Source organism: Paraburkholderia sp. BR10141, assembly GCF_056155635.1.
On sequence record NZ_JBMIQH010000032.1, the window covers coordinates 1 to 56709 of the forward strand.

General features: G+C 64.2%; 49 protein-coding genes and 1 pseudogene (1 of these 50 only partly in view). 32 read left to right on the forward strand and 18 right to left on the reverse strand.

Annotation, left to right across the window (positions count from 1 at the left end):
• Positions 1–376: 376 nt before the first annotated feature.
• The 4 genes from ACOJB8_RS31980 to ACOJB8_RS31995 are packed head-to-tail and all read right to left on the reverse strand — an operon-like array spanning position 377 to position 3272.
• Positions 377–1096 carry an amino acid ABC transporter ATP-binding protein gene (locus ACOJB8_RS31980; RefSeq protein ID WP_368618454.1) on the reverse strand — a complete coding sequence of 240 codons (720 nt, stop codon included), beginning with the start codon at positions 1094–1096 and terminating at the stop codon, positions 377–379.
• Positions 1083–1733, reverse strand: a complete 651-nt coding sequence (locus tag ACOJB8_RS31985) for an amino acid ABC transporter permease (protein ID WP_069267338.1) — start codon at positions 1731–1733, stop codon at positions 1083–1085. The genes ACOJB8_RS31980 and ACOJB8_RS31985 overlap by 14 nt, the downstream gene beginning before the upstream one ends.
• A complete protein-coding gene (locus ACOJB8_RS31990) occupies positions 1730–2407 on the reverse strand; it encodes an amino acid ABC transporter permease (protein ID WP_342946350.1) in 678 nt (225 codons plus the stop codon). Before ACOJB8_RS31990 ends, ACOJB8_RS31985 begins: the two co-directional genes overlap by 4 nt.
• A gap of 58 nt (positions 2408–2465) precedes the next feature.
• The gene (locus ACOJB8_RS31995; RefSeq protein WP_342946643.1) at positions 2466–3272 is read right to left on the reverse strand and encodes a transporter substrate-binding domain-containing protein; all 807 of its coding nucleotides are present in this window, start codon (positions 3270–3272) and stop codon (positions 2466–2468) included.
• Positions 3273–3678: 406 nt separating this feature from the next.
• Between ACOJB8_RS31995 and ACOJB8_RS32000 the strand changes: the two genes are divergently transcribed.
• On the forward strand, positions 3679–5298 hold the full coding sequence (locus ACOJB8_RS32000) for a methyl-accepting chemotaxis protein (protein WP_475016145.1): 1620 nt from the start codon (positions 3679–3681) through the stop codon (positions 5296–5298).
• On the opposite strand, the gene ACOJB8_RS32005 is transcribed toward ACOJB8_RS32000, so the two are convergent.
• The gene (locus ACOJB8_RS32005; protein WP_069267341.1) at positions 5264–6088 is read right to left on the reverse strand and encodes an NAD-dependent epimerase/dehydratase family protein; all 825 of its coding nucleotides are present in this window, start codon (positions 6086–6088) and stop codon (positions 5264–5266) included. The genes ACOJB8_RS32000 and ACOJB8_RS32005 overlap by 35 nt on opposite strands.
• Before the next feature lie 69 nt (positions 6089–6157).
• On the reverse strand, positions 6158–7465 hold the full coding sequence (locus ACOJB8_RS32010; RefSeq protein WP_370684318.1) for an MFS transporter: 1308 nt from the start codon (positions 7463–7465) through the stop codon (positions 6158–6160).
• A 422-nt stretch (positions 7466–7887) separates the two neighbouring features.
• Between ACOJB8_RS32010 and ACOJB8_RS32015 the strand changes: the two genes are divergently transcribed.
• The 5 genes and pseudogenes from ACOJB8_RS32015 (at position 7888) to ACOJB8_RS32035 (ending at position 11693) form a co-directional block, all read left to right on the forward strand.
• On the forward strand, positions 7888–8622 hold the full coding sequence (locus ACOJB8_RS32015) for a ribonuclease activity regulator RraA (protein WP_069267342.1): 735 nt from the start codon (positions 7888–7890) through the stop codon (positions 8620–8622).
• A complete protein-coding gene (locus ACOJB8_RS32020; protein WP_475016147.1) occupies positions 8619–9581 on the forward strand; it encodes an SMP-30/gluconolactonase/LRE family protein in 963 nt (320 codons plus the stop codon). Before ACOJB8_RS32015 ends, ACOJB8_RS32020 begins: the two co-directional genes overlap by 4 nt.
• A 49-nt stretch (positions 9582–9630) precedes the next feature.
• Positions 9631–9741: pseudogene (locus ACOJB8_RS32025) on the forward strand (aldose epimerase family protein); the annotation flags it as partial.
• Between the two features lie 178 nt (positions 9742–9919).
• Positions 9920–10609 (forward strand): FadR/GntR family transcriptional regulator, encoded by a 690-nt coding sequence (locus ACOJB8_RS32030; protein ID WP_368684737.1) that lies wholly within the window; start codon positions 9920–9922, stop codon positions 10607–10609.
• A 25-nt stretch (positions 10610–10634) separates the two neighbouring features.
• Positions 10635–11693 (forward strand): alpha/beta fold hydrolase, encoded by a 1059-nt coding sequence (locus tag ACOJB8_RS32035; RefSeq protein ID WP_475016149.1) that lies wholly within the window; start codon positions 10635–10637, stop codon positions 11691–11693.
• Between the two features lie 134 nt (positions 11694–11827).
• Here ACOJB8_RS32035 and phaP read toward each other — a convergent pair whose 3' ends face one another.
• On the reverse strand, positions 11828–12391 hold the full coding sequence (gene phaP / locus ACOJB8_RS32040; RefSeq protein WP_069267345.1) for a TIGR01841 family phasin: 564 nt from the start codon (positions 12389–12391) through the stop codon (positions 11828–11830).
• 446 nt (positions 12392–12837) lie between these two features.
• On the opposite strand from phaP, the gene ACOJB8_RS32045 reads away from it, so the two are divergent.
• The 3 genes from ACOJB8_RS32045 to ACOJB8_RS32055 all read left to right on the forward strand — a co-directional run bounded on the left by ACOJB8_RS32045 (position 12838) and on the right by ACOJB8_RS32055 (position 16681).
• Positions 12838–14301, forward strand: coding sequence for a catalase (locus tag ACOJB8_RS32045; RefSeq protein WP_475016151.1), 1464 nt, complete (start codon positions 12838–12840; stop codon positions 14299–14301).
• 275 nt (positions 14302–14576) lie between these two features.
• Complete coding sequence (locus tag ACOJB8_RS32050; protein ID WP_368606794.1) at positions 14577–15194, forward strand: cytochrome b; 618 nt, start codon at positions 14577–14579, stop codon at positions 15192–15194.
• A gap of 20 nt (positions 15195–15214) precedes the next feature.
• Entirely contained in the window at positions 15215–16681 is a 1467-nt protein-coding gene (locus ACOJB8_RS32055) for a glycosyltransferase family 2 protein (RefSeq protein ID WP_475016153.1), read from the forward strand.
• A 269-nt stretch (positions 16682–16950) separates the two neighbouring features.
• Here the strand turns inward: ACOJB8_RS32055 and ACOJB8_RS32060 are convergent, their stop codons facing one another.
• Positions 16951–17685, reverse strand: coding sequence for a DUF2459 domain-containing protein (locus ACOJB8_RS32060; protein WP_368618460.1), 735 nt, complete (start codon positions 17683–17685; stop codon positions 16951–16953).
• Positions 17686–17976: 291 nt separating this feature from the next.
• On the opposite strand from ACOJB8_RS32060, the gene ACOJB8_RS32065 reads away from it, so the two are divergent.
• The 6 genes from ACOJB8_RS32065 (at position 17977) to ACOJB8_RS32090 (ending at position 25969) form a co-directional block, all read left to right on the forward strand.
• Positions 17977–19383, forward strand: a complete 1407-nt coding sequence (locus ACOJB8_RS32065; RefSeq protein WP_069267481.1) for a circularly permuted type 2 ATP-grasp protein — start codon at positions 17977–17979, stop codon at positions 19381–19383.
• A 40-nt stretch (positions 19384–19423) separates the two neighbouring features.
• On the forward strand, positions 19424–20377 hold the full coding sequence (locus ACOJB8_RS32070; protein WP_069267349.1) for an alpha-E domain-containing protein: 954 nt from the start codon (positions 19424–19426) through the stop codon (positions 20375–20377).
• A gap of 52 nt (positions 20378–20429) precedes the next feature.
• The gene (locus tag ACOJB8_RS32075) at positions 20430–21230 is read left to right on the forward strand and encodes a transglutaminase family protein (RefSeq protein ID WP_069267350.1); all 801 of its coding nucleotides are present in this window, start codon (positions 20430–20432) and stop codon (positions 21228–21230) included.
• Between the two features lie 43 nt (positions 21231–21273).
• Positions 21274–22155, forward strand: a complete 882-nt coding sequence (locus ACOJB8_RS32080) for a proteasome-type protease (RefSeq protein ID WP_342946342.1) — start codon at positions 21274–21276, stop codon at positions 22153–22155.
• A 117-nt stretch (positions 22156–22272) separates the two neighbouring features.
• Positions 22273–23970, forward strand: a complete 1698-nt coding sequence (locus ACOJB8_RS32085) for an acid phosphatase (RefSeq protein WP_475016155.1) — start codon at positions 22273–22275, stop codon at positions 23968–23970.
• A gap of 583 nt (positions 23971–24553) precedes the next feature.
• Positions 24554–25969 (forward strand): sugar efflux transporter, encoded by a 1416-nt coding sequence (locus tag ACOJB8_RS32090; protein WP_475016157.1) that lies wholly within the window; start codon positions 24554–24556, stop codon positions 25967–25969.
• A 31-nt stretch (positions 25970–26000) separates the two neighbouring features.
• Here ACOJB8_RS32090 and ACOJB8_RS32095 read toward each other — a convergent pair whose 3' ends face one another.
• A complete protein-coding gene (locus ACOJB8_RS32095) occupies positions 26001–26480 on the reverse strand; it encodes a hypothetical protein (RefSeq protein WP_069267354.1) in 480 nt (159 codons plus the stop codon).
• A gap of 747 nt (positions 26481–27227) precedes the next feature.
• On the opposite strand from ACOJB8_RS32095, the gene ACOJB8_RS32100 reads away from it, so the two are divergent.
• The 5 genes from ACOJB8_RS32100 to cyoD all read left to right on the forward strand — a co-directional run bounded on the left by ACOJB8_RS32100 (position 27228) and on the right by cyoD (position 32981).
• On the forward strand, positions 27228–28772 hold the full coding sequence (locus tag ACOJB8_RS32100) for an NADH-quinone oxidoreductase subunit M (RefSeq protein ID WP_475016159.1): 1545 nt from the start codon (positions 27228–27230) through the stop codon (positions 28770–28772).
• Between the two features lie 339 nt (positions 28773–29111).
• On the forward strand, positions 29112–29999 hold the full coding sequence (gene cyoA / locus ACOJB8_RS32105; protein ID WP_069267482.1) for a ubiquinol oxidase subunit II: 888 nt from the start codon (positions 29112–29114) through the stop codon (positions 29997–29999).
• Between the two features lie 7 nt (positions 30000–30006).
• Positions 30007–32040 (forward strand): cytochrome o ubiquinol oxidase subunit I, encoded by a 2034-nt coding sequence (gene cyoB, locus ACOJB8_RS32110; RefSeq protein WP_475016161.1) that lies wholly within the window; start codon positions 30007–30009, stop codon positions 32038–32040.
• A complete protein-coding gene (gene cyoC, locus ACOJB8_RS32115; protein WP_475016163.1) occupies positions 32040–32651 on the forward strand; it encodes a cytochrome o ubiquinol oxidase subunit III in 612 nt (203 codons plus the stop codon). The genes cyoB and cyoC overlap by 1 nt, the downstream gene beginning before the upstream one ends.
• Positions 32652–32981: a cytochrome o ubiquinol oxidase subunit IV gene (gene cyoD, locus ACOJB8_RS32120; RefSeq protein ID WP_069267358.1), complete on the forward strand. Its 330-nt coding sequence runs from the start codon at positions 32652–32654 to the stop codon at positions 32979–32981.
• 112 nt (positions 32982–33093) lie between these two features.
• Here cyoD and ACOJB8_RS32125 read toward each other — a convergent pair whose 3' ends face one another.
• Complete coding sequence (locus ACOJB8_RS32125) at positions 33094–33744, reverse strand: SGNH/GDSL hydrolase family protein (protein WP_475016165.1); 651 nt, start codon at positions 33742–33744, stop codon at positions 33094–33096.
• 114 nt (positions 33745–33858) lie between these two features.
• On the opposite strand from ACOJB8_RS32125, the gene ACOJB8_RS32130 reads away from it, so the two are divergent.
• The 4 genes from ACOJB8_RS32130 (at position 33859) to ACOJB8_RS32145 (ending at position 36915) form a co-directional block, all read left to right on the forward strand.
• Complete coding sequence (locus ACOJB8_RS32130; protein ID WP_475016167.1) at positions 33859–34461, forward strand: TetR/AcrR family transcriptional regulator; 603 nt, start codon at positions 33859–33861, stop codon at positions 34459–34461.
• A 148-nt stretch (positions 34462–34609) separates the two neighbouring features.
• Positions 34610–35293: a type 1 glutamine amidotransferase domain-containing protein gene (locus tag ACOJB8_RS32135; RefSeq protein WP_406952336.1), complete on the forward strand. Its 684-nt coding sequence runs from the start codon at positions 34610–34612 to the stop codon at positions 35291–35293.
• Positions 35294–35475: 182 nt separating this feature from the next.
• Positions 35476–36573, forward strand: coding sequence for an NADH:flavin oxidoreductase/NADH oxidase (locus ACOJB8_RS32140; protein ID WP_475016169.1), 1098 nt, complete (start codon positions 35476–35478; stop codon positions 36571–36573).
• A 42-nt stretch (positions 36574–36615) separates the two neighbouring features.
• The gene (locus tag ACOJB8_RS32145) at positions 36616–36915 is read left to right on the forward strand and encodes a putative quinol monooxygenase (protein ID WP_475016171.1); all 300 of its coding nucleotides are present in this window, start codon (positions 36616–36618) and stop codon (positions 36913–36915) included.
• A 102-nt stretch (positions 36916–37017) separates the two neighbouring features.
• Here the strand turns inward: ACOJB8_RS32145 and adhP are convergent, their stop codons facing one another.
• The gene (adhP, locus tag ACOJB8_RS32150) at positions 37018–38046 is read right to left on the reverse strand and encodes an alcohol dehydrogenase AdhP (RefSeq protein WP_475016173.1); all 1029 of its coding nucleotides are present in this window, start codon (positions 38044–38046) and stop codon (positions 37018–37020) included.
• 226 nt (positions 38047–38272) lie between these two features.
• Between adhP and ACOJB8_RS32155 the strand changes: the two genes are divergently transcribed.
• From ACOJB8_RS32155 to ACOJB8_RS32170, 4 genes are all read left to right on the forward strand, one after another.
• Positions 38273–40627, forward strand: a complete 2355-nt coding sequence (locus tag ACOJB8_RS32155) for a tetratricopeptide repeat protein (RefSeq protein WP_069267364.1) — start codon at positions 38273–38275, stop codon at positions 40625–40627.
• Positions 40628–40838: 211 nt separating this feature from the next.
• Positions 40839–46748: an excinuclease ABC subunit UvrA gene (uvrA, locus tag ACOJB8_RS32160; protein ID WP_475016175.1), complete on the forward strand. Its 5910-nt coding sequence runs from the start codon at positions 40839–40841 to the stop codon at positions 46746–46748.
• A gap of 305 nt (positions 46749–47053) precedes the next feature.
• Positions 47054–47284: an H-NS histone family protein gene (locus ACOJB8_RS32165; RefSeq protein ID WP_069267441.1), complete on the forward strand. Its 231-nt coding sequence runs from the start codon at positions 47054–47056 to the stop codon at positions 47282–47284.
• Positions 47285–47601: 317 nt separating this feature from the next.
• Positions 47602–48180, forward strand: a complete 579-nt coding sequence (locus ACOJB8_RS32170; protein WP_069267442.1) for an NnrU family protein — start codon at positions 47602–47604, stop codon at positions 48178–48180.
• Between the two features lie 169 nt (positions 48181–48349).
• Here the strand turns inward: ACOJB8_RS32170 and pcaG are convergent, their stop codons facing one another.
• Both pcaG and pcaH read right to left on the reverse strand, forming a co-directional pair.
• Positions 48350–48937 carry a protocatechuate 3,4-dioxygenase subunit alpha gene (pcaG, locus tag ACOJB8_RS32175; RefSeq protein WP_069267443.1) on the reverse strand — a complete coding sequence of 196 codons (588 nt, stop codon included), beginning with the start codon at positions 48935–48937 and terminating at the stop codon, positions 48350–48352.
• Between the two features lie 3 nt (positions 48938–48940).
• A complete protein-coding gene (gene pcaH / locus ACOJB8_RS32180; RefSeq protein WP_069267444.1) occupies positions 48941–49645 on the reverse strand; it encodes a protocatechuate 3,4-dioxygenase subunit beta in 705 nt (234 codons plus the stop codon).
• 140 nt (positions 49646–49785) lie between these two features.
• Between pcaH and pcaQ the strand changes: the two genes are divergently transcribed.
• A complete protein-coding gene (gene pcaQ, locus ACOJB8_RS32185; protein ID WP_069267445.1) occupies positions 49786–50802 on the forward strand; it encodes a pca operon transcription factor PcaQ in 1017 nt (338 codons plus the stop codon).
• A 40-nt stretch (positions 50803–50842) separates the two neighbouring features.
• On the opposite strand, the gene ACOJB8_RS32190 is transcribed toward pcaQ, so the two are convergent.
• A complete protein-coding gene (locus ACOJB8_RS32190) occupies positions 50843–51505 on the reverse strand; it encodes a helix-turn-helix domain-containing protein (RefSeq protein WP_475016177.1) in 663 nt (220 codons plus the stop codon).
• Positions 51506–51854: 349 nt separating this feature from the next.
• Between ACOJB8_RS32190 and ACOJB8_RS32195 the strand changes: the two genes are divergently transcribed.
• Complete coding sequence (locus tag ACOJB8_RS32195; protein WP_342946330.1) at positions 51855–52058, forward strand: DUF6900 domain-containing protein; 204 nt, start codon at positions 51855–51857, stop codon at positions 52056–52058.
• Positions 52059–52257: 199 nt separating this feature from the next.
• Here ACOJB8_RS32195 and ACOJB8_RS32200 read toward each other — a convergent pair whose 3' ends face one another.
• The 3 genes from ACOJB8_RS32200 to ACOJB8_RS32210 all read right to left on the reverse strand — a co-directional run bounded on the left by ACOJB8_RS32200 (position 52258) and on the right by ACOJB8_RS32210 (position 54610).
• Entirely contained in the window at positions 52258–52764 is a 507-nt protein-coding gene (locus tag ACOJB8_RS32200) for a metal-dependent hydrolase (RefSeq protein ID WP_069267448.1), read from the reverse strand.
• 131 nt (positions 52765–52895) lie between these two features.
• On the reverse strand, positions 52896–53150 hold the full coding sequence (locus tag ACOJB8_RS32205; protein WP_256094947.1) for a sugar ABC transporter ATPase: 255 nt from the start codon (positions 53148–53150) through the stop codon (positions 52896–52898).
• Between the two features lie 296 nt (positions 53151–53446).
• Entirely contained in the window at positions 53447–54610 is a 1164-nt protein-coding gene (locus ACOJB8_RS32210; protein ID WP_069267450.1) for a porin, read from the reverse strand.
• Between the two features lie 673 nt (positions 54611–55283).
• Between ACOJB8_RS32210 and ACOJB8_RS32215 the strand changes: the two genes are divergently transcribed.
• Positions 55284–55805 (forward strand): hypothetical protein, encoded by a 522-nt coding sequence (locus tag ACOJB8_RS32215; protein ID WP_069267451.1) that lies wholly within the window; start codon positions 55284–55286, stop codon positions 55803–55805.
• Between the two features lie 18 nt (positions 55806–55823).
• On the opposite strand, the gene ACOJB8_RS32220 is transcribed toward ACOJB8_RS32215, so the two are convergent.
• Positions 55824–56258, reverse strand: a complete 435-nt coding sequence (locus tag ACOJB8_RS32220) for a hypothetical protein (RefSeq protein WP_069267452.1) — start codon at positions 56256–56258, stop codon at positions 55824–55826.
• A gap of 212 nt (positions 56259–56470) precedes the next feature.
• On the opposite strand from ACOJB8_RS32220, the gene ACOJB8_RS32225 reads away from it, so the two are divergent.
• Positions 56471–56709, forward strand: partial view of a CDP-alcohol phosphatidyltransferase family protein gene (locus ACOJB8_RS32225; RefSeq protein ID WP_368684768.1) — the start only. Its footprint extends 463 nt past the window's final position; the window shows 239 of its 702 coding nt (coding positions 1–239); its start codon is at positions 56471–56473; its stop codon lies beyond the right edge, outside the window.

The following is a 56709-nucleotide window of genomic DNA, read 5'->3' on the forward strand; positions in this document are numbered from 1 at the left end:
TGGTCGTCGCGCTGGTCTCGCTCGTGTTCTATTACTGGGGCGTGAATTCGGGCTACCGCTCGCCGTATCTCGCGGAACGCCAGGAGCACGACGAAGTCCTCGAGGGCATCGCAGTCCATTGAATGTCGATCGCCTGTCATGCGCGCCGTGGTCATCGCCAGCAGAGATATCTCTGCTGGCGCTCGGAAATGCATTACAGGCTGCGAAGACGCGGGAGCATTGCAGGGGGCGGCGTCCATCGCATGGTCGAACGCTTTGACGCTGGCACCGCTCGAAGATCGGAGGAGGTAGTCGTGGCGATGCGTGCTCTGATTGCGGGATCAGGCCTGAAGTTGGCAACAGAAAAGATGTTGCGAAGTACGGCGGCGTCTAGGCATCACTGGATGAAACGTCGTAGCTCTACCGTGGACGGGCGGCCGAAGATGTCCTCGGGCGGTCCGCTTTCCCATACGCGGCCTTCGTGCATGAACACCACGTTGTCACTGACCGCGCGCGCGAAGCGCATTTCGTGGGTAACCATGATGAGAGTCATGTTCTCGCGCGCGAGGCTTTCCACGACGCCCAACACCTCGCCCACCAGTTCGGGGTCGAGCGCGGATGTGATTTCGTCGCAGAGGAGTACGCTCGGCTTCATGGCGAGTGCGCGCGCAATGGCGACGCGCTGCTGCTGTCCACCCGAGAGTTGATTGGGATATGCGTCGAATTTGTCGCCCAGACCAACGCGCTCCAGCATTTGATGCGCGTTGGCGCGCGCTTCCTTGCGCGGCGCCTTCTTGACAACCGTCTGTGCAAGCATCACGTTTTCGCTGGCCGTGAGATGCGGAAACAGGTTGTATTGCTGGAAGACCATGCCGACCTTCAGCCGCAGTGCCCGCAGGTCCGCGTGCCGTGCATCGACGTGTTCGCCGTCGATTTCGATCGATCCCGCGTCGATACTTTCGAGCCCGTTCAGCGCCCGCAGCAATGTGCTCTTGCCGGAGCCGCTGCGCCCAATGATGCTGACGACCTGGCCGCGTTCGACCGTAAGGTCGATTCCCTTCAGTACATGATGGGCGCCGAACTGCTTTTCGACGCCCTCGGTCTTAACAAGCGGCATGCCATTTCCTTTGCAGGGCCCGCGCATACCGCGTAAGCGGGTAGCAAAGGGCGAAATAGACCAGCGCAACGAGTCCGTAGACGAGAAACGGGCGAAACGTCGCGTTCGAAATTTGGGTGCCAGCCTTCGTGAGTTCGGCAAAGCCGATAATCGACACGAGCGCCGTATCCTTGATGGCCTGCACACCGAAACCCACGGTGGGACCGATGGCGATACGCGCGGCTTGCGGCAGGATCACGTGACGTAACTGCTCGAAATAGTTCATGGCGAGACTGGCGGATGCTTCCCATTGACCTTTGGGCACCGCCTCCACGCAGCCGCGCCAGATTTCTGCCAGATAGGCACTGGTGAAGAAGGTAAGGCCAAGCGTGGCCGCCATCCAGGCCGAGACGTCGACACCTAGCAGCGGCAGGCCGAAGTACACGATAAACAGTTGCAGCAGCAACGGCGTGCCCTGGAACACTTCGATATAGACACGCACGAGAGCGCGCAGCACGCGCGAGCTCGATACGCGCATCACGAGCAGCAGCAAACCGACCATGCCACCGGTAACGAACGAAACGAGTGAGAGCAGGACAGTCCATCGCGCGGCCAGGAGCAATCCTGCGACGATCTGCGCGAATGTGAACTCGATCATCGCGCACCTCGCATGTTGCGCGTGAACAGTCTTCGGCCGGCGGCGGTGAGCGCGGCGCGCAGGAGTAGCGCCATCGCAAGATAGATCCCGGCGATGAGGAAATACGTTTCGAAAGCACGGAAATTGCGCGACTGCACGTAGCTAGCCGCATACGTGAGATCCGCGACCGAGATCTGCGAGACGACGGCCGAGCCAAGCATCGTGATGACGATCTGGCTCGCCAGCGCCGGGAACACCTTCGCGAATGCTTGTGGAAGCAGCACGTGCACAAACGTTTCGCGGCGCGACATCGCGAGTGCCGCAGCGGCCTCGTGATGTCCGCGCGGCACCGCTTCAATGCCTGCGCGCAGGATTTCCACGGCGTACGCACCGAGGTTCAGCGTCATGGCGAGCACGGCCGCGGTGTATTCGCCGATGTGCACGCCGAGGGCAGGCAGACCGAAGAACACGAAGAAAAGCTGGACGAGAAACGGCGTGTTGCGAATCGCCTCCACGTAGGCGTGAACGACTGCGCGCGGCGTCGCGCGGGGGCTCTGATATGCGGCGGCCCCCGCAACGCCGAGGCTGATGCCCAGCAGCGTTGAACTCGCCGTGAGCGCAAGCGTGACTACGGCGCCGCTCGCGAACATGGTGGCATAGGCGGCGAGGTCGCCGAACTGTAGCTGATAGCTCATGAGGAAATGAGGGTTGCGTAGCGGAAATTGCCAGCCGCGCGTGGTGGCAACGCGGGCGTCACAGATTGGCGGGCAACGGTTGACCGAACCACTTTTTCGACATCGCCTGAAGTGAACCGTCTTTCTTCGCTTGCTCGATGGTTGTGTTGACCCTCGTGAGCAGTTGCGGCTCGTTCTTGTTGAGGCCCACGAAACACGGCGAGTCCTTGATGACGAACTTCATCTGCGGTTCGCGCGGCGGGTGTTTTGCGAGGATCGCCGCGGCGACGATGTTGCCCGCCGCGATCAACTGCACCTGGCCCGAGAGAAATGCCTGGATGGTCGCGTTGTTGTCGTCGAAGCGTCGGATGGTGGCGTTGGGCGCCATGTTGGTGAGCGCGACTTCTTCGAGTGCACCGCGCGTAGCGCCAACCGTTTTGCCAGTGAGGTCCGCCGCTGTGTTGACCTTGATGTCGGCTGGCCCGAAAACGCCCTGGAAGTACGGAGCATAGGCCTGCGAAAAATCGATGACCTTCTCGCGTTCCGGCGTTCTGCCGAGCGAGGAGATCACGAGGTCGACCTTGTCGGTCTGCAGGTAGGGAATCCGGTTCGCGCTGTTGACGGGCACGAGTTGAAGCTTGACCTTCATCGATTTTGCGAGCAGTGCCGCCATGTCGATGTCATAGCCTTGCGGCTGCATGTCGGGACCGATAGCGCCAAACGGAGGATAGTCCTCCGGGACGGCTACACGCAGCGTGCCGCGCTTGGCGATGGCGTCGAGCGCATCGGCGTTGGCGGCCTGTACCGTAACGAGGGCCAAGGCTGGCACTGCCAGCAGCGCAGCGAGCCAGCAGCGACGGCGAAATGAATTGGACTTGTATTCCATGCTGGATTTCCGAGGAGATTTGCCGCTCGCCATGGGTATCAAGCGCGAGCGTGCCATGCTCCAAGCAAGGACCGCGCCAATGCCGGCGCGCCAAGCCCGTGATCCGCCCGTGATCCTCCAGGCAGATGAAATGACTGCGCCGGTTTTGGCTCGATGTCGGGGATATTCACCAGATCGGTGCGTGCTGGCTTCTGCGGGGAATGCATCACGAGCACGCAGGTGCGTTTCGCGCGACGCCACGCGGGCACTCCCGATTTGCCTACCGCAAATTCAGGAAAACCTGACAGCTGTTCCGTTTCAGTCGTTGCGGCGAAACACCGTAAACATGGTGGTACCACCGGCTACGAAACAAGTCGCAACGGCGAAGCACGCGAGCGCCGGCCGCGCGAACTATCAGGAAGTCAGCATGCACAGCTTCACACAAAGCATCAAATTCAAGATCGTTCTTGCATTCAGTGTATGTCTGGTACTCATCGCTGCAGTGGGTGCCTTTGGTCAGTTTGGGCTGTCGCGGCTGAATTCGAATGTAAGCGATTCCTATGAGGGGAACCTGCTTCCGATTCTTGATCTCGAGGACACGCGAGCCGCACTGCTCGAAATGCGCCTTCAGGTTCGTCGCGCCCAGTCTCTTCACGATGTAGCACAGACGAAAGCCAGCATCGGCAGGATTCGCGCGGCTCAGGATCGCCTCAGCAAGGGCTGGAGCGACTACTACCCAAACCGTGTCTCCAGTGACAAGGAGCGCGAACTCGCCGACACCATCAAGAATTTGTTGCCGCAGTTCGAGGCAGGCATTGATGCGGAGGTCTCGGCGCTGGAAGCTGGCAACTACGACGCCGTATCGACACTCGTTGACAAGTATGGCGAAGTGGCCAATGCGACCAGCAAATCGCTCGACGACGACGTTGCCGAAAATCGGCGCCAGGCAAAGCAGTCTGTCGACGACAGCGAAGGCACTTTTGGCACGATTCGCTGGGTATCCATTGCGCTGATTGGCCTCGGTCTCGTAGGTGCCACGGGAGCCATGGTCTATCTTTCCCGGGCTGTTACGAAGCCGCTCGGCGAAGCGGTGGGCATCGCGAACCGGATCGCCATCGGCGAACTCGAAAACCGCATCACGGTGCGCACACGCGACGAATTTGGCCAACTGCTCGAAGCGTTGAATAAAATGGACCAGCAGTTGAGCGACACCGTGCGGGGCATCAAGTCGGGCGCCGAGTCGGTCACCGTGGCAGCGCAGGAAATTGCCGCCGGCAACACGGACCTGTCGGCCCGCACCGAAGAGCAGGCGGCGTCGCTCGAAGAAACAGCATCAAGCATGACTGAGTTGACCGAAACCGTGAAGCAGAACGCCGAGAACGCCCGGCAAGCCAATGCGCTTGCAACCCGAGCCACCGATATGGCCGATTCAGGCAACGAAGCCGTACAGGGTATGGTCGGCACGATCGAGCGGATCAGCGGCAGTTCGACGAAGATTTCGGAGATCACCGGCGTGATCGAGGGCATCGCGTTTCAGACCAACATTCTCGCGCTCAATGCCGCAGTGGAGGCAGCGCGGGCGGGTGAACAGGGTCGGGGATTCGCGGTGGTCGCCAGTGAGGTTCGCAGCCTGGCACAGCGCTCCGCGGCGGCTGCCAAGGAGATCAAGGAACTGATCGGTTCGTCTGTGGCGATGATTCGGGACGGGGCACAGCAGGCGGGCGACGTGGGTGCGACGATGGGTGAGGTCAAGCAGGCGATCAAGCAGGTGTCCGACATCGTGGGCGAAATTGCGGCGGCATCTGAAGAGCAGAGCCGCGGCATCGAGCAAGTCAATCAGGCCGTCATGCAGATGGACGACGTGACCCAGCAAAACGCCGCGCTCGTTGAAGAGGCCGCGGCAGCGGCGCATTCGCTCGAAGAGCAGGCAATGAGTCTTACGGGTACGGTTGCGGTGTTCAGGCTTGCCGACGCAAGGGGCGCCCAAACGCGAACACCGGAAAAGCGGCGAATCAAGACCGCTTGCCGCGCTGCTCCACCGGCGTGAAATCGAAGCTGGCGAAACTGCCGCCCTGATACCGCTGCGCCGTCGCGTCGAGCGGGTTCTTTTGCGCCAGAATTTCAGCCGCCCAATCTTCCGAGTTCTGCTTCGGCTCATAGCCAAGGCGCTTCGCGTCGTCGTGCGCGCCTTCCTGAATCCAGTAGCTGCGCGTGTTGTTCGACACGCCCCACACCACGGCAAAGCCGATTTCATCCACATTGATCACACGATCGACGAGATGGAACAGGTCCTCGTGGCCGAACCACGTGCTCAATTGACGGAACTCGGTGGGCCTCGGCAGGCAGCTGCCGATGCGCACATTCACGGTTTCGATGCCGTGCTTGTCCCAGTACAGGCGCGCGAGCGATTCGCCCCACGCCTTGGAAAGACCGTAGAAGCCGTCCGGGCGAAACGCGCAGTCGAGCGTGAGCTTCTCTTCCACGGGGTACATGCCGATCGCGTGATTCGAGCTCGCGAACAGCATGCGCTTCGTGCCGTGGCGGCGCATGCCCTCGTAGACTTCGACGAGACCGCGCAGGTTGTTCTCGATGATCTCGGGCAGGGGACGCTCGACGCTCGTGCCGGCCATATGGATCAGCACGTCCACGCCGTCGAGCAGGCGGTCGACCACGGCGGGGTCGCGCAGGTCGCCGTGCATCACGTCTTCGCCCGCGACGAGCGGTTCGAGCGGCTTCGAGCCGGCCGCGGAACGCAGGTTCACGCCGCGTTCGAGCAGGCCCTTGCGCAACACGGTGCCGAGCTGGCCGCCCGCACCGGTCAATGCAACTTTCTTCACTGTGATTGTCCTCACGTAGAAATGCCGAAAGCCGGCACCCTCGCGGGCGCCGGCCGGTGAACAGGGCGATCAGGCCTGCACTTTGTGCGAGGGCTGGAGCGCAGGGCTGCCCGCGTTGTCCTTCTGCTCGTTCGAGATCAGTCGCCATGCCACACAGGCGCCGATGATGTCGAACAGCATCAGGCACACGAACAACGGGTTATAACCGATCGTGCTGGCCACTGCGCCGACGATGAGCGAGAACACCGTCGCGCCGAGGTAGCCGAACATGCCCGAGAGACCCGTGGCCGTGGCGACTTCGTGCTGGCCGAACACGTCCGAAGCCAGCGTGAACAGCGCGCCCGAAATCGTCTGGTGTGCGAAGGTGCCGACACAGAAGAGGGCGATCGCGGCGTAGGGGCTCGCAACGAGGCCCACGCAGGCCGGACCGACCATCAGCAGCGCGCCGGTCGTGATGACGAGCTTGCGCGAAGTGATGAGCGAGCAGCCGAACCAGCGGATGAAGAGCGGCGCGAGGTAGCCGCCCACGAGGCAGCCGAGGTCGGCGGCGAGGAACGGCATCCATGCGAACAGCGCAATTTCCTTCAGGTTCATGTGACGCACGGTGACCATGTACAGCGGAATCCACGCGCCGAAGGTCTGCCATGCCGGTTCCGCGAGCATGCGCGGAATGCCGATGCCCCAGAAGCGGCGCGTCTTGAGCACTTCCTTGAACGAGGCGCGGCGGCCGCGGGTCGACTTCTGCGCTTCGGTCTGGCCTGCGCGGATGTAGTCGGCCTCTTCCTGCGAGAGCCGCGGGTGCTCCGCAGGCATCTTGAAGAACACGAGCCACAGCGCCACCCAGATCAGCGCGCCGCTGCCGGTGACCACGAATGCGAACTGCCAGTTGAACTTGAGAATGCACCACACGACGAGCGGCGGAGCGAGCATCGCGCCGATCGAGGTGCCGGTGTTGAGCCAGCCGGTCGCAACCGAGCGCTCCTTCGCGGGGAACCATGCGCTGATGGCCTTCATGCCGGCCGGGAAGATGGCGGCTTCGGTCATGCCGAGCATGCCGCGGAAAGCCGCGAGCGCGGGCCAGCTGCCGGCCAGGCCGTGCAGCATGTTGGCGACGGCCCAGCCGAACGCGAAGATCGCGAAGCCGATCTTGATGCCCACGGAGTCGAGCACGAAACCCGCGATCGGTTGCGCGAGGGCATAGCAGGCCTGGAAGGCCGTGACCACGTACGAGTACTGCTGCGTGGTCATGTGAAGCGTTTCAGTCAGCGTCGGTGCGGCTACCGCGAGCGAGCTGCGCGCGAGGTAGTTGAAGATGGTGCCGATCATGACGAGGCCGATGATCCACCACCGCACCCCCTTGATTGTCTTGCGTTGCACTGCGCGTCTCCTGCTGTTGGCGGGCTCTGGCACCAAGCTGTGCCTGGCCGGGATCAAGGGCGCTGCTGTTCGCATCGGGCCCTTCATGTAAGACATCATTCTATTTGCGGCAAAGTTGTAAAGCAAATATTGATGTGATGGGGATTTCCCTGATGCAGGGTCGGGGTCGGACGACCGGCGCGACGTCTGCACGGCCATTTGTTGACTTTGACCATCATTTCTGGAGCCGCGCACGCCGATCTCACGGGTATTTCGCGCCGGTCCGAAGACCGGTCGTCATACATCCTGGGGTGGCCCGCAGCGCAATGGCGGGTTGACAATTTTCGTGTTGTATTACAACAATGCGACCGATCCGCTCGACAGTTTTTCGAGCCACCGCCCGCGCCACGCGCACCACGAAACACGACAACGGACGAGACACGATGACTTCCCCCGCCATGCCCGTGAGCGATGCCGCGCTCGAACAACTGCGCCACGTTTCCAACGCCACGCTCACCACGCAACTTTTCAAACGCGGCCTGCGCAACGTCTTCCTGCAGGGCGTGAAGCCGCTCGCCGCACCGGCGCCGGGCGCTCCCAACCTGGTCGGTCCGGCCTTCACGATGCGCAATATCCCGGCGCGCGAGGACCTCGACCAGTTGAGCGCGTTCCAGAACCCCGAGCATCCGCAGCGTAAGGGCGTCGAGACCGTGCCCGCGGGCGCGGTGCTCGTGCAGGACTGCCGCGGCGTGACTGACGCTGCCTCGATGGGCTCGATCCTCGCCACGCGCATGAAGGTGCGCGGCGTGGCGGGCATGGTCTCGGACGGCCCGGTGCGCGACAGCGCGACCATCGCGGCGCTCGGCATTCCGGTGTTCTGCGCGGGTGCTTCGGCGCCGCTCAATCTCTGCAGGCACCACACGGTCGACCTGAACGTGCCGATCGGCTGCGGCGGCGTGGCCGTGTTTCCGGGCGACATCATCGTCGGCGATGCGGATGGCGTGGTCGTGATTCCGCGTCATCTGGCCGAGGAAGTCGCGCGCGACGCCACGGAGCAGGAAACGCTCGAGCGCTTCATCACCGAGCGCATCGAGGCGGGCGCGGCGCTGCCGGGCACCTATCCGCCGAACGAGGCAACACTCGCTGCGTACGACGCCTGGAAGAAGGAGCAGCGTTGAGCGCGCAGCACGACGTGACGCTCGATGCGGTGTCGACGCCCCCTGTGAGGCCGCTCGAGGCACACGATGCGCGGCGCTCGTCGGTCGGCGAGTGCCCCGTGTGGCGTGCTGAGGAAAGCGCGCTTTACTGGGTCGATATTCCCGCTCAAACGCTCGTTCGCTATGCGGTCGATACGGCGCGCCGCACCGAGTGGACGCTGCCGGAGCGCATCGGCTGCTTCGCGTTCGCGCGCGATGGCGGTGTGCTGGCGGCGTTGGAGACGGGACTTTTTGCCGTGACGCTGCACGAACCGGCCGCGAACGCGCGGGCAGGCGAGGCAAATGTGCGGCCGCTCGCGAGCGTGGCGCACGAGGCCGCGCGCATGCGGTTCAACGACGGCCGCTGCGATCGTCAGGGCCGTTTCTGGTCCGGCACGATGGTGCAGGACGCGGCGGCGCCCGACCCGGCGGGCAAGCTCTATCGCTACACGGCGCAAGACGGCTTGTCGGCGCCCGTGGTCGAGGGGTTGTGCACGCAGAACGGCCTCGCCTGGTCGCCGGACGGCCGCACGATGTATCTCTCCGATTCACATGCGTCGAGCCGCCTGATCTGGGCCTTCGACTACGACATCGACGATGGCGTGCCCACGAATCGCCGCGTGTTCACCGATCTGCACGACTACACGGGGCGCCCCGACGGCGCGGCCGTGGACGCCGACGGCTGCTACTGGACCTGCGCGAACGACGCGGGCCGCTTGCTGCGCTTCGCGCCCGCAGGGCGGCTCGAGCGCAGCGTGGGGGTGCCGGTGGCCAAGCCGTCGATGTGCGCGTTCGGCGGAGCCAACCTCGACATGCTTTACGTCACGACGATCTGCCCGCCGCAGACCGGCGAGCTGGACGGCCTCGTGTTCGCCATCGATGCCGGTGTGCGTGGCCTGCCCGAGCCCGCTTTCGCGGGTCCGCTGCGCGCGACCGACTGACCTTTGCCCTATGCCCTTAACGCGTTAACGATATGCCGCCGTTTCAGGACCGTGGCTCGGCCTGCCCGATGCGATTCACACCGGCCTCGGCCTGCGCTGGCTGGAGCCGGGAGAAACGCAGAAAGCGCAACTGCGCATCCGCGTGAGTGCGCTGCGATAAAGCGGGACAGCGCAAAAGCGTAAGCGCCCGTAAATTGGCTGCAAATTGGTAAAGCGGGACGGAAAGCGCGCAAACACCCGCAAAATGGGGGCTGGCCGGGGGCAGGTGCACGCTATCGGCGTGCCATATGACTTACAATTGACGACACTCCTGACAACCCAAAGTGCACCGTCCGATCATGTCTGAGCAGAAAGCGCCGAATATGCCGGCGCGGATTTACAGCGACATCCTCAATCGCATCATCGAGGGCGAATACAAGGAAGGGGAGCGCCTGCCGACCGAGCACATGCTCGCGGAGCGCTTCGCGACCTCGCGCCCCACGGTGCGCGAGGCGCTTGCCCAGCTGCGCGCAGACGGCATCATCGCCACGCGCCACGGCTCGGGCACGACGGTCATGCGGCGTCCCGACCCGGACGTGCGCCGTTTCGCGCCGCTCGAAACGCTGTCGGACATTCGTCGCTGCTACGAATACCGCGTGGTGGTCGAAGCCGGGGCGGCCTCGCTCGCCGCGCAAAAGGCCGAAGATGAAGACATCGCCGCGATCCAGCGCGAGTGGGACAACCTGCAGACCATCATCGAGACTTCGGGCATCGGCGCGAAAGACGACTTCGCGTTCCATATGGCCGTGGCGCGCGCCTCGAAGAACCAGTTCTTCATCACGGCGCTCTCGGGCATCCAGGAGCAGATGGTGTTCAGCATGAACCTGTCGCGCAACCTCTCGCTCGTGAAGTCGATCGAGCGGCAGCGCCTCGTGCAGCAGGAGCACCTCGAAGTGCTCGAAGCGATCCGGGCGCGCGACCCCGAGCGCGCATCGACCGCCATGCGCGCGCATCTCGAGCGCGCCGTAAACCGGATGTTCGGCTCCTGAGCGCACCTGCGCGGCGTGTGCCTTCATGGGTTCAAACGTTCTGCGCCGGCTGGCTGTTGTGACTGCGACGATCGCGGCGAGCGCGCTGATCGTTGCGCCGGCACCCGCACAGGCTCGCGCCGTGCGACCCGTCAGTGTGATCGCCGACGCGCGCATGAAGGTCGATACCCCGCAAGGCCACGCACAATTCCCGCTCTATGTGAGCGCGGACTGGAACGTGCCGCGGCCCGCCGTCCAGCGCGCGGTGGTAATCGTGCACGGACGGCTGCGTAACGCCGATACCTACTTTCGCACCGCGCAGCATGCGCGCGAGCTGGCGGGCGTCGATCCGGCGGCCACACTGCTCGTCGCCCCACAGTTTCTCGCCACCGCCGACGTGAGCGCGCACCACGCACCGGGCGACCTTCTGAGCTGGCGCGGCAACGCGTGGATGGGCGGCGCGGACGCCGCGAGCGGCGTGCCGGTGAGTTCATACGCCGTGCTCGACGACATTGCGCGGCATCTCGCCGACCGGCGTCTGTTTCCCAATCTGAAAACGATCGTGTTCGCGGGGCATTCGGGCGGCGCCCAGGTGCTGCAGCGCTACGCGATCGCTTCGCATACGGATGCGCTCGCCGCCGCGGGAATCGACGTGCGTTTCGTGGTGGCGAGTCCGTCGTCGTACGCGTATTTCGACGCGCAGCGCCCCGGCGCGAACGGCGCGCCGGGGCCATTCGACGCCTCGCGCTGCGCAGATTTCGACCACTGGAAATACGGGATGGAGAACCGGCCGGCATCCATCGCCGGGCGCACGCCCGCACAGCTCGAAGCGGACTACGTGAAGCGGCGCATCGTCTACCTGGCGGGCGGTAACGACGACGACCCGGCCTCGGCCTCGCTCGACAAGCGTTGTGCTGCACGGGCGCAGGGCGCGCAGCGCGTGGCCCGCGCGCAAGGCTTCTACCGCTACCTGCAAACTCGCCACCCGGATGGCCTGAACCAGACGTTTCATATCGTCCCCGGCGTGGGACACGACGGCGCGCGCATGCTCACGTCGAGTTGCGCATTGGCGACGATGTTCGATACGCCTGGCTGCGCGCCTTGACGGCTCACGCTGCGTTGCGCCGGACCCTCCAATGGCAAACGGGCGTGGAACTCGCATTGCACGAGATCCACGCCCGTCTTCAGTCCGGCTGGCGGCAGCGGTTGCCTCCGCCAGCGGAAAGTGAAGCGTAACGCTTAGGCAGCCTGCTTGGTGGCGCGCGCCGAAGCTTGCGCGACGGCCTTCGTCGCGGCCTTGCCGGCGGCGTCGAAGTTGCTTTCCGCGAATTCCACAGCCTGCTTCGCAGCCTTGTTCACCGACGTGTACGCGTTGTTGGCGGCGTTCAGCGCCGACTTGATCGCGGCGACAGCGGCTTCCGAGCCGGCAGGGGCGTTCTTCACGGCGTTGTCCACGAGCGTTTCGAGCGCGCGCTGCTGCGTTTCGTACTGCGACTGCGCGGCGGTGGCGAATTCGGCTTGCGTAGTCGAAACGATGCCGTAGACGCTGCGGCCATAGGCCAGCGCCTTTTCAGCGGCGGGCTGGGCGAAGCCGGCTTGCACGGCGAAGAAGCCTTGCGGATCCTTGGCGGAGAGCGCGCGCTGAGCTTGTTCCTGACCTTCGGCGAACGCCGAGCGGGCCGTTTCGATGTTGAGTTCGGCGAGCTTGATCGCGCCTTCGAATGCCTTGCTCGTCAGGCCGAAGAGGGCCTCGAGACCGGCTTTCTGGTTGGCGGCGAATTGTTCGGGGGTCGGCAGGTTCATGTCTCTTTCCTTTGGGGACGCTACGCGTCGGTTTCGGTTACGAAAACAAACTTTCGGTTCGATCACCGGTTCGCGCAGACAAAGTTTTGTGCGATGCAGCAATCGAGTTCATGGTAACCCATCCATAAAACGTGTCAAGAACTTTTTTGTGCGTCGCAACAATTATGTAAACGCCTGATTTTGGGTGGAAATTTCCAACATGGCGGGAGGCCCCTAAGCTGGGCGGCGCTGCGCGTGAACCGCTTGAGCGCAGCGCTTTGCGTCTGCGCGCAAAATGGCCGTTCCCTCGGGCGAGCGCGGGGTGCCGAAGGCTGGCACCGGCGCGCAGCCCGGGTTGGTCCCCCAATCTAGCAATGGCGGCCCCGAGTGCGGCTCGAACCTGCTTTCGCAGTCGAACGGGCGCGGTGCGCGCAGCCGCCATGCGCGAATCCATCAGGAGAGCGGTAATGGGTGCATCGAACGACAAGTCCCTCGGTCATTCCACGACGAGCACGGGCGCGCCGGCTGTCAGCGACCGTAACTCGCTCACGGTCGGTCCTGACGGCCCGATCGTGCTGCACGACGTGCATTTCCTCGAGCAGATGGCGCATTTCAACCGCGAGAAGGTGCCCGAGCGCCAGCCGCACGCGAAGGGCGCCGGCGCGTTCGGCGAATTCAAGACCACCGAGGATGTGTCGCGCTACACGAAGGCCGCGCTGTTCCAGAAGGGCGCGGCCACGGAAATGCTGGCGCGCTTTTCGACCGTTGCGGGTGAAATGGGCAGCCCCGACACCTGGCGCGACGTGCGCGGCTTTTCGCTGAAGTTCTACACGACCGAGGGCAACTACGACCTCGTCGGCAACAACACGCCGGTTTTCTTCGTGCGCGACCCGATGAAGTTTCCGCACTTCATCCGCAGCCAGAAGCGTTTACCCGACTCGGGCCTGCGCAATGGCCAGATGCAGTGGGACTTCTGGACCAACAATCCCGAGTCCGCGCACCAGGTCGCCTATCTGATGGGCGAGCGCGGCCTGCCGAAAACGTGGCGCCACATGAACGGCTACGGCTCGCACACCTATATGTGGGTGAACGCGAAGGGCGAGAAGTTCTGGGTCAAGTATCACTTCCATACGAACCAGGGCATGCAGTTCTTCACCAACGCCGAAGCCGCAGCGATGGCGGGCGAGGACGCCGACTTCCACCGGCGCGATCTGTTCGATGCGATCAAGCGCGGCGAGTTTCCGTCGTGGACGCTCTCCGTGCAGGTCATGCCGTACGCGGAGGCGAAGAAGTACCGCTTCAATCCGTTCGATCTCACGAAGACGTGGTCGCACAAGGACTATCCGCTCATCAAGGTCGGCACGATGACGCTCAACCGCAACCCGGAGAACTTCTTCGCGCAGATCGAGCAGGCCGCGTTCTCGCCGGGCAACACGGTGCCGGGCATCGGCCTCTCGCCGGACAAGATGCTGCTGGGCCGCGCGTTCGCCTATAACGACGCGCAGCGCGCGCGTATCGGCACGAACTTCAACCAGTTGCCGGTGAATCGTCCGAAGGTTCCGGTGCAGACCTATATGTTCGACGGCAACATGGCCTACGAACATAGCGGCAACGCGCCGACTTACGTGCCGAACAGCTTCGGCCGTCCGTGGGCGGATACGACGGGCGCGGCGGACGACGGCTGGGAAGCCGACGGCGACATGGTGCGCAGCGCCTACTCGCTGCATGCGGAAGACGACGATTTCGGCCAGGCGCACGCTCTCGTGCGCAACGTGTACAACGACAAGCAGCGCGAGGCGGTGATCCAGCAGGTGGTGGCGAGCCTGAGCGGCGTGGGCAGCCCCGTGCGCGAGCGCGTGTTCGACTACTGGAAGAAGATCGACGCCGAAGTGGGCTCGCAGATCGAACAGCAGGCGGGCAGCGGCAAGTAAGCCGTCGAAGCCACGAGAGAGCCGGAACGGGTTGCACGGCCCGTTCCGGTTTTTCTTTTGTGCGCGGCCGTTTGCGAGGCGCCGCATGGCGGCCGGCCGCCGCCAAACTGGCAGAACCGCCATCTGGTGGATTCTGCAGCGTCAGGGACGACGGGGCATAATGCGCGAGTCGCCGTGTGGCAGCATCGCGCAATCCCGCCGGCGGACCGCGTGCGGCGGGAATAAAAATGCCGCGCCGGGCGTTATCCCTACTGATCCGCAACGGCCAAGTCCACGTGAAAACTTCCCTTTCCGCCGAATCCCCGTTTGTCGGTGCCGACGCCGGCGCGCAGAAATACACGCGCGTTGCCGTGCTATTGCACTGGTTGATCGCGCTACTGATCCTCACGAACGTCGCCCTCGGCCTGACTGCCGCGCTGCTGCCCGACGGCGCGCTTTCGGACACCGCCATCCGCTTCGTGATCGATACGCACAAATCGATCGGCATTACCGTGCTCGGACTGGCCATCCTGCGCGTGCTGTGGCGTCTTACGCATCGCCCGCCGGCGCTGCCCGCCGAATTTCCGGGCTGGGAGCGCGCGTCGGCCCACGCCGCGCACGTCGCGCTCTACGTGCTGATCTTCGCGATGCCGCTTTCCGGCTGGCTGCACGACTCTGCCTGGGTCGCCGCCGCCTCGCATCCGATGTATCTCTTCGGCCTCGTGCAATGGCCGCGCATGGGCTTCATCATGAATCTCGATCCGGCCACGAAGGAACAGTTGCACAGCCAGTTCGGTGCGCTGCACACGGCGTGCAGCTATGCGCTTTATGGCGTGCTCGCGCTGCATATTGCGGGCGCGCTCAAGCATCAATGGATCGACCGTCATTCGGTGCTGCGCCGGATGATGCCGTGAGCAACAGGGAAGGGTACGACTTGAAAACCTCGCTTGAAGAGGCGCTCGCCCGCACGTCGCCGCGCCTCGTGCCGCCTCCCACGCCATTCGCGAGCATCGCCATCCACCTCGGCGTCATGGCGCTCTGGTTCGTGCTGTTCGCGCGCGCGTTCTTCCTGCAAGGCGTGGTCGCGTGGTCCACGGGCATTGCCTATGTCGTCTACGACACGGTGTTGCTGCTGTTCGTCGCCTGGAAGGCGCGCGTGCTGCTTGCGCCTGCGGCAGCACCCGCGGACGCAGGCGCGGCGAAGCTGCCGACGCTCGGCGTGATCGTCGCCGCGCACAACGAAGCGGCCGTGCTGCCGATCACGCTCGACGCGCTGTTCGCGCAAACCCGCGCGCCGCAGCAAATCCTGATCGCCGACGACGGCTCGACCGACGGCACGGCTGCCTTGCTCGCGCAGCGCTACGGCCTTGCCGACCCAGGCGTCGGCAAGCTGAGCGCGCCTTCGCCGCAGTATCCGAATCTGCGCTGGCTGAAGCTCGCGCACGGCGGCAAGGCGCGCGCGCTCAATGCGGCCTTGCTTGCGATCGCAACGGAAACGGTCATGACCGTGGACGCCGATACGCTGCTCGAACCCGACGCATGCGCTGCGATGGCGAGCGCGTTTGGCCGCGAGCCGGCCCTCGTCGCGGCGGCGGGCCTGCTCACGCCGGTTTGCGACCATACGTTGAGCGGCCGTTTTTTCCAGTGGTTCCAGACCTACGAGTACATCCGCAATTTCATCTCGCGCTTCGCGTGGATGCGCGCCGACAGCCTGCTGCTCATCTCGGGCGCGTTTGCGGGCTTTCGCCGCGATGCGGTGATGGCCGTGGGCGGCTTCGATGCGGATTGTCTCGTGGAGGACTACGAACTGATTCACCGCTTGCGCCGTTATTCGGCGCGCAAGGGTCTGGGCTGGGATGTGCGTGTGCTGGGCACCGCCCGCGCGCGTACCGATGCGCCCGGTACGCTGACGACCTTCCTGCGTCAGCGCCGCCGCTGGTTCGCGGGCTTCCTGCAAACGCAGTACTGGTATCGCGACATGACGGGCAACCGCAAGTACGGCAAGCTCGGCCTCATGATGCTGCCCGTGAAGGCGTTCGACACCGTGCAGCCCATTTATGGACTGACGGCGTTCGCGTTGTTGATCGCCTTTTTGTTCGACGGCCGCTTTACGATCGTGCTGCCGGTGCTGGGCGTAATCGTCGGCAAGATCGCGATCGACCTCGCGTTTCATTTGTACTCCGTACATCTTTACCGGCGCTGGAGCGGCGACCGCACGCACTCGAGTTTCGGCATGGCGTTTCTTGCCGCCATCTTCGAGCCGTTTTCGTTCCAGTTGATGCGCCACGGCGGCGCGGCGCTCGGATGGCTGCATTTCCTGCTCGGGCGGCGCAAGTGGGGCGTGCAGAGCCGCACCGGGCTGGCGGCGGCGCGCAACCGCGAGAGCGCGACGTCTCAATGATCTGATTTCCGTGGCATTCGACTTGCTCCCAGGTTAAAAGGGCCGCGCCACGCGCGCGGTTCCGGCCTTTAACCGGTCAGGGAGAATCAAATGCATCGAATCAGCGTCCTCGCTTTACTCTTGCCGCTCGCACTCTCAGGCTGCCTGTCGTTCAGCAGCAGCGATCCCAACCCGCCACCGCCGCGTACCGTCATCGTGCCGCAGCAGCCGGCCACCGAGGCGCCGCCACCCCCGCCGGGTGCGGCTTGTGTTGCGCCTTGCTGATCGATTCACTGACCTGCGGCAGCGTTGTGCATTGCGCCGTCCGGCGCTTTCGCCTCCAGCGCGTGCCGCACTTCGCGCATCAGGCTGCCCGCGAACAGCACGTCCGGTACATCGTCGAGACCCGCCGAGCGCAACGCTCGCGCGGTCCACGTGTTGCAGGTATGCAAGGCATCGTAAGTCCCTGACGCCGCGAAATAGACGCTGCCCGTATAGGGTCCGTCGGCGAGGCGGCGCGGCGCGCCATCCGCGTCGGTTTCCAGCGAAGTGCGCAGATAGCGCTGAACGCTGGCAAGTCCGGCGTCGCCCACCGGCACCTCCACGACGTTCTGCGGGCCGAAGGCCGCCTCCGGGGCCGCGCGCAGTACTGTCATCAGAACGGTAGCCTGGCTCGGTATGAGTGCGCCGATCATCGTCAGCGGATCGTGGCGGCGTTCCACCACGAACTGTCTCTCTCCAAAGCCGAAGCACAGGACGGTTGCGTCGTCGAAGCCGCGCGCGAGTGTGTCAACCCAGGCATCGGCGTCGCGCACCCGCAGGCAGATATCGGTGTGCCAGTCGCGCTGCACGACGGCAACAGACGTGCGCGTTGGGCCGTCGCGGGCCGCCGGTTCGAGCGCGGCAGGCAAGGGACCGGCCATGTTCGTACATGCGCCGAGTGCGAGCGCGGGCACGATTGCGCAAAGCGCTTGCCACGCAGCAATTTTCGTACGACGCTCGTTCACGCAGGTCGCTTCGGTCATTGGAACTCAAGGCCCTCCAGTTGCGTGCCGCGTCTGCATATAGCGTGCCGCGCGAGCGCATTGCACCACCTTGAAGCGCAAAATCGGCGCCGCATTGGCATGCCCCGTTTCGACGCCGCCGAACCGCCCCGCGTTGCACCAATCGAGCGCACGAAACGCGCTCCAGGGCCGATGGCATACGCCTTGCTTTTTCCTGTACCGCAGCGCGCAACGCATCGTCTCGCCTCATTCATGAGACGAAACGCGGCGGCGCCCGCTGACCGAGTTGCACTCACGCGCGAGAACGAACCGATGCAAGTCCATGACGAAATGCGCGACGAGGGCGCGGTGCGCCCGCACTACGAACGCTTCCAGCAGTGGCTGGAGAGGCAGACTGGCGAGACGATGGCGCGCAAGCGCGCCGAGGCGGACCTGTTGTTCAGGCGGGTCGGCATCACGTTCGCGGTGAACGGCGACCTCTCCGGCACCGAACGGCTCATTCCCTTCGACCTCATTCCACGCATCATTCCCGCAGACGAATGGGTTCTGCTCGAGCGCGGACTGCGCCAGCGCGTGCAGGCGCTAAATCTGTTCCTGCACGACGTCTATCACGAGCGCAACATCGTGCGCGCCGGCGTGATTCCGGCCGAGCAGGTCTACACCAATGCGCAGTACCGGCCGGAGATGCAGGGCATCGACCTGCCGCTGGGCGTGTATGCGCATATCGCGGGCATCGACATCGTGCGCGATGGGCGCGACGGCGCGTTCTACGTGCTCGAAGACAATTTGCGCGTGCCCTCCGGCGTCTCGTACATGCTCGAGAACCGCAAGATGATGATGCGGCTCTTTCCTGAGTTGTTCGTTCAGCACAAGGTGGCGCCGGTCGCGCATTATCCCGATCTGCTGCTCGATACGCTGCGCTCGGTGGCCCCCGAAGGCGTGGACGATCCGACCGTCGTGCTGCTCACGCCCGGCATGTACAACTCCGCGTATTTCGAGCATACGTTTCTCGCGCAGCAAATGGGCGTCGAGCTGGTGGAGGGCAAGGATCTATTCGTAGAGGATAACTACGTATTCATGCGCACGACGCAAGGGCCGCGTCGCGTAGACGTGATCTACCGGCGTGTGGACGACGATTTTCTCGATCCCCTGGCGTTTCGCCCCGACTCCGCGCTCGGCGTGCCGGGGCTGCTCACGGCCTACCGCGCGGGCCGCGTCGTACTCGCCAATGCGATGGGCACGGGCGTGGCAGACGACAAGTCGATCTATCCGTATGTGCCCGACATGATCGAGTTCTATCTCGGCGAAAAGCCGATCCTGAAGAACGTGCCGACGTGGCAATGCCGCCGGCCCGACGATCTCGCCTGGACGCTCGAACATCTGCCGGATCTCGTCGTGAAAGAGGTGCACGGCGCCGGCGGCTACGGCATGCTGGTCGGTCCCGCTGCCACGCGCGAGGAAATCGAGGCGTTTCGCACCCGGCTGCTCGCGCGGCCAGGCAATTACATCGCGCAGCCCACGCTGTCGCTCTCCGCTTGCCCGACCTTCGTCGAAGCGGGCATCGCGCCGCGCCATATCGATTTGCGGCCCTTCGTGCTCTCCGGCAAGACGATCCAGATGGCGGCCGGCGGTCTCACGCGCGTGGCGCTCAAGGAGGGCTCGCTCGTCGTCAACTCGTCGCAGGGCGGCGGGACCAAGGACACATGGGTGCTCGAATGATTCCACTGGCCCTACCACACGCACACCAAGAGGTTCGACCATGCTGAGCCGCACCGCCGATCATCTGTTCTGGATGGCCCGCTACATGGAGCGCGCGGAGAATACCGCGCGCATGCTGGACATCAATCTGAAGGCGCTCCTGCTGCCCGGCAGCGCGGACGCCGAGGCGCGCACGCATCGCGCGATGCTGCGGATCTCGGAACTGGAGCCCGCCTTCGATGCGCGACACGAGGAAACGACCAGCAGCAACGTGCTCAAATTTCTCGTCGCGGACCCAACGAACCCGTCGAGCATCTACTCGTGCCTGCAGGCGACGCGCGAGAACGCGCGTGCGGTGCGCGGCACGCTCACCACGGAATGGTGGGAAACAATCAACGACACGTGGTTGCAATTCGTCGAGCTGTTGCGCGGCGGTGAGCTGGAAGCGCGTCCCGATGCGCTGTTCGAGTGGGTGAAGTTCCGCTCGCATCTGTCGCGCGGCGTGCGCCTTGGCACGGCGCTGCAGGACGACGCGCTCTTCTTCACGCAGCTCGGCACATTCCTCGAGCGCGCGGACAACACGGCCCGCATTCTCGACGTGCGTTTCGTCGACGTGGAAAACGCTGACTCGCGCTCGGCCGCGCGTCAGCTCGAGGACTTCTACTACTGGACCTCGATTCTCGGCTCGGTTTCCGCGCTCGAAATCTATCGCAAGGTTTACCGCGACGTGGTGACGCCCGCGCGCGTGGTGGAGCTGCTCATCCTCAACCAGCAAATGCCGCGCTCGCTGCTGGCGTCGCTGGATGGCGTCTGCACGAATCTCGCGATGCTGCGCACCGATGGCTCTCGCGAAGTGGAGCGTACTGCGGGCAAGCTGCGCGCCGAGCTGCTTTATGCGGACCTGCGGCAGATCTTCTCCCTTGGCGTGCATACGTTTCTTACGCAGTTTCTCGCGCGCGTGTACGAGCTGGGCAATCAGGTGGCGCGCACCTATCTGATGTTGCCGGTCGGTTAGCGCGATCCCGCGCTCATCGAACTCCCAATCGCCTCGATGGAGGATTGACGTCATGCAACTCGCGGTCCGGCACGACACGGTGTACCGCTACGAAGCGCCCGTGCATTATTCGATCCAGCAGTTGCGGCTGTCGCCGCTCACCACGCCCACGCAGATTGTCAAGCAATGGCAGGTCGAAGCGCCGGGCAAGCTCGACGCGTGCCGCGACGCCTACGGCAACGCGCTGATGACGCTGGTGCTCACGCGTCCGCACAAGGAAATTCGTCTGCGCGTGCGCGGCGAAGTCGAGACCGTGGCATTGCCCGATGGCCGGCTGCCCGAAGGCGAGGGCATGGTGCCGATGCACCATTTCACTTCGCCGACACGCCTCACCGAAGCCGACGAGGCACTCACGGAATTCGCGTTCAGCCTGCCGTCGCTGGACGACACCGCGGCCGTACTCGACGCGGCGTCGCGCATCACGGAGCGCGTGCGCTACGAATCCGGCGTCACGGATGTGACACACACCGCGGCGGACGCGCTGGCGCTCGGCCGTGGCGTGTGTCAGGACCATGCGCATGTGATGCTGGCGGTGTGCCGCGCGCGCGGCGTACCGGCGCGTTACGTGAGCGGATATATCGACCCCGGCGACGTACCCGAAATGGCGAGCCATGCATGGGTCGACGTGTGGCTCGACAACGGCTGGGTGACGGTGGACGTCACGCACGCATGTTTCGCAAGCGAAAAATATTGCCGGATCGCGGTGGGGCGCGACTATGACGCAGCCGCGCCGGTTCGCGGCCGCCGCGTGGGCGGCGCCGGTGAAACGCTCGATGTCAGCGTGCACGTGAGCGCGCAACAGTCGCAGCAATAGTTTTGCCGCTATAACAAAAAGAGCGGCGAGGTCAGGGAGGCGCATGACGTACTGTGTGGCAATGGCAGTGGATGAGGGGATCGTGTTTCTCGCGGACACGCGCACGAATGCGGGTGTCGATCACGTCAGCACGTCGCGCAAGATGGCCGTGTTCGAAGAGCCCGGCGAGCGTGTGCTCGTGCTGCTCGTCGCGGGCAATCTGGCTATCACGCAGGCGACGCTGCAGGTGCTGACCGAGCCGCAGGACGCGGGGCGCGCCACGCTCTGGAACGCGCCTTCCATGGTCGAGGCTGCGCGCGTGGTGGGCGAAGCCGTACGCGAGGTGCACCGGCGCGACGCGGAAGCGCTCAAGACCTTCAACGTCGACTTCAACTGCAGTTTCATTCTCGGCGGCCAGATCGGCGGCCATGCCATGCGGCTGTTCCAGATCTACGCGGCCGGCAATTTCATCGAGACGTCGAGCGTCAATCCGTATTTCCAGATCGGCGAATCGAAGTACGGCAAGCCGATCATCGACCGCGTGCTGACGCCGGGCACGCCGCTCGACGAGGCCGCGAAGTGCGCGCTCATCTCCATGGACTCGACGCTGCGCTCGAATCTCTCGGTTGGCCTGCCGCTCGACCTGCTCGTGTACGAGCGCGACGCGCTGCGTGTCACGCGATACGCGTCGCTCGATCAGTCGAATGCGTATTTCCAGATGATCCATTCGACGTGGGGCGAGCGGCTGCGTCAGGTCTTCGGTGAGATTCCCGATCCGCTCTGGACCGACGAAGGCGATGTGCCGCGCCACGAACGCGCGACGTTGCCCAGCGCCCCGCGCGCCGCGCATGAGGGGCACGCGAGCGAACCGCGTCCCGCGCAAACGCTCGCGCAAGCCCAGCCGCAAGGCGCCGCAAGCGCGCCGCGTATGCCGCGCGACGGTTAAAAGGGCGGCTCGAGCGCTTCGTTTTTGCCTGGCCAACTGCGGAACCGGTATCCTGCTGCGTAATATTCGCGGTACGCCGCGCGCAATGCGCGTCCCCTCGACAATGGAGGCAGGCTGATGAAGCAGAACGACGAACCCAGGAACGGGCGTCCCGAAGAACCTTCCATTCCCGCCGGTCCGGACGATCCCGCGCGCCGCCGTGTGCTCGGCGGGCTGGCGGCGGTTGGCGTGGGCCTCGCGCTGGGCGGCTGCGAGACGCCGGCGCAGAGTGCGGCGGGCGCGCCGCGCAGCGCTGCCGACGCGCGCGTCGATGCCGCGTTGCGCGACCAGGTGCGCCAGATCGTCGTGATCTACGCCGAGAATCGCAGCTTCGTCAATTTGTACGGCAACTATCCCGGCGTGCAGACGCCGCTCGCGAATGTGAGCGCCGAGCGCTACGCGCAGCTCGATCGCGACGGCAAGACGCCGTTGCCGCAGTTGCCGAAGATCTGGGGCGGCCTCGTGCCCCAGGCGCAGGAGCTGGATGGCAAGCGCTACATGATCGCGGAGCATCAGATCACGGGTCTGTCCAACCGTCCGTTCCGGATTGTGGATACGCACGGCAATCCGTTGCCGAACGGCATCATCACGCGCGACCTGATCCATCGCTTCTATCAGAACCAGATGCAGATCAATGCGGGGCGCAACGACCAGTTCGCCGCGTGGGGCGACTCGGGCGGCCTCGTCATGGGCTTCTACGAGAACTCCGCGCAGACGCTGCGGCTCTGGAATATCGCGCAGCAGTACACGCTCTGCGACAACTTCTTCATGGCCGCGTTCGGCGGTTCGTGGCTCAACCACATCTTCCTGATCTCCGCGCAGGTGCCGCAATACGCCGATATCCAGACGAGCGCCGCCAGGCATCTCGCCTCCGTCGTGGAGGGCGACGATCCCACCGGTACGCGCCTGAAGGTCGCGCCGAACTCGCCGGCCTCGGCGCTCGACGGGCCGCCGAAGTTCGTGAACGACGGCCTCTTCACGCCCGACGGCTACGCCGTCAACACGATGGCGCCGCCGTATCAGCCGAGCAACGTGCGCCCGTCGGAAGACGGCAACCCGGCGCTCGCCGATCCGGCCAATCCGCGCGTGCTGCGCCCGCAGACGTACGCGACGATCGGCGACCGGCTATCGGCGAAGGGCGTCGACTGGGCCTGGTACAGCGGCGCCTGGCAGTTTGCGCTGGACCATCAGGACACGGGCGCGGTGCCCGACTTCCAGTATCACCACCAGCCGTTCAACTACTTTGCCAACTTCGCGCCGGGCACGTCCGCACGCGCGCGCCACCTGCGCGATGCGGGCCTCGGCGACGATCCGTCGACCAACCGTCTGCTCGCGGATATCGACGCAGGGCGCTTGCCTGCCGTGACGTTCTACAAGCCGCAGGGCAACCTGAACATGCACGCCGGCTATGCGGACGTCGAGTCGGGCGACCGCCACATCACGACCGTGATCGAGCACATCCAGCGCGGCCCGCAATGGGCGAACACGATGGTCGTCGTGACGCACGACGAGAACGGCGGCTGGTGGGACCCGGTCGCGCCGCCCGTGGGCGACCGCTGGGGTCCGGGCTCGCGCATCCCGGCGCTCGTGATCGCGCCGTTCGCGAAGAAGGGCTACGTCGATCACACGTTCTACGACACGGTCTCGATCCTGCGCTTCATCAGCCGCGTGCATGGCCTCGCGCCGCTCGACGGCGTGGCCGCGCGCGATCAGACGTTCCTCTCGCGGGAGCAGACTCCGCCCGGCGATCTCACGGCGGCACTCGATCTGGCCTGAGTGCTGCACGCACGGATGCATCGAGGGAGAACGGGCGGCGGCCGTCGCGAAACGTTTGCGCCGCCGCCCCGGGTTGCCCATCCGGAACGCAATTTGATGCATCCACGACACAAGCGACGAACTCTCTATCCGATCAATGAGTTGGCGCGCTCGCCAGGCGGTTATCAACAGGTTTGTCACCAAAAACTGTGGACAACTTTGCTGCGCAAAAAACATGCATTTTTCATGTCGTTTGCGAGCTTCCCGTTTCCATTCAAGGACTTGATGCGGATGTCCAGAACTTGCTAACAGGGCTCTCAACAAAATCTGTGGAAAACCCTCCGCGCGTTTCCCCCAAAACGCCGCCGCTGCAACAAACGGCAACGCTGCGCACAATCCGAATCGCATCAAGCACTTGGTGCAGTCGTCCCAGGGTTACGCACAAGGCCGTCCCCCAAAGTTGTGGACAGCGCACCCAGATGTTGATCGCTGCGGGCTCAACCTTGCACAGTGTGGGAGTTCGGCCCGATAATCGCCGTCGATATGGCCGTCGCGTGACCGCGCGTGCACGGGCAACTCTCTTCTCGCCACTACCCGCCGCGCCGTGCTCAAAAACTCGCGCTTTGCCGGTCTTCTGCGTATTCCTGGTTTTCTGCCACTCGCCGGCGCCACCCTGATGCTCGGCGTGGCGATGTCCTTCACCGCGCCTTATCTCTCGCTCTTCGGCGTCGAGCGCGCCGGCATGACGCCGTTCCGGCTCGGTGTGTTCATGACCGCCATTGCCACGAGCGGCGTGATCGCGAGCACCGCGGCGGGCCGCTGGAGCGACGCCACCGGCAAGCACCGAACCCTGCTGCTCGTCTCGCTGTGTGCGGCCACGCTCGGCTATCTCTGCCTGTGCGTCGTGCGCGATTACCGGCTTCTGCTGCTTGTGGGCATTGCGTTCATCGGCGCGGGCGGTTGCGCGCTCTCGCTCGTGTTCTCGTTCAGCCGTGCGGCGCTGCCCGCGAGCGACGACGCCGAGCGGACCTTCGCGAGCGCGACGTTGCGCACGATCCTCTCCGCCGCGTGGGTGTTCGGGCCCGCGGTCGGCGCGCTCGTGCTGGCGGCCACGAACTTCTACGGGCTCTTCCTGTTCGCGGCGGCGAGCTTCGCCGCTTGCGGCACGATCGTCTGGCGCATGCGCGAGCCGCGCCATGACGAACACGCCACGCAGCATCTGATGGCGCGTCCCACCGCCGGCGAAGTCGCGCAGGAGATCGATGCTCAGAGCGAGGCGCAGTACGAGGGCCAACCGCTCACGCAGGCCGAAGTGCAGCCGGGTGCGCCACGCGACCCCGCAACGCTTCCGGCGGCTAAGGCAACGGCACAAGCGAAGGTCAGAGCGGCGCGCGCGCCGGTGCCCGCCGCCGAGGGTTCGCAGAAAGACATCATGCGCGCGATCGTTGCGCTCACACTCATCGGCCTGGCCGCCAATGCGACGATGATCGTGCTGCCGCTCTACATCGTCCATGGCATGCAGGGCACGCGCATCGACGTGTCGATCATGCTCGGCCTCGGCGCGCTCATGGAGATACCGATGATGCTCGCGCTCGGCGCGCGCGCCTCGGTGCTGGACAAGTCATGGTGGCTGGCCGCCTGCGCCGTGGTGCATGCCGTCTACTTCGTCGCGATGTCGCTGGCGCCGGGCGTGCACGCGCTGATCCCGATGCAGATCCTCAACGCCTTCGTGGTGGCCGTTACGTCGTGTCTCGGCATGACGTTCGTGCAGGATCTGATGCCGTCGTCGCCGGGGCGCGCAACGGCGCTGTTCTTCAACGCGTCGCGGCTCGGCTCGATACTGTCGGGCGTGCTTTCCGGCATGCTCGTGCAGGCGTTCGGCTATCGCGGCACGTTTCTTGTTTGCGGCGCGCTCGCGCTGTGCGCGCTGGTGCTGTTCGCCGTACCCGGCGAGCAGTATCCGAAGATGGCGCGTGCCGTGCGGCGTTATCTGCGTGAGCGTTCAGGCAAGCGGGATTGATTCATGCCGTGCGGCCCAGTCAGTGCCTGTGTCAGTGCATGTAGGTGACGCGCCGCGAGCGGTCGCTCAACCGCACGCCCGCGTCGAGCAGCGCGATGGCGAACCAGCGCGCGGTCTTGAGCATGCCGCTCACGCTCGGCATCGGCAGCCAGTCGTTGAGCAGTTGCACGGCGGCCTCGCTGCGCGTGGACTGCAGGAGCGCGATCACCTGCAGCAGCGAGCCTTCGTCCTTCGCGAGTTCGGAGGCGCAGCGGCAGCGCGTATCGAGCGGGCGGCACGAGGCGCGGCACAGGGTGCCCATCAGCAGATCGAAGTAGCCGAAGCCTTCGCCGCCGAGCCCCGCGTCGGCGAGCACGCCGCGCCAGCTTTCGGCCTTGCCGTAGGCGTCGCAATGCGGTCGCAGCCAGGTGCGCACGGCGCGCAGGACGGTCTGCTCGGCGGTGTCGGGATGATGGACGAAGGTGTCGTCGATCAGCGTGTCATTTCTCGCGAAAGGGGTGGTGTAGTTCATGGAGCCTCCGGTCCCGCACAAATCATTCGGGTGGTGCCGGGTCGTCCGGCATGGGCTGTATTCTGGGACAAATGGTGGCTAAATGCAAATGATTCTCATTTGTAAAAATGAGCCGCTGCGCAAAGGCGGCCTCGCACACCCAGTAAGGGACTGTTCCATCCAGCGCCCTTAATTGCGGGGACACAAGCCGTTAAAGTGCCGGCCATGCGTGTTCCAGTGTTCTGGCGCAACGTGAGAGTTGGCCCCGGCCCCATGAAGGCCGGGGCTTTTTTTTGCACCGCGCAAGGGCGCGCGGGGCGGGCCTGGCACGCGTTCTGGAGGGCGCCGGGGACCTGACTTCGATGCATAAGTCATTGAACCGAAAGAAACAAGTAAGGTATTATTTCGGCCGCGCAGCGTGACAGCGTGCCGCGCGTCATGGCGCCCAGAAGGTCGAAAGCGCTGCTTTCGCGATCAAAAATGGGTGGTAACAGCCCGTTTGTTGTTTTTTCTCTTAGTACGTTCTTGAATAAAAACAATGACTTGCGTCAATCTTAGATCCGGCCCGTGTTGTTGCGCTGCAAAACTTCCGTATTCCGTTTACCCTCGTTAACCCTTGAACGTGTGTTGCATTTCGCCTCGTCGCTGACAAATACATTACAGCCAGCCTGGTTCGATTTTCACCCCGCGTCAATCTTTCAAGTTGCTTGCGTACCTGAACGTGCGCCGTGGAAGCTATTTGCTCCGCATTTTTGAGGTCCTGTTGAAATGCAATCCGTTCCATTCCTGAGTCTGGCGATCTGGATTCCCATCCTGTTCGGCGTGGCCGTGCTGCGCCTCGGGTCGGATCGTCATCCGCAGCGTGCCCGTTGGCTGTCGCTGGTTGGCGCCGTCGTCGGTCTGCTGCTGACCCTCCCGCTCATCGCCGGCTTCGACAACCACGCGGCCGGCATGCAGTTCGTCGAATTCCGCGACTGGCTGCCTGAGTTCGGCGTGGCGTGGCGACTCGGGATCGATGGTATTTCGATGTGGCTCGTGGTGCTCACCGCGTTCACGACGCTCGTGATCGTGATCGCTTCGTGGGAATCGATCACGGTGCGCGTCGCCCAGTACTTCGGCGCGTTCCTGATTCTCTCGGGCCTGATGGTCGGCACCTTCGCCGCGACCGACGGCATGCTGTTCTTCGTGTTCTTCGAAGCCACGCTGATCCCGCTGTACCTGTTGATCGGCACGTGGGGCAATGCCCGCCGCACCTACGCCGCGGTCAAGTTCTTCTTCTTCTCGCTCGCCGGCTCGCTGCTGATGCTGGTGTCGATGCTGTACCTCTACAGCCAGTCGCACACCTTCGACATGTCGGTGTGGCACAACCTCCCGCTCGGCTTTATCCCGCAGATCCTCGTGTTCATCGGCTTCTTCGCGGCCTTCGCGGTGAAGGTCCCGATGTGGCCGTTTCACACGTGGCTGCCCGACGTCCACCTCGAAGCGCCGACCGGCGCGACCGTGATGCTGGCCATGCTGAAGCTCGGCGGCTACGGCTTCCTGCGTTTCACGCTGCCGATCACGCCCGACGCTGCGCACTTCTTCGCGCCGGCGATCATCACGCTCTCGCTCGTGGCCGTGGTCTACTCGAGCCTGCTCGCGCTCGCGCAGACCGACATGACCAAGCTGCTCGCGTACTCGACGGTCGCCCACATGGGTCTCGTCACGCTGGGCCTCTTCCTCTTCAACCAGATCGGCACCGAAGGCGCGATCGTGCAGATGATCTCGTACGGTTTCGTTTCGGGCGCGATGCTGCTCTCGATCGGCGTGCTGTTCGACCGCACGAAAACGCGCACGATCTCGGCTTACGGCGGCGTCGTCAACGTGATGCCGCGCTACGCCACCTTCATGATGCTGTTCTGCATGGCCAACCTCGGCCTGCCGGGCACGTCGGGCTTCGTGGGCGAGTTCATGGTCATCATGGGCGCGATCCGCGTGAACTTCTGGGTCGGCGCGATCGCCGCGACGACCGTCATTCTGAGCGCGGCGTACACCCTGTGGATGTACAAGCGCGTGATCTTCGGCGCTGTGGCGAACAAGGGCGTTGCGAAGCTGGCCGACATCGGCCGCCGCGAAACGCTGATCTTCGCTTCGCTCGCAGCGTTCGTGCTGGCAATCGGCCTCTACCCGAAGCCGATGACCGACGCGATCGAACTGTCGGCGGCGAACCTCGTCACCCAGGCCGGTCGCAACAAGCAACCCGTCGGCGAAGCAGCGCCTGCTGACGCAGTGCGAGCTGGCACGGACGTTCGTGCTCAGCACTCGCCGACGTGATCACTGAAGATTGACGGCGCAACCAACGCGCCGCATCGCCTCCGGGCGCTGCGGCGCGTTGTTGCGTCCAACGGTTTTCGAATTTTGAGATTCGAGAAGTAGCCGCGGCGGGCCGCTGTCAAGGGCAGAGCAGGGCGCGACGTGCGTGTGTTTCCGAGGCGCGACAAACCTCGCGAACACATGCGACAAAGTGTCTCAATCTTCTTTTGACAAAGGTCATTTTCCACATTCATTGATTGCGAAATATCAAAGCGGCTGTATGATGCGGGCGCGCTTCCTTTGTCGGATGTCAGGGGACGCGTCCGGAACTATTCAATGAATGAATTTCAGGCAAACGTGATGAAAAGAACGACCTTTCAAAGGTTACTGCTTCCCATCAGCGCCGGATTGGCCTTGTGTCTTTCCGGATGCAACATGGAGCTCCTTGACCCCAAGGGAAGTGTGGGCGTGGCGGAAAAGCAGCTGATTGCGACCTCCACATGGGCCATGCTGATTGTTGTGATCCCCGTGATCGTCCTGACGCTGTGGTTTGCGTACCGCTACCGCGCGTCGAATCGTAGCGCCACGTACGACCCGAAGTGGTCGCATTCGACGGCGATCGAAGTCGTCGTCTGGACCATTCCGACACTGATCATTCTGTTCCTCGCCGTGCTCACGTGGAAGACCACGCACGAGCTCGACCCCTACAAGCCGCTCGAATCGAACGTCAAGCCGATCAACGTCGAAGTTGTCGCGCTCGACTGGAAGTGGCTGTTCATCTACCCCGATCTCGGTATCGCGACGGTGAACCAGCTGGCCGTGCCCGTTGGCACGCCGGTGAACTTCAGCATCACGTCGGATTCGGTGATGAACTCGTTCTTCATCCCGCAGCTTGGCACCCAGGTTTACGCGATGGCCGGCATGCAGACGCGTCTGCACCTGATCGCCGACCACGCTGGCGACTACGCCGGCCTCTCGGCGAACTTCAGCGGCAAGGGCTTCTCGGACATGAAGTTCCGCACCCTCGCCACCAGCCAGCAAGACTTCGACGCGTGGGTCCAGAAGGTGAAGGCGTCGCAGACGCAGCTTTCGATGGATCAATACGCGACGGTCGCACAGCCGAGCGAGAAGGCTCCGGTGGAGTACTTCTCGACGGTCGACCCGAAGCTCTTCAACAACATCATCGCGAAGTACAACAACGGCCACGTCACGAATTTCAGTGACCCGTCGTGCGTGACCAAGGGGTAAACCAGGCATGTTCGGAAAACTTACACTGGACGCCATTCCGTATCACGAGCCGATTATTCTCGGCACGATGATCGGTATGGCCGTCATCGGCGCATTCGTGCTCGGTGGCATCACTTACCTCGGTAAGTGGAAATATCTGTGGACGGAGTGGCTGACGAGCGTCGACCACAAGCGTCTGGGCGTGATGTACATCGTGCTCGCCCTCATCATGCTGCTGCGCGGCTTCGCCGACGCGATCATGATGCGTACCCAGCTTGCGCTTGCGTACAACGCGCCGGGCTACCTCCCGCCGCACCACTACGACCAGATCTTCACGGCTCACGGCGTGATCATGATCTTCTTCATGGCCATGGCTTTCATGGTTGGCCTGATGAACATCATCGTTCCGCTGCAGATCGGCGCACGCGACGTCGCGTTCCCGTTCCTGAACTCGCTGTCGTTCTGGATGACCGCAGTCGGTGCCATCCTGCTGATGATCTCGCTCGTCGTGGGTGAGTTCGCAATGACGGGTTGGCTCGCGTATCCGCCGCTTTCGGAGCTTGCGTACAGTCCAGGGGTAGGGGTGGATTACTACCTGTGGGCGCTGCAGATCTCCGGTGTCGGCACGCTGCTGACCGGCGTGAACTTCTTCGTCACCATCATCAAGATGCGTGCCCCCGGCATGACGATGATGAAGATGCCGGTGTTCACGTGGACGGCACTGTGCACGAACGTGCTGATCATGGCCGCGTTCCCGATCCTGACGGTGACGCTCGCGCTGCTCGGCCTCGACCGCTACATCGGCACGCACTTCTTCACGAATGACGGCGGCGGCAACGCCATGCTGTACCTGAACCTGATCTGGGCCTGGGGTCACCCTGAGGTGTACATCCTGATCCTGCCGGCGTTCGGTATCTTCTCGGAAGTTGTCGCGACGTATGCCAGGAAGCCGCTGTTCGGCTACAAGGCAATGGTCTACGCGACCTGCGCGATCATGGTTCTGGCGTTCGTCGTGTGGCTGCACCACTTCTTCACGATGGGTTCGGGCGCCGATGTGAACGCGTTCTTCGGTATCGCCACGATGATCATTTCGATCCCGACGGGCGTGAAGATCTTCAACTGGCTGTTCACGATCTACCGCGGCCGCCTCGAGTTCAACTCGGCGGTGCTGTGGACGATCGGCTTCATGGTCACCTTCACCATCGGCGGCATGACCGGCGTGATGATGGCGATCCCGGGTGCGGACTTCGTGCTCCACAACTCGCTGTTCCTGATCGCGCACTTCCACAACGTGATCATCGGCGGTGTGGTGTTCGGCTATCTCGCCGGCATGAACTACTGGTTCCCGAAGGCGTTCGGCTTCAAGCTCAACGAAAAGCTCGGCAAGCGCGCGTTCTGGTTCTGGCTCTCGGGCTTCTATGTCGCCTTCACGCCGCTGTACGTGCTGGGCTTCATGGGCGCAACCCGCCGTCTGAACCACTACGACAATCCGGCATGGCATCCGTGGATGATCATCGCGTGGGTTGGCGCCGTGCTCGTGGCAATCGGTATCGCACATCAGCTGCTGCAGCTGTACGTCTCGATCCGCGACCGCAACCTGCCGGAAAACCGCGACTTGACGGGCGATCCGTGGGGTGGCCGTACGCTGGAGTGGGCGATCTCGTCGCCGCCGCCGTCGTATAACTTCGCGATCATTCCGCACGTGAGCGAACTCGACGAGTTCCAGCACCTGAAGGACACCGGCCGCGAAACCGTGGACGTCGCGAACACGAAGTACACCGACATCCACATGCCCTCGAACACGAGCGCGGGTCTGTTCATCGGTCTCTTCAGTCTGGTGCTCGGCTTTGCTGGCATCTGGCACATCTGGTGGCTCATGATCGTTGGTTTCGTCGGCATTGTCGGCACGGCCATCGCATACAGCTTCCAGAAGAACGAAGGCTATTACATCCCGGCCGCCAAGGTCCGGGCCGACGAAGAAGCGCGTAGCCGCGCACTGGTCAAGGCGTTCGAAGACAAGCAACGCCGCGGCAAGGTTGAAGCAGCACTGGAGGCCAACTGATGTTGACGAAAACTAGTGCGGCCGCACTCGCGGAGCACGATCACCACGATCACCCGCCGTCACACTCGGTGTTCGGCTTCTGGCTGTACCTGATGACGGACTGCATTCTGTTCGGCTCGCTGTTCGCAGTGTTCGCCGTGATGCAGAACCAGTTCGCAGGCGGCCCGACGGGCAAGGACCTGTTCGACATTCAGGGCGTGGCCATGGAAACGGCAGTGCTGCTGCTGTCGTCCATCACGTACGGTTTCGCGATGATCGGCGCGCACAAGCAGCGCAAGGGTCAAGTGTTCTTCTGGCTGGCGATCACCTTCCTGCTCGGCGCAACGTTCCTGTATTTCGAATTGCATGAATTCGCGAACATGATCGCCGAGGGCAACGGCCCGCAACGCAGCGCGTTCCTCTCGTCGTTCTTCACGCTGGTTGCCACCCACGGTATCCACGTGACGATGGGCATGATCTGGATGGTCGTCCTGATGGTTCAGGCCTTGAAGGCGCCGGTTCTGGGCGAGCGTGAAATTCGCCGCCTGACCTGCCTGAGCCTTTTCTGGCACTTTCTGGACATCGTCTGGATCTGCGTGTTCTCCTTTGTCTATCTTGCGAGCGTGATCTAAATGAGTGCTCATCCTATCCATGAAGAAGAAAGCCACGGCAGCGTAGGCAGCTACCTGGTTGGTTTCGTCCTGGCGGTGGTGCTCACGGCCGCTTCGTTCTGGCTCGTGCTGCATGGCGGCTTTTCGCGCGAAACCGCGCTGCTCGGCCTCGCCGTGCTGGCAGTCGTGCAGATCCTGGTTCACCTCGTGTTCTTCCTGCACATGAACACGTCGTCGGGCCAGCGCTGGAACGTGACGGCATTTGGCTTCACGGTGTTGACGGTCCTGATCGTGGTCGTCGGCACGCTGTGGGTCATGCACAACGTCAGCATGAACATGATGTCGCGTTAAGCGTTCATCGTTGCTGGGCATGCGCTTCGCCCGCTGCGGGTGAAGCGCAAAAGAAAAACGCCGCCAGGCCTTCAGGCCGGCGGCGTTTCTATTTTTGCGGCCCGATGTGCGCTTATGCGCCGAAGCGCTGACGCACGACTTCCGCGACGGCTTTGCCGAGCCGGTGGTGTTGCGAGGCGTCGTAGTGAATGCCGTCGGTGGGGCTAACAGTGGCGAATTCGCCGGCGTCGAGAAACGCCGAGCCGTATTTGACGGCTACGCGCTCATAGAGCGGCGCAAGCAGGCGCGATTTCGCGGCGCCCCCCGTGAAGATATCGCCGAGAAAGCCAATCTCTTCGATCGGCACCGGCGACATGAGCAGCACATGCGGCGTCGAGCCGCCCGGACCCGCGCGGCACGCGACGAGCGTTTCGAGCAGCACATCGACCGAGTTCGCAATGTCGGTGGGCGTGACGGAAAAGCGTGTCTTGAGGTCGTTGGTGCCGAGCATCAGCGCGACCACATCGACGGGCAACTGGCTTTCGAGGCATGGGCGCAGATAGGCGAGACCGTTCTTGTGCCGGCCTTCGATGGGATCGTCGTGAACCGTGGTGCGCGCGGGCAGGCCTTCCTCGATGATCGCCCAGCCCGGCCCCAGCGCCTCGCGCAGCACGCCGGGCCAGCGGTCGGCGGGGCCGAATCGCTCGGACACACCGGGCACGGTCAGCGGCTTCGTGCCGTGCGTATTGGAATCGCCGTAACAGAGCAGGGTGCGTGACGTCATGGGTTGCCTCTTCCTGGTTACTGGTTAGCTGGTTGCGGGGTGCGATGCAATGCCATTACTCATCGTGGGAGATTACTAGACGACTGGTCTAATCGCTCTGTACCATGTCACCTCATGAATGCAGCGGCAGCCGTCGAAGTGCGGCAACACATCCTCGATACCGCCATGCCCATTCTGCTGGGCAAGGGCTTTTCCGCAGTCGGTCTCAATGAGATCCTCGCGGCCGCCGGTGTGCCTAAAGGGTCGTTCTATCACTATTTCGGCTCGAAGGAAGCGTTCGGCGAGGCCTTGCTCACGTCGTATTTCGACGAGTATGCGGAGCGTCTCGACGATCTGCTGGTGCGGGCGCCGGGCACGGCGGCCGAGAAGCTGATGCGCTACTGGGACGAGTGGCGCCTGATCCAGTGCGCCGACGATCCCGTAGGCAAATGTCTCGCGGTGAAGCTGGGCGCGGAGGTGAGCGACCTTTCCGAGGCGATGCGCGAGGCGCTGCGTCTTGGCACCGATGCGACGATCTCGCGCATTGCTGCGTGCCTCGAAGCAGGGCGCGTGGATGGCTCGCTCGCAGGTGTAAAGGACGCCGCGACCATGGCGGTGACGCTCTACGAACTCTGGCTCGGCGCGACGCTGCTCGAGAAGATCCACCGCGACCGCAAGCCGCTCGACGCGGCTATGGCGACCACGCGCATCCTGTTGAACCTGCCTCCGGGCAACTAACCGAACGCGAAGCCGCGGCGGCGTGTGAAGTGCGCGCGATTGTCGCGTTTTGCGCAGAAGTACTAGACGACCGGTCTAATAGAGCATGAAGAGACTGGTTTCCGAAGGGCGTGCGAGCGCCCGAACCTAACGCAAAAAAGGAACGCCGATGAAGGTACTGATCGTTTTGACCTCGCACGAGGACCTCGGCAACACGGGCAAGAAGACGGGTTTCTGGCTCGAGGAGTTCGCCGCGCCGTACTACGCGCTGCGCGACGCGGGCGCTGAGCTCACGCTCGCATCGCCGAAGGGCGGCCAGCCGCCGCTCGATCCGAAGAGCAGCGATCCCTCTGCGCAGACCGATGCGACACGGCGGTTCGCATCCGATAGCGTGGCGCAAACGGCGCTAGCCAGTACGAAACGTCTCGCCGAGATCGACGCGAGCGCGTTCGACGCCGTCTTCTATCCGGGCGGCCACGGCCCGCTCTGGGACCTGGCCGAAGATCCGGTTTCGATCGCGTTGATCGAAAAGACGATCGCCGCGGGCAAGCCTGTCGCTGCCGTCTGCCATGCGCCGGGCGTGCTGCGTCACGTGAAGGGGGCGGACGGCAAACCGCTCGTGGCCGGCAAGGCGGTCACCGGTTTTTCGAATGACGAAGAAGCCGCCGTGCAGTTGACGGACGTCGTGCCGTTCCTCGTCGAGGACATGCTGAAGGCCAACGGCGGCCAGTACTCGAAGGCCGCCGACTGGCAGCCGCATGTCGCAACCGACGGCCTGCTCATCACGGGCCAGAACCCGGCTTCGTCGGAGCCGGTTGCCGAAGCCCTGCTCGCGGCGCTGCGACGCGCTTGATGTTGCGCGAACGCGCCCGTCTTTGGCGAGCGCGTTCGCTTCCCTCGATTTCCTTTCGGCAACGCTGCGAGGCGCGCTCGCAGCGCGTGCGCGGCTGCGCGTTGCCGCAAGGGAAATCCCGCTTTTGCCAACCGGCGCAGGTGCCGCGCGACGCGCGACCCGTGCCAGGAAAGGAGCTGTAGATGTCCGCATTGTTCGAACCGCTCAAGCTCAAGGGCGTGTCCCTGCGCAACCGCATCGCCGTGCCGCCGATGTGCCAGTACATGGCCGTCGATGGCGTGATCAACGACTGGCACCACGTCCACTACGCGCAAATCGCGCGCGGCGGCGCGGGTCTCGTGATCGTCGAGGCGACGGCGGTTTCGCCCGAAGGCCGCATCACGCCGGGCTGCACGGGCCTGTGGAACGACGCGCAGACGGAGGCGTTCAAGCCCACCGTCGCGGCGATCAAGGCAGCGGGCGCCGTGCCCGGCATCCAGATTGCGCACGCGGGGCGCAAAGCGAGCGCGAACCGCCCGTGGGAAGGCGACGACCACATCGCCGAAGGCGACGCGCGCGGCTGGCAGACCATCGCGCCCTCGGCAACGGCGTTCGGCGCGCATCTGCCGAAGGTGCCGATGGCGATGACGATCGACGACATCGCGCGCGTGCGCGAGGACTTCGTGGCCGCGGCGAAGCGCGCGCTCGAAGCCGGCTTCGAATGGCTCGAACTGCACTTTGCGCACGGCTATCTCGGCCAGAGCTTTTTCTCGACGCATTCGAACCAGCGCGACGATATCTATGGCGGCAGCCTCGAGAACCGCAGCCGTTTCCTGCTGGAAACGCTGGCCGCGGTGCGCAAGGTCTGGCCGGAGCATCTGCCGCTGACGGCGCGCTTTGGCGTGATCGAGTACGATGGCCGCGACGAGGAGACGCTCGCCGAATCGATCGAACTGGCCAAGGGCCTCAAGCGCGAAGGCCTCGACATGCTGGGTGTGAGCGTCGGTTTCTCGACGCCCGCCGCGCAGATTCCGTGGGCGCCCGCGTTCCTTGCGCCGATCGCACAAAAGGTGCGTCGCGCAAGCGGTCTGCCGGTGTCGTCGGCATGGGGTATCGGCACGCCGGAACTGGCCGAGCGCTCGGTGGCGAAGGAGCAACTCGATATCGTGATGGTCGGGCGCGCGCATCTCGCGAATCCGCACTGGCCGTATTTCGCGGCTCAGGAACTGGGTGTCGAACGCGCCGCATGGACCTTGCCGGCGCCTTACGCGCACTGGCTCGAGCGCTACAAGGTCGGCTGAAATGTGCCGACCGGTTCAACCGTTGACGATGAGGGAATACCGATGACCGTCTATCTATTCGCGAGCATTACGCCCAAGCCCGAGCATGTCGCCGAAGTGGAGACGCTGATGCGCGATATGGTTTCGCACACGCGCAAGGAGCCGGGCAACTTGCGCTACGACCTGCTGCGCCGCGCCGATGGTGCGCCGGGCTTTTACCTTTACGAGACCTATGTCGACGAGGCCGCGGTGCAGGCGCATCGCGAAAGCGCACACTTCGTGGCATACCGCGCGAAGATCGGTGCGTGGGTGACGGAGTCGCCCGAAGTGAAGCTGCTGAAGGGCGTGGACGTCGCGGACTGAGGCCGCCCTTCTTGCCGCAATCGTTGCGGCGATCCATTGACGCGCCGGATATCGCTTCGCAGCGGTGTCCGGCGCGTTTTTCATTGAGCGGCCGCGCGCCGCCTAGCCCGCCATATCGAGCACGACGCGGCCTTCGATCGCGCCGCGCTCCATGCGCGCGAACACGTCGTTGATGTTCTCCAGTTTTTCCGTGGAGACGGTCGCCTTGACCTTGCCTTCCTGCGCGAACATCAGCGACTCTTCGAGATCGAGCCGTGTGCCGACGATCGAGCCGCGCACCGTCACGCCGCCCAGCACCATGTCGAAGATCGGCAGCGGAAAGTCACCGGGCGGCAGGCCGTTCAGCGACACCGTGCCGCCCCGGCGCACCATGCCAAGCGCCTGCGAAAACGCAACGGGCGAGACCGCGGTCACGAGCACGCCGTGCGCGCCGCCAATCTCCTTCTTCAGATACGCCGCGGGGTCGGTGGTTTTCGCGTTGACCGTCACGGTCGCGCCGAGGCGTTTCGCCAGTTCGAGTTTCGTATCGTCGACATCGACGGCTGCGACGTTGAGCCCCATCGCGCGCGCGTATTGCACGGCCATGTGGCCGAGGCCGCCCACGCCGGAAATCACCACCCAGTTGCCAGGGCGCGTGTCGGTGACTTTCAGGCCCTTGTAGACCGTCACGCCCGCGCAGAGCACGGGTGCGATTTCGATGAAGTCGATATTTTTCGGCAGCAGGCCGACGTAATTCGCGTCGGCTTTCGCGTATTGCGCGAAGCCGCCATTGGCCGAATAGCCGGTGTTCTGCTGCTGCTCGCAAAGCGTTTCCCAGCCGCCGAGGCAATGTTCGCAATGGCCGCATGCCGAGTACAGCCACGGAATGCCCACGCGATCGCCTTCCTTCACGTGCGTGACGCCCGCGCCCACACCCACCACATAGCCGACGCCCTCGTGACCGGGAATGAACGGTGGCTGCGGCTTCACGGGCCAGTCGCCGTGCGCGGCGTGCAGGTCCGTGTGGCACACGCCGCAGGCTTCGATTTTCACCAGCAGCTCGCCTGGCCCCGGAGTGGGGACGGTCACTTCCTCCAGCACGAGGGGTTTGCCAAATGCGCGGACTACCGCGGCTTGCATCGTCTTGCTCATCGTCGGGCTCCTGTCGAAGCTGAGTGGCGGCGCGCGGCCGGATGCGTTGCGCATCGCGGTGTCGCCGCACGCCGCCTGCCTTTCGAGTTTGAAGGAAAGGATTGTCGTGTGCGATGAACTTGCTCAATAGTCGGTAGTAGAACGGCTGTGAAGGTTTCGAAAGAAACTGCCGTTAATATTGAATAAGGTTTGGTAACGACTTCGTTGCACGAATTCAGTGAGCCCGATGCAGAACGACTCCCTTTACGAGCGCGCCAGTGAGCGCCATTTCGCCGGCGACCTGCCGCGCGCGCGTCAGTTGTACACGCAATTGCTCGAAGCCGACGCAGCGCACGCGGGCGCGATGTTTCGCCTCGGCGTGATTGGTCTACAGGAAGGCGCGCCGGCCGATGCGATCGGCTGGCTGCAGCGCGCGCTCGCCATCGAGCCCGGTCAGCGGCGCTATCGCGAAGGCCTGGGGCAGGCCTATGCCATGGCCGCGCGCCACGCCGAAGCGGCGCAGATCTATCGCGGTCTGCTGGCGGACGACGCGTCGTCGGCCGATCTCTGGTGCGGGCTCGGCGCGGCGCTGCAGGCGCAGGGTGCGCTGGCGGAAGCGGTGGAGGCGTGGCGCGCGGCACTGGAGCGCGAGGCGAACCGGGCCGACGCCTGGAACAATCTCGGCAATTGTCTGCGTCTGCTGGGCGATTCCGGCGAGGCTCAGGCCGCTTACCGTCGAGCGCTCGCCTTGCAGCCGGGCGATGTCAACGCATTGACGAACCTCGGCACGCTGCTGCAGGAAGCGGGGCAGGACGAGGAGGCGCTCGAAAGCTTGCGCGCCGCGTTGGCGGCTGCGCCGGAAACCGCCGTCGCGATGATCAACCTCGGCGTGCTGCTGACGCGTCTTGAGCGTCTGGACGAGGCATTGCCCCTGCTCGAACGCGCGGTGGCCATCGAACCGCATATGGCGCATGCGGCCTACAACTATGGCGTCGCGCTGCAGGCGCGCGGCCGTTTGCGTGAGGCCGAAGCGCAATATCGCCGCGCGCTGGCGCTCGACGCGGCGCATGCGGAAGCGGCGAACAACCTTGGGAATGTCTGCCGCGATCTCGGCGATTACCCGGCTGCACGCGAAGCGTACGAAACGGCTATCCGCGCCCGGCCGGATTTCGTCGACGCGTTCAACAACGCCGCCAACCTGATGCGCACGCTCGGCAGCCTCGACGAGGCGCAAGCGCTCTTGCGCCAGGCGCTCGACCTCGATCCGTCGCGCTCGGCCACGCTCAACAATCTGGGCAACGTGCTCAAGGACTGCGGGGACCTGGGCGAAGGCATCGAATGCTTTCGCCGGGCCGTGGCGAGCGAACCCGGCAACCTCATCGCGCACAGCAATCTTCTGTACGCGTTGTCGTTCCAGGCCGAAGACCCGCAGGTGATTCTCGACGAGGCGAGACGCTGGTCCGCGCAGCACGAAGCGCCGCTCGGCGTGCAACGCACGCGGGCGGCTGTCGAACCCGCGGCGGGAAGGCGCTTGCGCATCGGTTACGTATCGGGCGATTTTCGTGAGCATTGCCAGGCATTGTTCATGACGCCGCTATTTGCCCACCACGACCGCACGCGCTTCGAAATTCACGCATATTCGAGCGTGGTCAGGCCCGATGCGACGACCGCACGTCTCGCCGCGCACGTAGACGAGTGGCACGACGTGCGCACGTTGAGCGACGCGGCGCTGGCGGACCAGATCCGTGCGGACGGCATCGATATCCTGGTCGATCTCACGATGCACATGTCCAATGGCCGGCCTCTGCTGTTCGCTCGCAAGCCGGCACCGGTGCAGGTCGCCTGGCTCGCTTATCCCGGTACGACCGGCATCGGCGCGATGGACTGGCGGCTCACCGATCCGTGGCTCGATCCGCCTGCACACGATCGCCACTACAGCGAAAAGTCGTGGCGTCTGCCGCACACGTTCTGGTGTTATGACCCGCTTGCTTCGGAGCCCGAAGTGAATGCGCTGCCGGCATCGAGCGCGGGATACGTCACGTTCGGCAGCCTGAACAACCCGTGCAAGCTCACCGATACGACGCTGAACCTGTGGGCCCGTGTATTCGCGCGCTTGCCTGCGGCGCGCCTCGTGCTCATGGCCGCCGAGGGCGAAGCGAGGCGCGGCCTCGTACAGCGGCTTGCGCGGGCAGGCATCGCCCCGGCGCGCGTGCGCTTCCTGCCGTTCCGGCCGCGCACGGATTATCTGCGCAGTTATCACGAGGTCGATCTCGGGCTCGACACGTTGCCGTACAACGGCCACACCACCTCGCTCGACGCGCTGTGGATGGGGGTGCCCGTCGTCACACGCATCGGGCCGACCGTGGCTGGGCGCGCGGGCTTGAGCCAGCTCGCGAACCTCGGTCTTACCGAATTGGCCGCCGATTCCGACGAGGCATTCGTGGAGACGGCGGTGAGTCTCGCGAACGACTTGCCGCGCCTCGCGAATCTGCGCGCGACGCTGCGCGAACGCATGGTGCACTCGCCGCTCATGGACGGAGAGCGGTTTGCGCGCGGCGTCGAAGCGGCGTACGACGCCATGTGGCGCGCTGCAGCGCAATAGGGCCATCTGGCGCGTAAATACGGGCAACTGGCGGCCGAGACCCAGCCGAACGGCCATCCAGCGTGCTGTATAAATATACAGTAGAATCTAGCCTGACAGCCAGGGCCGCGCGCCGATTCCCCGCGCGCGCCGCGCTGCAAGTTGCCGGGCCGCGCCGCGTATTTGCCCCATTTCGCGCGCCGTCCGGCCCCACGCGTGTGATCCAGCCGGAATGCCAGCGCAAGTGAGCGAAAACCGATCCATCCGAATCCGTGGTGCCCGCCAGCACAACCTCAAGAACCTCGACCTCGACCTGCACACCGGCGAAATGACGGTCGTCACCGGGCCTTCGGGCTCGGGCAAGTCGAGCCTCGTCTTCGATACGCTTTACGCGGAAGGCCAGCGCCGTTACGTCGAAACCTTCAGCGCCTACGCGCGTCAGTTCCTCGACCGCATGGACCGGCCGCAGGTCGATCGCGTGGACGGTGTGCCGCCCGCCATCGCCATCGACCAGACCAACCCCGTGCGCAGTTCGCGCTCGACGGTCGGCACGATGACGGAGCTCAATGACCACCTGAAGCTGCTGTACGCGCGCGCCGCGAATCTGTTCGACCGCGTCACGGCGCAGCCCGTACGGCACGACACGCCTGAGACGATTTACGCCGAACTGATGGCGCGTACGGCCGCGGGCGACCCGCGTCTTGTGGTCACGTTTCCGGTCGAGTTGCCCGATACGACCACCGAGGAAGAAGTCGCGCAGTGGCTCTCCGCGAGTGGCTATACGCGCGTGCAGGCGCAGCGCGAGGTGAAGACGGCCGAAGGCACGCGCAAGCTGCTCGACGTGGTCGCCGACCGTTTCCGCATGCAGAACGTGGAGAAGAGCCGCGCGATCGAGGCGATCGAAGCCTCGCTCAAGCGCGGCAGCGGGCGCGTGAACGTCTACGTGCTGGCCAGCAGCGATGACGATGCGCAGGCCGAGCCGCAGATCTGGCGCTTCTCGACGGGGCTGCATTGCCCGGACAGCGATTTACGCTACGCAGATCCGCAGCCCGCGTTGTTCTCGTTCAACTCGGCCTACGGCGCCTGCGACGCGTGCCGCGGTTTTGGCCGCGTGATCGGCGTGGATTGGGGCCTCGTGATCCCCGACGAGCGCAAGACGCTGCGCGGCGGCGCGATCAAGCCGCTGCAAACGCCGGCGTGGAAGGAATGCCAGGACGACCTGATGCGCTATGCCGCGAAAGCCGGCATTCCGCGCGATACGGCATGGTCCGAGCTGACGCAGGCGCAGCGCGACTGGGTGATCAACGGCGCGCCGGACTGGAAGGGCAGCTGGCAAACGCAGTGGTACGGCGTGAAGCGCTTCTTCCAGTATCTGGAGTCGAAGGCCTACAAGATGCACATCCGCGTGCTGCTGTCGAAGTACCGCAGCTATACGCCGTGCGAAACCTGCGGCGGCGCACGCCTGAAAACCGAGGCCCTGCAATGGCGCCTCGGCACGCAGCAGAACGCGGACGACGTGCTCGCGCCGTCGGGACGTTTCCTGCCGCACGGCGTGGACTGGACACGCGCGCAGCTCGAAGCGTTGCCGGGCCTCACCGTGCACGACGTGATGCTGCTGCCGATCGAGCGCATCCGCCGCTTCTTCGACAATCTTTCGCTTTCCTCAGCATTGCTCGACGACGCGCTGAAGCTGCTGCTCGAGGAAGTGCGCACGCGCCTGAAGTATCTCTGCGACGTGGGTCTCGGCTATCTGACGCTCGACCGCCAGAGCCGCACGCTTTCGGGCGGAGAAGTGCAGCGTATCAACCTGACCACGGCGCTCGGCACGTCGCTCACGAAAACGCTGTTCGTGCTCGATGAGCCGAGTATTGGCCTGCATCCGCGCGACCTCAACCGCATCGTCGAAGCGATGCAACGTCTGCGCGACGCGGGCAACACGCTCGTCGTGGTCGAGCACGATCCGTCCGTGATGCTCGCGGCCGACCGCCTCATCGACATGGGCCCCGGCCCGGGCGAGCGCGGCGGCTCGATCGTCTACGACGGCACGCCGAACGATATCCGCTCCTCGGGCACCCTGACGGGCGAGTACCTGGGCGGCCACCGCGCCGTTGCCGACGCTTCGCACTGGGAGCGACGCCCGGTTGATGCGTCCACGCCGAACCTCCTGCTCGAAGGCGCGAGCGAACACAACCTGCGCGACGTGACCGTGCAGATTCCGCTGCTGCGGCTCGTGTGCGTGACGGGCGTCTCGGGCTCGGGCAAATCCACGCTGGTGCAGGACGTGCTCTATCCCGCGCTCGCGCGGCATCTGGGCAAGGCGACGGACGCGCCGGGCACGTTCCGCAAGCTGAGCGGCGCGGAGCAGATCAGCGACGCCGTGTTCGTCGATCAGTCGCCGATCGGCAAGACGGCGCGCTCGAATCCGGCCAGCTATGTCGGCGCCTTCGACGAGATCCGCAAGCTGTTCGCCAAGGCGACGCTCGCGAAGCAACGTGGGTACACGGCGGGCATGTTCAGCTTCAACTCGGGCGAAGGCCGCTGCCCGACCTGCGGCGGTTCGGGTTTCGAGCACATCGAAATGCAGTTCCTGAGCGATGTGTATCTGCGTTGCCCCGATTGCGACGGCAGCCGCTATCGCGCGGAAGTGCTCGAAGTGAAGATCGAGCGCGCGGGCCGCACGCTTTCGGTGGCGGACGTGCTCGACCTCACGGTCAGCGAAGCAGTGCAATGCTTCGCTGAGGATGCCGAAGTATTGCGCGTGCTGCAGCCTATCGTGGACGTCGGTCTCGAATACGTGAAGCTCGGCCAGCCGGTGCCGACGCTCTCGGGCGGCGAGGCGCAGCGCCTGAAGCTCGCGGGGTATCTCGCGGAAACCGCGCAGTCGCGCGGCAAGGAGGCGGGCGGGCGCCTCTTCATGTTCGACGAACCGACTACGGGCCTGCATTTCGACGACATCGCCAAGCTGATGCGCGCCTTCGGCAAGCTGCTCGCGGGCGGTCATTCGCTGCTCGTGATCGAACATAACCTCGACGTGATCCGCGCCGCAGATTGGCTGATCGATCTCGGCCCCGAAGGCGGCGACGCGGGCGGCGAAGTGGTGTGCGTCGGCACGCCCGAAGACGTGATCGCGTGTCCGCGTTCGCATACGGGCGCGGCGCTCGAGCGCTACGAAGCCGCGCTTGGCAGCGGTGTCGAACTGCTGGCGGAAGAAGAGGGCGTGGCGCTGCAAACCGCGTTGCGTGCCGCGCAGGCGCGCCGCGAGGTGCAGGGCGAGGACGTGGTGCGCATCGTGAATGCGCGCGAGCACAACCTCAAGGCGCTCGATGTCGATATTCCGCACGGCCGCTTCAACGTCATCACGGGCGTGTCGGGCTCGGGCAAGTCCACGCTCGCGTTCGACATCCTCTTTCACGAAGGCCAGCGGCGCTACCTCGAATCGCTCAACGCGTATGCGCGTTCGATCGTGCAGCCGGCGGGCCGCCCCGAAGTCGATGCCGTGTACGGCATTCCGCCGACCGTCGCGATCGAGCAGCGCCTTTCGCGCGGCGGCCGCAAGAGCACGGTCGCCACGACCTCCGAGGTGTGGCACTTCCTGCGTCTGCTTTACGTGAAGCTCGGCGTGCAGCACTGCGTGCATGACGGCACGCCCGTCACGTCGCAGAGCGTCGATGCGATCGTCGCGCAGCTGCTGCGCGAACATCGCGGCCAGCATGTCGGTTTGCTCGCGCCGCTCGTCGTCAATCGCAAGGGCGTCTACACCGATCTCGCGAAGTGGGCGAAGGCGCGCGGCAACACGCATCTGCGCGTGGATGGCGAATTCGTGCCCGTCGCGCCGTGGCCCAAGCTCGACCGCTTCCGCGAGCATACGATCGAGTTGCCCGTGGGCGACCTCGTGATCGAGCCGGAAAACGAGGCGCAATTGCGCACGCTGCTCGGCGCGACGCTCGAAGCGGGCAAGGGCATCGTGCACCTGCTCGCGCCGCTCGACGGCCTCGATCACGTGATTGGCAATGGCGGTTCGACGGCGAGCATCGGCGAGGTGAAGGTGCTGTCGACGCGGCGCGCCTGCCCGGTGTGCGGCACGAGCTATCCCGAACTCGATCCGCGTATGTTCTCGTACAACAGCAAGCACGGCTGGTGCACGACCTGCGTGGGTACGGGCCTCGCGCTCACGCGCGAGCAGCGCGCCGCCTACGACGACACGATCGTCGCCGAAGACGGCCGTGGCCGCGAGCAAACCTTGCCTTCGGAGGAGCAGGAACCCGACGGCATGGTCGACGAGCCGTGCCACGATTGCGGCGGCACGCGCCTGAATCCGGTGGCGCGCGCCGTGACGTTCGACGCGCATGCCATCGTCGACGTCGCGCAGTGGACCGTGGCGGATACGCGCCGCTGGATCGATACGCTGAAGCTTGGCGGCCGCGACGCGCAGATCGCGCGCGACGTGGTGAGCGAGATCCGCAGCCGGCTGCAGTTTCTGGAAGAAGTGGGGCTCGGCTATCTGAGCCTCGATCGCGCCGCGCCCAGCCTTTCGGGTGGCGAGGCGCAGCGCATTCGTCTCGCGGCGCAACTGGGCAGTAACTTGCAGGGCGTCTGCTACGTGCTCGACGAACCGACCATCGGCCTGCATCCGCGCGACAACCAGATCCTGCTCGACGCGCTGCGCAGCCTCGGCGAGAAGGGCAACACGCTCGTCGTGGTCGAGCACGACGAGGACACGATCCGGCGCGCCGATCACATCATCGACATCGGTCCGAGCGCGGGCAAGCGCGGCGGCCGCGTGGTCGCGCAGGGCAGTGTGGCCGATCTCGCGGCGCAGGCCGATTCGCTCACGGGTCGCTATCTCGCACAGCCTATCCGGCACCCGCTGCAGCCGCGCCGCGAAGTGCGTCCGGCGCGCGCGGGACGCGAGGCGGTGCCGGGCCAATGGCTGACCGTGCACGGCGGCAAGCTGCACAACCTGCGCAACGTCACCGCGCAGATTCCGCTCGGACGTCTCGTGGCGATCACCGGCGTGAGCGGCTCCGGCAAGTCCACGCTCGCGCGCGACGTGCTGCTTTCCAATCTGCTCGACGCCGTGGGGCGTTCGGTGCTGTCTTCGCCTGCCGAGCGCCGCGCGCGCAAGGCGGTGAAGGAGAAAGCGCCGAGCGCGGCGGAGCGCCGGTCGAGCGTGCTCGCGCGCACGAGCGCGAAGCCGAAGCTCGAGGTTTCGCATACGTGGCAGGGCTGCGATTCGATTAGCGGATGGGAAAGCATCGACCGCGTGCTCGAAGTCGACCAGACGCCGATCGGCAAAACGCCGCGCTCGTGCCCCGCGACCTATATCGGCGTGTGGGACGCGATCCGCCGCCTTTTTGCCGATACGCTCGAGGCGCGCGCCCGCGGCTATAGCGCGTCGCGTTTCTCGTTCAATACCGGCGACGGACGCTGTCCCGCGTGCGAAGGCCAGGGCGTGCGCACCATCGGCATGAGCTTCCTGCCCGACGTGAAGGTGCCGTGCGACGTGTGCCACGGCCAGCGCTTCAATCCGGAAACGCTGGCCGTGACGTGGCGCGGCCGGAACATCGGCGAAGTGCTGACGATGGAAATCGACGAGGCGGTGGAGTTCTTCGGGTCGATCACGAGTATTTCGCACCCGCTGCAGCTCATGAAGGACGTGGGTCTCGGCTACCTGACGCTCGGCCAGCCTTCGCCCACGCTCTCGGGCGGCGAGGCGCAGCGCATCAAGCTCGTGACCGAACTCTCGAAGGTGCGCGACGACATCACGCGCCGCGGCCAGAAGGCGCCGCACACGCTCTACGTGCTCGACGAGCCCACGGTGGGCCTGCACATGGCCGACGTGGCGCGCCTCATCAGCGTGCTGCACCGGCTTGCGGACGCGGGACATAGCGTCGTCGTGATCGAGCACGACCTCGACGTGATCGCCGAAGCCGACTGGATCATCGATCTCGGGCCCGAAGGCGGCGTGGGCGGTGGCACGATCGTCGCCGCGGCCGATCCCGAAGCGCTTGCGAAGGTGCGGGCGAGCCACACCGGTGCGGCGCTCGCGCCCGTGCTGGCGCGTGGCCAGGGTGACGTGAGCGCCGCCGAAAGCAAGCTTGCACCAGAGCGGCGCGCAACGGGCGCGGCGGCTTCAGGCTAAAGGAATGGAGCGGGCCGCAGAGGCCCGCTCCGCCTTGAAACCGCTTGATCTGTGCCGCGCGCGCAAGGTATCATCGGTTCCGCTTGCAGCAAACGTTCGCTCACCTGTAGCGGCGTCACCTGAGAGCGGAGCAGCGGACTACAGATCCCCTCCGAACCGGTCGCGGGCTCCATACCCAGGCTACCTCATCAGTGCAGCAAGGCTTCGCAGTTCGTGCGCGAAGCCTTTGTCTTTTCAGGGAAGACCATTCTTTGCCGATCGTTGTATCGGTGCCTTGCCCTTGACGAAGCGAGAGGAATTAATCGATGTTCGACCTCGATGGAGAGGCGCGCGAACGGCTCATCGTGTGGATTCGACGCCGCATGGAAGAGTACGGCATTACGTTCGAAGAGCTTGAAGCGTCTATTGCTGAAAGCGAAAAACTACCCAAGTACCGCGACGCATACGGGAATACGTGGAATGGCGAGGGCGATATGCCGGCCTGGCTGTTGCGCTATAAGCACGCGGGACAGGATATCGAGCATTTTCGCTGCTAGCCATGACGGTGCGTGAGTGCGCGCCGGTGTTGCCCTTCGACCGCCAGACCGTTCGCGGCGCATGCCGCAAAGCCGCACATCGGTGCGGCGCCCAGTATTATTCAGCATAGTTTTAAAATGCCTTTCGGCGCGAGCCGGGATTTAATTGCGCCTCCTAATGTGCCGTGCCGGTTTAGGCGCGCAATGATTTATGCATTCTTTTTTGCTGGCATTTGCGCGCGTAATTAGTCAGCTTTTTTGAAAACTTCGGTTGGCTGCGCGATCAAGCTGCGCGACAATCTCGCCCATTGCGTTCTTGCTACGGCAGGGAGGTAGTCATGGCGATACTCGTGCTGGGCCTCGTGATTTTCATTGGTGTCCATTCGATCCGCATCGTGGCAGGGCCCTGGCGCGCCGCGCAGATCGAGCGCCTGGGTCCGCGTGCCTGGCGAGGCGCGTTCGCGTTGCTCTCCATTCTGGGCTTCGTGCTGATCGTCTATGGCTACGGTCTGTCACGCCGCTACCCCGTGCCGATCTGGCTGCCGCCGTTCTGGATGGCGCATGTCACGGCACTCCTCACCGCCATTGCCTTCATTCTGATCGTCGCGGCCTATGTGCCGGGCAATCACTTCAAGCGCGCGCTCGGCCAGCCGTTCGTGAGCGGCGTCGCGCTTTGGGCGTTCGCGCATCTGCTCGCCAACGGCACGCTCAACGACATCATCCTCTTCGGGGTCTTCCTCGTCTGGGCGTTGTTCGAGCTGCGAGGCGAGAACCGGCGCGACCGAGAAGCCGGGGTGGTCTATCCGCCGGGAGAGGTGTCGCGCGATGCGATCGTCGTCGTGGTCGGGCTCGTCGTCTGGGCCGTGTTCGCCTTCTGGCTGCATGGCGTGCTGATCGGCGTGCGGCCGCTCGGCTGAGTGCGCGGCAGGCCGCGAGCGCACTGCAAAAAAAGAAGCCTGCGCATGGCAGGCTTCACAAGGTACAGCTCGGAGTTCCGCGATCAGATCGCAGTGTCACGATCATAGGGCCAGTTCATGAAAGCCGCGTGAAAGTCCGCGCGATTCGTCTCGCGTGTCCGTTGATGCATCAAAGATCGAAGAACACCGTTTCCTGTTCGCCCTGCATGCGGATGTCGAACGTGTAGACGATGCTGCCGGCCTGCTCGCTACGGCGCGCGATGAGCGTGTCGCGGCGCGCCGCGGGCACGGCGGAGAGCACCGGGTCCGCGGCGTTGGCGGCGGCTTCGTCTTCGAAGTAGATGCGCGTAAAGGTGTGCGTGAGCATCCCGCGCATCATCACGATCACATTCAGATGCGGCGCTTCGCCGGCGTTCTCGACGCCCGGCTTCACGGTGTGCACGATGAAACGGTGCTGCGCATCCGTGCCCGTGCCCACGCGTGCAAAACCGCGGAAGCCGTCTTTGGCGATTTCCTCGCGCGAAGCCGGATAGCGGCCGTTTGCGTCGACCTGCGAAAACTCGAGCATCGCGTCGAACACGGCGTTGCCGTCGCCGTCGATCACGCGGCCGATCAGCGTGATGTGCTCGCCCGGCGTTTCAGGCCCGACCACGTTGGCCGTGAAGAGGCTCTTCAAATCGAAGTCGTATTGCTGCGGACACAGGCCGTAGGCAAAGTACGGGCCGACCGTTTGCGAAGGCGTTTCCTTGAGGGCCATGGTTCAACGCTCCGTGGGGGTTTGGTTCGGGCCGCGCAGCACGATGTCGAATTCGTAGCCGAGTGCGTAGCCTTCTTCGGTGGTGTCGAGCGAGAAGCGCGAAATCATGCGCTCGCGTGCGTCTTCCGGCGTGCCCTGATAGATCGGGTCGAACGCGAGCAGCGGGTCGCCGGGGAAATACATCTGCGTGACGAGACGCGAGCCGAAGTAGTCGCCGAACAGCGAGAAGTGGATGTGATTCGGACGCCACGCGTTCGGGTGATTGCCCCAGGGATACGCGCCCGGCTTGATCGTGAGGAAACGATAGCGGCCGTCGTTATCGGTGATCGCGCGGCCGGCGCCGAGGAAGTTCGGATCGAGCGGCGCGTCGTGCTGGTCCTGCTTGTGGACATAGCGGCCGGCGGCATTGGCCTGCCAGATTTCGACGAGCGTGTTGCGCACCGGCTTGCCGCCTTCGTCGAGCACGCGGCCCGTCACGATGATGCGCTCGCCGAGCGGCGCGCCATTCCTGGCCGCGTTGCGCGTGAGGTCGTGGTCGAGCGCGCCGAGATCGTCGGTGCCGTACACGGGTGCGTGCTGGTTGCGCAGCTTTTCCTTCAGGGGGATGAGCGGGAGCGTGGGGCCGCGTTTGACCGACGAACGGTACGGCGGATAAACGTACGCGGGATGCGAGTCGAAGTCGCGCGGCGACAGGATGGACTCGTCCATGGGGTGTCTCCTGGGGTGGATTATTGGGGAAGGGCTCGTTGCCTGCAGCGATTTGTCGCTACGAGCCGATGCAGCCACTTTATCCAAAGCGAAAAGTTATGCAAAATGATGTTTTTTCGCACTTCGTATAACGAACCGTTATGCAAAACCGGCTCGCGGACGGACGCGTCAAATTCCGCCATCTCCAGTGTTTTCTTGCCGTGGCGCAGATGGGCAGCGTGCAGCAGGCTGCCGAGAGTCTTTCGGTCACGCAGCCCGCGGTGTCGAAGACGATCGCCGAGCTGGAGCTCGTGCTGGGCGTGAAGCTGTTCGAGCGCGGTCGGCACGGTGCGGTGCCCACCCGCGAGGGGCAGCTTTTCATGCCACACGCGAGCGCCTGCGTGAGCGCGCTGCGCCAGGGCGTGGCCTTGCTCGCGCGCGACGAAGGCGCGGTGGCCGCGACGCTCGATATCGGCGTGCTGCCCACGGTGGCGACGGCGTTGCTGCCCGGCGCGTTGCGTCACTTCGGCGAGGAATGGCCGCGGGTGAGCGTGCGGCTCGTGACGGGCGCCAACACGGAGTTGCTCGAGCGGTTGAAGACAGGGGCAATCAGCTTTGCAGTGGGCCGTCTGGCCGACCCCGAGCGCATGGTGGGCCTGAGCTTCGAGCAGTTGTACAACGAGCCGCTCGCCGTGGTGGTGCGCGCGGGACATCCGCTCGCGCCGGGGGCGGGGCTGCCGGCGCAACTCGCATCGTTTCCGCTTGTGCTGCCGCCGTTCGGCACGTTGATCCGCCAGGCGGCGGACAGTCTGCTCGCCGCCTGGGGGGCGCCGCCGCTGTCGGCGTTCGTCGAGTTGCTATCGGTTTCGGTGGGGCGCGCGCTCGCGCTCGAGAACGACGCGGTGTGGTTCGTGCCCGCCGGTGCCGTCGAGTACGACCTGCGGCGCGGGACGCTGGTGCGGTTGCCGTTGCCTTCTGCGGGCGGCGAGGAGCCGGTGGGGGTGATTCAGCGTACCGATACCCAGCCCACGCCTGCCGGTCGCGCGCTGATCGAGGCGGTGCGGCGTGCGGCGCGCGAGCGCGATGTGCGGCCGGATGGCTCAGCGGCTCCGCGGGCGCGGCGTGCGCGTACCGCAAACCCTTCCGCTGGCAAGCGTTCGCCCGACGCCGGGGGGTGAGGCTTTACGGCTCCAGCAGACCCAACGCCGCGCGCCACATTTAGCTGGCCGTGAGCTTCGTCCTGGCGCGTGACTTCGAGGTTGCCGACGCTTCCGGTGCGACGCCGGGCAGGCGCGCACTCGTTGCCATCCACAGCACTTCGGCGTCTTCTTCGCTCGTCGAAATGGCCGCGTGGCCGGTGCGGCTGTCGAAGTAGAGGCTGTCGCCGGCTTCCAGACAGGTGGGCGCGTAAAGCTCCGAATACAGGCATACGCTGCCGCTGATCACGTAGAGAAACTCTTCGCCTTCGTGGCGGCCCCAATCGTCGAACGCATCGAGCGAATGGGCGGTGATGCGGATGCGAAACGGCAGCATGGCCTTGTGCGCGAGATCGGTTGCGAGCAACTCCATTTGATAGCCGCGATAGGCGTGGCGTTGACCCGCGCCATTGCGCGTGAGCGCGCGGCGGCCGCCGGCATTGAGCTTGGGCGGGGTGCCGAACAGCTCGGCCAGGTCGATTCCGAGCCCGCCGACGATCTTTTGCAGCACGTCGAAGGTCGGCGACATGAGCCCGTTTTCGACTTTCGACAGGGTCGAGCGCGAGACGCCGCACAGGCGGCTGGCCGTATCGAGCGTCAGCTCCTGGGCGACGCGCGCGGCGCGCACGCGGCGGCCGAGGTCGGTGGTCGCCGTGCTGGCGGATGGGGTGAGCGTGGAATCCATGGGCTACGTTCGAATGCTGACGAAAAGCCCTGGTTGGGCCCCGCGATGTCTTACCGATCATATCAAACGGTTGCCCGCACGAAACCCTGGACTGGCCTGGCTGGGCCGCGACGTCGGCTCGGCGGTATGGGTTAACCCATCGTGGATTGACGCCCTGTCCAATTGCGAATTAAAACGATTCGACTTAACGATATCTAAAAGTTAATCCGCCGATGTTTTAACAAATTTTAAAGATTTCTGGTTTTGATATTAGAGTGACGCCTCAATATGCGTCCATGCGCCGCGGCTCTCACGGATTTTGATATTTATCATTGTAATCAGATGATGTGGATCAAGTGGAGAGAGCAAAATGCATGACGAACGACTGGAGTTATTGCTGGCAATCTCGCGAAGAACGCTCGGGATCGAGAGCTTCGAACTGACCGGGAAGCCGACCGCCGACGCGCACCTCGTGAGCGCGGAGGATATTGGCCGCGCGCTGGAGTCGGCCTATGACGCCGGGCTGATCGTCGGCTACCGCATGGGACGCGTGGAGTGCGAAGAGAACACCTGATTACCGCATGACGCGATTTAGGAGCGGCGCCCTTTAAAGGGGCGCCGTTTTTATTTTGGTTTTGGTTAATACGATAATAAACGTTGCCTGATTAATGGGCGATGTGGCGCCTGACCGGTTCCGACGATTGTCAATCGACGCTTCATCGGCTGCATGACTCCCAGGGTGCCTGCACCTGTTGCCAGGAAAACCTGACCGATCAGACGAGCCGACGCAATGGCGCGAGCGACCAATCGTGCGGCACGCCATGCACGGCGAAAAACCACGCGGCCACCCATGACGCCGCGACGACGATCAGGTCGCAGCGTCCGCTGCGCCACCAGTTCAGCGAATGCCGTTGAAAGATCCACGGCACACCGAGCGGATTGGGCCAGTCCGCGAACAGGTGGATCACGCCTCCGCAAGCGAAGCCGAACGCGGGCGCCGCGAGCGGCACGTGCCCGAGTTTGTGATACGACCACACGAGCAACGCGATCCAGCCGATGCCCCAGTGCGTGAACGTGCGATGCGTGATCCAGAGGCGACGCTTCTTGCGCCACCAGGCGACCTCCAGCCAGTCGGGCGCCGATCCGCCCGCGACACCCGCTGCGAACGCGAGCGCGGCGTAGAGATGCCAGGCGCTATCGGCGCCCTGATGTGTGACGATTGCGGCGGCGATGACGCCGGCGGCCCAACCCGTGGCGTGATGTGCGGTGCCTGATGCCATGAAGCGGTGTGTTGCGAAGTCGAAGGGGGCGCAATCTTCGCAGATGTGTCGCCGTTATGACAGGGGTGACATGCGGGCGACGTGCGGTACGTCGTGTGGCGCGTGCGGTGCCCGCGCCAGCCGTTCGCGCGTCAGGTCGTGCAGCGCGCCACGTCGAAGCGCAGTTCTTCTTCAGGCGGATCGTTCGACGCGGACGCGCCGTGCGTGACGCGAATGACCGAGCCGTGGCCATTCGGCGTGAGCGTGACGAAGTACGACGCGTCCGAGCGCGAGCCTACGCTCAGTTCCGTCGTATTGCCGTCGCGCGAACTGTGCACGTGCGGCAAGCGGTCTTCGAGGCAGCTCGCGACCGACGACGCCGAACGCGCCGACGAAGCGTAGATCATCGGTTCGCCATTCGAAGCAGTGCCGGACGGCGGTGTCGAGCCACAAGCGGCGATGAGTGCGAGCGGAGTCGCGGCGAGAAGTCGTTGCGTGAGCGTTTTCATAGGCGGCGTGACAATATCGAAGCAGCGGATTATGCCAATGAGTATACGCACCCTGATCTGAATCAAGGCCTACGCAGACGTAAAAAGATGCAACAGTTCACAAGAAAAAACGCACATGCGCTTGTGGCGCATGTGCGTTTCGCAAAGGACAGGCAGCGTGGCGGGTCGCGCCGGGTTTGCCCAACCGCGAGCGATCAGAAGCGGTGACGCAGACCGACTGTCGCGGCCACCTGGTTGTTCGTTGAAGAAGGCGAGAGCGTATTGATCGCAGCGACGTTTGCGATGCCCGAGCCGTCGGCGTTATAGCCGAGCGAGCCCGAAGCGTGCTGGTAGACGCCAGCGAGGTAGACGTCCGTGCGCTTGCTCAACGAGTAGTCGGTGCCGAGCACCACGGTGTGCCACTTCGGGCTGTTGTTGCTGCCGTTGCCGGTGACCGTGCCGTCGGTGAACGTGTAGGAGCCGACGAACGCGAGGGCGGGCGTCAGATGGTAGGCGCCGTTGATTTCATAGTTGTCGACGTGCAGGTTGAGGCCTGAGAGGCCCGGCAGCGGCGCGCTGCCGCCACTCGAGAGACTCTGCATGCCGTCGATCTGCGAGTGTGTCCACACGAAGCCAACTTGTGCCGGGCCGTAGGTGTAGTTCACGCCCGCGCCAAACGAGCGCTGCAGCCGCGCCGAGATGTTCTGGTCGGCCGAGGCCGCGCTGTTCGCGGCGCCGAGGCCGCCGGAGTTGTTTTGTTGCGAGTAGGCGGCCGCGAAGTTCAGCGGGCCGTTGCCGTACGATGCGCCCACGCTCCACGCGCGGCCATTCGCGAAGCCGTTCGCGTCGTTGCTGAAGCCGTACAGGCCGCCGAACTGGAGGCCCGCGTAGTTTGCGCTGGCGTACTTGACCGAGTTCTTGATCGAATAGCTTTGGGCGAGGTTGTCGTTGTCGAACGGGTGGCCCGCGAGATTGTTGCCGTAGCCCGCGCCGGCTTCCGAGAGCGGCGAGAGGTAGTCGACCATCGAGTCGTACTGCCGCCCGAGCGTGAGCGTGCCGAACTTGTCGCTCTTCAAGCCGACGTAGGCCTGGCGGTTAAAGCCGCTGTCGCCGTTCTTGTAGCCGCCGTTGTTGAGATTGAAGCCGCTTTCGAGGGTGAAGATCGCCTTCAGGCCGCCGCCCAGGTCTTCGGCGCCGCGAAAGCCGAAGTAGTTGTTCGAGAGAGCGCCGCTGCCCTGAGCCCACAGGCTGTGGCCGCCGACGTTGTTCGCGTAGACGATGCCGGCGTCGAGCGAGCCGTAAAGGGTGACGCTGCTTTGCGCATGGGCGCTGATGGCAAATGCACTGAGGACGCCTGCAGCAATGAGTGCTTTTTTCATGTTTTTCTCCGGTCAGAACTTGGGGAATCTCAGGCCGAATATTCTGAAAATCGATTTCGTGCCCGGATGATTCGCAACGAAGTGTAAGCCCGGTATTCGGCGTATTTACGCAAATTGACGCAACAATGCATTCATCTCATTTCGCGATCGGCATTAATCGCCGTAAGTGATTGCATATAAAGACTTTTTCTATTGGATTATCGGGTGCGACAAAATGGTCGATCTGGATAATCCGTTGTGCACCCGCGACGATGCGACAAACCCGCGCAGGAGCTGGCCTAACGCGAGTTCAACGCTTTTTCAAGCGCGATTCTTGTCGTTTGGTGAAAGGTACTGTTCCAGATCATGGGCTGAACCCACGCATTGCGCGGCGGTACAATGGCTTCAGCCCTCGACCAAGGGTGGTCTTTTTTCATCTGTTTTTACGCGGCTCTCGGGCCGCGTTTTTTTTTGCCCGCAGGAAATGATTTTAAATTAATGCGCAAGGCGAAATGATGCGTTGCGGAAAACGCAATGATTAAAATCGCCAGTCGATATTCTGCTTTGGTGGCGCGATAATCCGAACCGGCTGGATAGAAAGACGCGGCGCCCGACGCGCGACGCGATCCGGGTAGAATCTTGCCCTTGCCCCGCGACGGGCAAGTCCCCCGCAGAACCCGATGAAAACCCCGCCATGACCGATTCCTCACCCGCAACCGATTCCGATTTCCCCGCCGATGACCTCGCCGCTGAAGCCGAGGTGATCCAGGAGGCGCGCCTGTGGCGCAAGGACGGCTGGACCGCGCGCGTGATCAAGAATGAGGACGACGACGGCTGGGCCGTCGAAATGATCAAGGACGGCGAGCCTGAGCCTGCACTCGTCGGCCCGTGGACCATGGGCCGTGACAAGAAGAATCCCAAGCCGCTCGACACGTCGGCGTTCAACACGCTCGTGAAGACCGCTTCGGAGGTGCTGCGCCGGCACGAGCAGCAATTGCGCGCACTGCTGCACAAGCGCGTGAGCGTGCAGACCGCCGAAGGCGATGTGGACGTGACGCTCGACATCGTTCCCGACGAGTACGAGCCCTACGGGCTCATCAGCGCGATCGACGCGTTCGGCGAGCAACTCGCTCAGGCGCGCGTCGCGCCGAACTTCAAGCTCACGAAAGCCCGCGCCGAGGCCTGGGCCGAAGGCGGTTTCGGGCGTATCGAATAACGCTCAAAGCCTGCCCGCTTACTCCTGCTTGCAGAAGATCGCTGTTAACAGCGGTCCGGCATGGTGGACGATGGCGTTATTGCCTGCCGCCGTGAGGGCCGCCTGCACCCTCGTCTGGGTGCCGACCACGACGGCGCCGTAGGCGGAAGGGGCGATGGGTGTGCCGTCGCCGGTCTTGAAGAGCGGGTCGTCCTTCTGGAAACCCACGATGGCGAACACGCTGAAGCCATAGGCGGTCATGTGCTGGCCGCGCGCGGGCCAGAATGCGTTGATCGAATTGCTTTCGACCTTCATGGGCTTCGGATCGATCAGGTTTTGCGTGATCAGCCCGGAGATGAAGTCGTGTGCGGACTCGCTGCAGGTCAGCGAATCGTCGATGGCGGCGGCGCGGGCGTTGCCGGCGAGAAGCGTCAGGACAGCGAGAAAAAGGGCGGCAAAGGTAAAGCGTTTCATTACGTGAATGGCGAAAGTGCGTGCGCCCGAGCCGTTGGACGCAAAACGTCCGGGCTGGCGCGAAGGGTTGCACTCTACGCGTGTTCGGGCAACTTCGCTTGCGGCGCCGCGGGAGCCGATTGAGCGCTTTGCCTTACAGAACCACAAGCAGAAAGTGGGACGATCGTCGGAATACCTGCAAGATTTCTGGAAGGCGTATATATTGCGCGGTTATGACCGAAAAAGACAAACCTGTAAAAATGGCTCCGAAAGCGGTGCCGCCGCCGCGCACGTGGGACGCTCGCGCGGCGCGCTGGCTTGTCACTCCGCTTGTACCCACGCGCGTTACCCCGAATCATCTGACCACGCTGCGACTCCTGATTGGCGTTGCCGGCGGCTTTTTTCTGGCGCGCGGAGACTTTCTGCACGTCAATATTGGCGCGTTTCTGATCGTACTGTCGAATTTTGTCGA

Bases quoted from the DNA above. Each gene is read 5' to 3' on its own strand.
- ACOJB8_RS31980 (WP_368618454.1), bottom strand. From the start codon at position 1,096: ATGCCGCTTGTTAAGACCGAGGGCGTCGAAAAGCAGTTCGGCGCCCAT.
- ACOJB8_RS31985 (WP_069267338.1), bottom strand. From the start codon at position 1,733: ATGATCGAGTTCACATTCGCGCAGATCGTCGCAGGATTGCTCCTGGCC.
- ACOJB8_RS31990 (WP_342946350.1), bottom strand. From the start codon at position 2,407: ATGAGCTATCAGCTACAGTTCGGCGACCTCGCCGCCTATGCCACCATG.
- ACOJB8_RS31995 (WP_342946643.1), bottom strand. From the start codon at position 3,272: ATGGAATACAAGTCCAATTCATTTCGCCGTCGCTGCTGGCTCGCTGCG.
- ACOJB8_RS32000 (WP_475016145.1), top strand. From the start codon at position 3,679: ATGCACAGCTTCACACAAAGCATCAAATTCAAGATCGTTCTTGCATTC.
- ACOJB8_RS32015 (WP_069267342.1), top strand. From the start codon at position 7,888: ATGACTTCCCCCGCCATGCCCGTGAGCGATGCCGCGCTCGAACAACTG.
- ACOJB8_RS32030 (WP_368684737.1), top strand. From the start codon at position 9,920: ATGTCTGAGCAGAAAGCGCCGAATATGCCGGCGCGGATTTACAGCGAC.
- ACOJB8_RS32035 (WP_475016149.1), top strand. From the start codon at position 10,635: ATGGGTTCAAACGTTCTGCGCCGGCTGGCTGTTGTGACTGCGACGATC.
- phaP (WP_069267345.1), bottom strand. From the start codon at position 12,391: ATGAACCTGCCGACCCCCGAACAATTCGCCGCCAACCAGAAAGCCGGT.
- ACOJB8_RS32045 (WP_475016151.1), top strand. From the start codon at position 12,838: ATGGGTGCATCGAACGACAAGTCCCTCGGTCATTCCACGACGAGCACG.
- ACOJB8_RS32060 (WP_368618460.1), bottom strand. From the start codon at position 17,685: ATGACCGAAGCGACCTGCGTGAACGAGCGTCGTACGAAAATTGCTGCG.
- ACOJB8_RS32065 (WP_069267481.1), top strand. From the start codon at position 17,977: ATGCAAGTCCATGACGAAATGCGCGACGAGGGCGCGGTGCGCCCGCAC.
- ACOJB8_RS32070 (WP_069267349.1), top strand. From the start codon at position 19,424: ATGCTGAGCCGCACCGCCGATCATCTGTTCTGGATGGCCCGCTACATG.
- ACOJB8_RS32075 (WP_069267350.1), top strand. From the start codon at position 20,430: ATGCAACTCGCGGTCCGGCACGACACGGTGTACCGCTACGAAGCGCCC.
- ACOJB8_RS32080 (WP_342946342.1), top strand. From the start codon at position 21,274: ATGACGTACTGTGTGGCAATGGCAGTGGATGAGGGGATCGTGTTTCTC.
- ACOJB8_RS32085 (WP_475016155.1), top strand. From the start codon at position 22,273: ATGAAGCAGAACGACGAACCCAGGAACGGGCGTCCCGAAGAACCTTCC.
- ACOJB8_RS32095 (WP_069267354.1), bottom strand. From the start codon at position 26,480: ATGAACTACACCACCCCTTTCGCGAGAAATGACACGCTGATCGACGAC.
- ACOJB8_RS32100 (WP_475016159.1), top strand. From the start codon at position 27,228: ATGCAATCCGTTCCATTCCTGAGTCTGGCGATCTGGATTCCCATCCTG.
- cyoA (WP_069267482.1), top strand. From the start codon at position 29,112: ATGAAAAGAACGACCTTTCAAAGGTTACTGCTTCCCATCAGCGCCGGA.
- cyoB (WP_475016161.1), top strand. From the start codon at position 30,007: ATGTTCGGAAAACTTACACTGGACGCCATTCCGTATCACGAGCCGATT.
- cyoC (WP_475016163.1), top strand. From the start codon at position 32,040: ATGTTGACGAAAACTAGTGCGGCCGCACTCGCGGAGCACGATCACCAC.
- cyoD (WP_069267358.1), top strand. From the start codon at position 32,652: ATGAGTGCTCATCCTATCCATGAAGAAGAAAGCCACGGCAGCGTAGGC.
- ACOJB8_RS32125 (WP_475016165.1), bottom strand. From the start codon at position 33,744: ATGACGTCACGCACCCTGCTCTGTTACGGCGATTCCAATACGCACGGC.
- ACOJB8_RS32130 (WP_475016167.1), top strand. From the start codon at position 33,859: ATGAATGCAGCGGCAGCCGTCGAAGTGCGGCAACACATCCTCGATACC.
- ACOJB8_RS32135 (WP_406952336.1), top strand. From the start codon at position 34,610: ATGAAGGTACTGATCGTTTTGACCTCGCACGAGGACCTCGGCAACACG.
- ACOJB8_RS32140 (WP_475016169.1), top strand. From the start codon at position 35,476: ATGTCCGCATTGTTCGAACCGCTCAAGCTCAAGGGCGTGTCCCTGCGC.
- ACOJB8_RS32145 (WP_475016171.1), top strand. From the start codon at position 36,616: ATGACCGTCTATCTATTCGCGAGCATTACGCCCAAGCCCGAGCATGTC.
- adhP (WP_475016173.1), bottom strand. From the start codon at position 38,046: ATGAGCAAGACGATGCAAGCCGCGGTAGTCCGCGCATTTGGCAAACCC.
- ACOJB8_RS32155 (WP_069267364.1), top strand. From the start codon at position 38,273: ATGCAGAACGACTCCCTTTACGAGCGCGCCAGTGAGCGCCATTTCGCC.
- uvrA (WP_475016175.1), top strand. From the start codon at position 40,839: ATGCCAGCGCAAGTGAGCGAAAACCGATCCATCCGAATCCGTGGTGCC.
- ACOJB8_RS32165 (WP_069267441.1), top strand. From the start codon at position 47,054: ATGTTCGACCTCGATGGAGAGGCGCGCGAACGGCTCATCGTGTGGATT.
- ACOJB8_RS32170 (WP_069267442.1), top strand. From the start codon at position 47,602: ATGGCGATACTCGTGCTGGGCCTCGTGATTTTCATTGGTGTCCATTCG.
- pcaG (WP_069267443.1), bottom strand. From the start codon at position 48,937: ATGGCCCTCAAGGAAACGCCTTCGCAAACGGTCGGCCCGTACTTTGCC.
- pcaH (WP_069267444.1), bottom strand. From the start codon at position 49,645: ATGGACGAGTCCATCCTGTCGCCGCGCGACTTCGACTCGCATCCCGCG.
- pcaQ (WP_069267445.1), top strand. From the start codon at position 49,786: ATGCAAAACCGGCTCGCGGACGGACGCGTCAAATTCCGCCATCTCCAG.
- ACOJB8_RS32190 (WP_475016177.1), bottom strand. From the start codon at position 51,505: ATGGATTCCACGCTCACCCCATCCGCCAGCACGGCGACCACCGACCTC.
- ACOJB8_RS32195 (WP_342946330.1), top strand. From the start codon at position 51,855: ATGCATGACGAACGACTGGAGTTATTGCTGGCAATCTCGCGAAGAACG.
- ACOJB8_RS32200 (WP_069267448.1), bottom strand. From the start codon at position 52,764: ATGGCATCAGGCACCGCACATCACGCCACGGGTTGGGCCGCCGGCGTC.
- ACOJB8_RS32205 (WP_256094947.1), bottom strand. From the start codon at position 53,150: ATGATCTACGCTTCGTCGGCGCGTTCGGCGTCGTCGGTCGCGAGCTGC.
- ACOJB8_RS32210 (WP_069267450.1), bottom strand. From the start codon at position 54,610: ATGAAAAAAGCACTCATTGCTGCAGGCGTCCTCAGTGCATTTGCCATC.
- ACOJB8_RS32215 (WP_069267451.1), top strand. From the start codon at position 55,284: ATGACCGATTCCTCACCCGCAACCGATTCCGATTTCCCCGCCGATGAC.
- ACOJB8_RS32220 (WP_069267452.1), bottom strand. From the start codon at position 56,258: ATGAAACGCTTTACCTTTGCCGCCCTTTTTCTCGCTGTCCTGACGCTT.